Origin of the sequence: Alkalilimnicola sp. S0819 (assembly GCF_009295635.1) — a bacterium.
Classification (GTDB): Bacteria; Pseudomonadota; Gammaproteobacteria; order Nitrococcales; family WHIW01; genus S0819.
Genome location: NZ_WHIW01000002.1, coordinates 229,054 through 286,724, shown reverse-complemented (window position 1 = coordinate 286,724; position 57,671 = coordinate 229,054). Strand labels below are relative to the sequence as shown.

Below are 57,671 nucleotides of genomic sequence, written 5' to 3'. Positions count from 1 at the left end.
AATGCCCAGATACGGCACCTTGTTCTCGCGGGCATAGCGGGCGGCGGCGATCTTGCCCTCCACACCCCGCTCGCCGAAGCCGCCGGGCACCAGGATGGCGTCCACATCGGCCAGCAGCTCCGTGCCCTGGCGCTCGATCTCTTCCGAGTCGATGTAGCGGATATTCACCTTGCGCCGGGTCTGGATGCCGGCGTGGCGCAGGGATTCGTTGAGCGACATGTAGGCATCGGCCAGGTTGACGTACTTGCCCACCATGGCGATGGTGACTTCCCCTTCCGGGTGTTCCACGGCATCCACCACCGCGTCCCAGTCGGCGAGGTTCACCGCCGGCAGCTCCAGGCCCAGCTTGTCGGCGACGATGGTGTCCAGGCCTTCCTCGTGCAGGGCACGGGGCACCTTGTAGATGGAATCCACGTCCAGCACCGACATGACCGCCGCCGGCTCGACGTTGGTGAACAGGGCGATCTTGCGCCGTTCTTCTTCCGGCACCGGCTGGGTGGCGCGACAGAGCAGGATATCGGGCTGTATGCCGATGGAGCGCAGCTCTTTCACCGAGTGCTGGGTGGGCTTGGTCTTCATCTCGCCCGCCGCGCCCATGAAGGGCACCAGGGTCAGGTGCACGTAAAGGCAGCGGCCCCGCTTCTCGGTGCCCATCTGGCGGATGGCCTCCAGGAAGGGCAGGGATTCGATATCCCCCACGGTGCCGCCGATCTCCACCAGCGCCACGTCGGCGTCCCCCGCGCCCTGCTCGATGCAGCGCTGGATCTCGTCGGTGATGTGGGGGATGACCTGCACCGTGCCGCCCAGGTACTCGCCTCGGCGCTCCTTGCGGATGACGTTCTCGTAGATCCGGCCGGTGGTGTAGTTGTTGCGCCGACTGACGGTGCTGCGCACGAAGCGCTCGTAGTGACCCAGATCCAGGTCGGTCTCGGCGCCATCGTCGGTGACGTAGACCTCGCCGTGCTGGAACGGGCTCATGGTGCCCGGGTCCACGTTGATGTAGGGGTCCATCTTGATCATGGACACCCGCAGCCCGCGGGCTTGCAGAATGCTGCCCAGCGAGGCGGCGGCGATGCCTTTCCCCAGGGAGGACACCACACCGCCGGTAATGAAGATAAATCGCGTCATAGACTTAGGGCGCTCGTCGAGGTGAAACGCGCCCGCGCGCTCACCGCCCCGAAACAAGGACGAGCAGCGCGACGATGGCCCGTCCACGGACGGGTTCGGGGGGCGACGTTGGACGGGCGAAAAGCCTATCAGAACGCCCCCCCGCAGACAACGCGGCCAGGCCCGCCCGGGCAGCCGCCGCCGCCCGGCCTCAGCCCTGCTCGGACCAGCCCCCGCCCAGCGCCTTGAACAGCGTCGCGGTGGCGTTGAGCCGGTCGCGCCGCGCCTCGCTCAGGGCGAGCCGGGCATCCAGCAGGGCTCGCTCGGCATCCAGCAGCTCGATGAAGCCGATCAGGCCTTCCTCGTAGCGGATCTGCGCCAGCTCCCGGGCCTGGCGGATGGCCTCCAGCTGGCGTTCCACCGCCTGGATGCGCTCGGCGGCGGTGTCGTAGATCACCAGCGCATCGCGCACCTCGCGGAAGGCCGCGCTCACCGCGATGCGGTACTGGGTCTCGGCCTGCTCGGCCAGCGCCTCGGCGGTGTCCACCCGGGCGCGGCTGCGACCGAAGTCGAACAGCGGGCCGAACAGCGACGCACTCAGCCCCCAGGTGCGGGCCGGGCCGGTGAACAGGTCGCCGCTGGCGGCGGCGGCCGAACCCAGCAGCCCCGCCAGATTGAGGCTCGGCAGGCGTGCGGCCTGGGCCGCGCCGATGCCCGCATTGGCGGCGATCAGACCGGCTTCCGCCGAGCGGATATCCGGGCGGCGCGCCAGCAGTGCCGAGGGCAGGATCTGCGGCACGCCGCCGGGCAGCTCCAGATCGGCGAGCGTGCCCTCGCCAAAGCCCGGGTCGTGCAACAGCTCCCCGGGGCTCATGCCCACCAGGATGGCCAGGGCACTCTCCAGGGTAAGCACCTGCTGGCGCAGCAGCGGCACCCGGGAGCGGGTGGCCTCCAGCTCGGCGGCGGTCTGGCGGAAGGCGAGCGCATCGCTCTCCCCCGCCTCGTAGCGAAGCCGTTCCAGCGCCAGGCTGCGCTCGCGCGATTCAAGCGTGCGCCGGGCAATGGCCAGCCGCTCCTGGGCGCCGCGCAGATTCACGTAAGCGGTGACCACATCGGCGATCACCCCCAGGCGCACCGCATCGCGGCTGAACACGGAGGCGTCCAGCAGCGCCTCGGCGGCCTCCCGCTCCCGCGCCAGCCGGCCCCAGAAATCCAGCTCGTAGGAGAGCGCGCCGCTCACCGCCCAGGCTTCGCCAACCCCGCCCTGCCCGGTGCCGAGGGCCGTGGAACGGCGCTCCCGGGCCACATCGGCCTGCAAGCCCAGGCTGGGCAGGCGATTGGCCTCGGCCAGCCCCAACCGGGCGCGGGATTCCTCGATGCGCTGCACCTGCAGGCGGATGCTCAGATTGTCGTCCAGGGCTCGGCGCACCAGGCGGTCGAGCCGCGGGTCGCCGAAACGCTGCCACCACTGCACCCAGCCCTGGCGCGCCTCGGCATCCAGCAGCACGTGCGCCGGCCACTGCTCGGGCAGCTCCAGTTGCGGGCGGCGATAATCGGGGCCCACCGCGCAGCCGGCAGTGAAGACCACCGCGGCGATGATCAGGCCAAGCTTACGCATCGGCGGCTTCTCCCTTGCGACGACGGTTCTGCAGCCAGGTGCTCAGATCCTCGAACAATGTGTAGAACAGCGGCACGAACACCAGGGCCAGGGTGCTGGCCGCCACCATGCCGCCCACGGCCACGGTGCCGATCTCCTGGCGGCTGGCGGCCCCCGCGCCGCTGGCGAACATCAGCGGCAGGGTGCCGATGATGAAGGTGGCGGCGGTCATGACGATGGCCCGGAAGCGCTGCCGGGCGGCGGCCAGCGCCGACTCGATGGCGCTCATGCCCTCGCGGCGGTTCTGGGCGGCGAATTCCACGATCAGGATGGCGTTCTTCGCCGCCAGCCCGATCAGCACCAGCAGCCCCACCTGGAAGTAGATGTCGTTGGGGTAGCCCCGCAGCAGGGCCAGCAGCGCCGCCCCCAACACCCCGAAGGGCACGGCGGAGGCCACCGCCAGCGGCAGGGTCAGGCGCTCGTACTGGGCGGCGAGGATCAGGAACACCATCAGCAGGCCCAGGCCGAAGGCCGCGGTGCCGGCCCCGGAGGCCGCCTCCAGCTGATAGGCCTCGCCGATCCAGCCCAGCGTCGTGTCCAGCTCGGATTGCAGCCCGGCAGCGACCTTTTCCAGCGCGGCCTTGGCCTGGCCGGTGGTGTAGCCCGGGGCGGGGTCGGCCAGCAGCCGCGCCGACTGGTACAGGTTGAAGCGGTTGACGATGTCCGCCCCACTGCCCCGCTCCAGGCTCACCAGGGAGCTCACGGGGACCATCTCGCCGCCGCCCGAACGCACGAAGACCTGGCGCAGATCATCGGGCTGGGCGCGGAATTCGGGCAGGGCCTGCATGCTCACCTGCCACAGCCGCCCCTGATAGGTGAAGTCATTCACGTACAGCGCGCCGAAGGTGCTCTGCAGGGCCTCGAAGATGCTGTTGATGGGCACATCCAGGGCCTTGGCCTTCTCCCGGTCCACCTGGGCGCGATAGCGGGGAATGCCGGTATCCAGGGTGCTGCGCACGTTCACCAGCTCGGGGCGCTCGGCGGCGCGCCGCACCACCTGCCCGGCCAGGGCCTCCACCTCGCGGGGTGTCGCATCACCGCGCACCTGCAGATAACCCTCCACGCCGCCAGTGAGCGACAAGCCCTGGATGGGCGGCGGCGTGAAGGCGAACACATTCGCTTCCAGCAGGCCCGCGCCCACGCCCATGACCTTGCCCACCACGGACTGGGCGTCCTGCCCCGGGCCTTCACGCTCGGACCAGTCGGTGAGGTTCAGAAAGCCCACCAGCGCGTTGCTGCGCAGGGACGAGGCGATGATGTCGAAGCCGGCGAAGGCGGTGAACTGCTCGGTTTCCTCCAGCTCCAGCAGGCGCCGGGCGAGTTCGTCACGCACCGCCTCGGCGCGGCTCAGGGACGAGACCGGCGGCAGCTGCCCCACCACCAGGGCCACACCCTGGTCTTCCTGGGGCACCAGCCCCGAGGGCAGGCGGTCGAGCAGGAACACGGCGCTCCCACAGAACAGCGCGAACAACACCACCCCCACGAAACGGTGGCGCAGCAACAGCCCCACGGTCGCGACGAAGCCGCGGGTGATCGCATCGAAAGCGCGGTTGAACAGCCGGAACGGGGCGCTGGCCTCTTGGCTGCCCTTGCCCAGCAACAGCGCGCACATGGCCGGCGTGAGGGTCAGCGCCACCACGCCCGAGACCACCACCGAGACCGCGATGGTCACGGCGAACTGCCGATAGAGCTCGCCGCTCAAACCGCCCAGGAACGCCACCGGGGCGAACACCGCCACCAGCACCAGGGTGGAGGACACCACCGCGCCGGCCACCTGTTGCATGGTGCGCACGGCGGCCTCGCGGGCCTTCATGCCCTGCTCGGCGATCAGCCGCTCCACGTTCTCCATGACGATGATGGCATTGTCCACCACGATGCCGATGGCCAGCACCAGCCCGAACAGGGTGAGCAGGTTCACCGAGAAGCCCAGCGCCTGCATGCCGGCGAAGGTGCCGATCAGGGAGACCGGAATCGCCGCCACGGGGATGAGCGTCGCCCGCCAGTGCTGCAGGAACAGGAAGGTCACCAGCACCACCAGCGCCACGGCCAGCAGCAGGGTGACGATGACCTCGTTGATGGAGATGCGCACGAACTCGGTGGTGTCGTAGGCGACGGTGTATTCCAGCCCTTCGGGGAAGCGCTCGCTCAGCTCGGCCAGCGTCTGGCGCACCGCCTCGCCGGTGTCCAGCGCATTGGCCCCGGGCTGCAGGTAGACCCCCATGGGCACGGCGGACTCGCCGTTGTAGGTGGCGGAGAACTCGTAGCTCTGCGCCCCCAGGGACACCTCGGCCACGTCCCCCAGGCGCAGCGTGCCGCCTTCCGGGTCCGAGCGCAGAATCACCTGCGCGAATTCCTTCGGCGTGGCCAACTGGCCGTCGGTGGTGATGGTGTAGGTGAAGGCCTGGTCTTCCGCCGCGGGCTCGGCGCCGATGCGCCCGGCGGCGAACTGGGCGTTCTGCTCGCGCAGCGCGGCGGCCACATCGGCCGGGGTCAGCTGGTACTGGGCGAGCCTGTCCGGGCGCAGCCATACGCGCATGGCGTAGTCCTGGGCGCCGAACAGGCGCGCATCGCCCACGCCGGGCAGGCGCACCAGCTCGTCGAGCACATTGAGCAGCGCGTAGTTGCTGATGTAGAGCGAATCGTGCCGCCCGCCCGGGGAGCTCAACACCGGCACCATGAGGATGCTGGTGGAGCGGGCCTCCACCCGCACGCCCTGCTCGCGCACGCGCTGGGGCAGGCGCGGCATGGCGGCCTGCACCCGGTTGTTGACGTTGATCGCCGCCTGGTCCGGGTCGGTGCCCAGCTCGAAGGACACGCTGAGCTGCAGGAAGCCCGAATCGGTGCTGGTGGACTCCATGAAGATCATGTCGTCCACGCCGTTGATCTCCTGCTCCAGGGGCGCGGCCACGGATTCGGCCAGCACCGTGGAACTGGCCCCGGGGTAGCCGGCCTGCACCACGATCTGGGGCGGCACCACATTGGGGTACTGCTCCACGGGCAGGGTACGCAGGGCCGCGAGCCCGGCGATGATGATGATGATGGAGATAACCGAGGAGAATATCGGCCGGTCGATGAAAAAGCGCAGCATGACCTAGCGCTCCCCTTCGTCGGCGGCGGTTCGCGGGCGCACCGTAGCGCCGTCGCTGAGAGCCACCTGGCCGTTGACCACCAGCCGATCGCCCGCCTGCAGCCCGGCCAGGATGACCTGCCCGTCTCCCACCTGGGGGCCCAGCCGCACGGTGCGGGCTTCCACCGTATCGTCCTGCGCCATCACGAAGACCCGCGGGCCTTCGGCGCTCTCCCCCACCGCTTCCGGGGCGATGACGAAGACGTCTTCCAGGGTCTGCAGCACCAGACGCACGCGCACGAACTGCCCCGGCACCAGCGCGCCGTCCGGGTTATCGAACACGGCCCGGGCCGAGACCGTGCCGGTGCGCGGGTCCACGGAGCTGGCGGTGAAGTCCACCGTGCCCGCGCGCTCGTACCACTGGCCATCGGCGAGGCGCACCCGGGCCGGGTAGCTGTGCTCCCCCGCGCCGGCGCTCATGGCCCGGCGGGCCAGGCGCTGCACGGCGGCATCGTTCTCGGGCAGGGCGAAGCGCACATGGGCCGGGTCGTGCTGGGTGACGGTGGTGAGCAGCGCGCCCTGCTGCAGCAGGCTGCCCTCGGGCACGGTCTCCAGCCCCGTGGTGCCGCTCACCGGCGCCTGCACTTCGGTGTAGGAGAGGTTACGCCGGGCATCGGCCACCGCCGCTTCCGCCATGGCGAGGCGCGCCTTGGCGAGCTTCAGCTGGGTCTCGGCCTGGTCCCGCTCCCGGCGACTGACGGCGTTGCGCTCGTACAGCCCGGAGAGCCGGCCCCATTCCCGCTGGGCCTGCTCCAGCTCGGCGGCGGCGTTGTCCTGCTCGGCCCGGGCCGCGCGCAGGGCGATCTCGAAGGGTTCGGCGTCGATACGGAACAGGGGCTCGCCCCGGGCCACCCGGGCCCCCTCGTCATAGAGCCGCTCCAGCAGCACGCCCTGCACCCGGGCACGCACCTCCACCTCCCGGGAGCCACGCACCCGGCCGGCATACGCCTGGGTCACCGGCACGTCCCGCGGCTGCACCTCGGCCACCACCACCTGGGGCGGCGGCGGCGCCGAGCGGCCGCTTCCGGCATTGGGCTCACCACCGCAGGCGCTCAGCGCCAACACGGCCAGAGCGAGCAGGGAGAGCGGCCGCAGACACGCGGCCATAGGGCGATCGGCAGTGAACGGTTTCATCGACAGCGGGCTCCGGTTGGTTGAGGGTTCGGCCCATCAGGACCGTTCTGCACGGCCCATCAGGCCGTACATCATCAAGTTGTGGATTACTTCCGCACGCTGGCGCAGGGGCGGCTTGCCCAAGCCCCCTTCGCTGAGAATCACCCCGTAGAGCATGCCGCCCAGCAACTGCTGCGCGGTGTCCGGGTCGACCCCGCGCAGCAGCCCGAGCACCCGCAGCTGCTCGAACACGTCGCGCCATTCATGGCGATGGGCCTCGGCGTGGATGAAATACAAGGGCATGGGCTGGTCGCGGAACTCGGCGCGCTCCTGAATGAACAGTTCCGCCGCTTCCGGTTGGGCATCGAAGAAGGCGAAATACGCGCGCATGGCCGCTTTCAGTTTCGCGGGAGCATCGGCAACACCCTCCGCGGCCGCCTGCACCTGCTCGCGCAGGCCGTCCAGGCAGCTGCGCAGCGCCGCAAGGAAAAGCGCTTCCTTGGTGGCGAAGTAGCGGTAGACCGTGCCCTTGCCCACCCCGGCGCGGTCGGCGATCTGCTGCACGTCCACCGCGCGATAGCCCTGCTCGGCGAATACCGTCACCGCGGCGGCGAGAATCTCCCGCTCCCGCTCGACGGCGGGCTTGCGCACGACCTTCGGTTTGACTTCCATGGACTGAACACCGTTACGGACTGACTAGTCCGTCCGCATAGTGTACACACTTGACCACGAGGTCAAGCCGCTCAACCATGGGCGCCGCAACACTGAGCAGAATGAGTGCCCGCCCATGAAACGCCCACTGACCCTCGCCAGCCTGCTGCTCGCCTGCCAGCTCGCCGCGGCCCGGCAACCCGCCCCGGTGGAACCGCCTACCGGCATGACCGGCAACCCCGCCGAGCAGGAGCGCCCGCCGCGCACCGTGCGCGCCCAGGTGGCCGCTGACCGGGAGCCGGCGCTGACCGTCAACGAGCCCATGTACTTCGTGGTCGGCGGCAAGGACGGCGACCCGGATACCACGGCGCGTTTTCAGCTGAGCCTCAAGTACCGCATCTTCGACCGGGAGGGGGATCTGGCCCGACGCCTGCCCTTCCTGCGGGGGCTGCACTTCGGTTACACCCAGACCTCGCTGTGGAACCTGAGCGCGGACAGCGCCCCCTTCGACGATACCAGCTATCGCCCCAGCTTCTTCTGGGAATGGGGCGATATGGTCGAAACCGGGCGTTTCGGGGGCTTCGTGCGTTTCGGTTACGAGCACGAGTCCAACGGCCAGGGCGGGGCGGAGTCGCGCAGCATCGACACCCTCTTCGTCATGCCCGCCTTCTCCATGGACCTGTTCGACCGGGAGCTGCTGTTCACGCCGAAGCTCTACACCTACGTCGCCAAGGGCGAGTACAACGAGGACATCGAGGACTACCGCGGCTACGCGGACCTGATCCTGCGCTACGGCAATGATGACAGCTGGGTGGTGCAGGCCCTGTACCGCCAGGGCACGGAAGGCCACCGCAGCGGCCAGATCGACCTCTCCATTCCGCTGCGCCGGCGGATCTTCGCCCGCACCGGGGCCTATGTGTACTTCCAGGCCTTCAAGGGCTACGGCGAGAGTCTGGCCGCCTACAATCAGGAATCGGAGCTGGGGGCGCGTATCGGCATCGCCTTCGTGCGCTAGGCCGGCTCCCAGCGCAAGCTCAGGCCGCCCTCCCCCGGGGCGGCCTGGGCGCCGTCGGCGAGCCACAGATCGGCCACGGCGATCAACTCGCCGTCGGCGAAGAGCAGCGGCAGGCGCTCGCGCTCCCAGGGCGGCAAGCCCCGCTCATGCAGCAGACCTTTCAAGGCACTGTGATGATCGCGCCCGGGCAGCCGGATGCGCTCCCCGCCCCGACGAAAGCGCCAGACCAGCCGGCACCCCCGCACAGCGGCCGGCGACAGGCCCGCGCCCAGCCCCGGCCCTGGCCCCGACGTTGGCCCTGGCCCGGTCGTGACCGACAGGCGGCCAATCCCCGGCCACACCAGTGCGGACTCTCCGTCCCAGGCCCACTCCTGCGTCGGCACCGGCGCCAAGGCAGGCGGCAGCAGATAGAGCCGCCCACGGAAGCGGCGCAGGCTCCCATCCGCCCAGCACAGTGTCGGCGCTGCATCCCCCCGCGCGCCGAGCAAATCCACCAACCCCTGCGCCAGGCGTCGTCGCGGTGGCGGGCGCAGGCCCTTTTCACGCAGCCAGTGACGCAGGGCATTGCGGCGCCGGGCATCGCTCAGCGCCGCGAGGCGCGCCACGCTCAGCCGGCTCCCCTCCCAGTCCGACGCCAGGTCCTGTTCGGCGAGCTCCGCCAGTAGCCCGGAGGCCTCCTCGGCCTGCGCCGCGACCACGCCAAAGCGCGCCGCGGCCCCCGGCCAGCGCGCGCGGAGCCGGGGCCAGACCGTGGCACGCAGGTAATTCCGGTCCAGCCCCTGATCGGCGTTGCTGGGGTCTTCCAGCCAGCGCAACCCCGCCGCCTCGGCATAGGCGCGCAGACCAGCCCGGGAGAAGCCCAGCAACGGGCGCAGCAGCCGACCCGCGCCGCAGGCGCGCGCCGCCGGGATGCCCGCCAGCCCCTCCACCCCGCTACCGCGCAACAGGTGCAGCAACAGGGTCTCGGCCTGATCTTCGGCATGATGGGCGGTGAGCAGCGCCTCGCCGGCGCCGAGCAGCTCTTCGAACACGGCGTGGCGGGCCTCCCGGGCCGCCGCCTCCAGACCTTCGCCGTCCGGGGCCACCGCCACCCGACGCACCTCACAGCTCACCCCCAGGGCCTCGGCGGTGACCCGGCAGTGTTCCGCCCAGGCGGCGGAATCCGGGTGCAGGCCGTGGTCCACATGAACGGCGCGCACGAAAAAGCCCTGGCCGTTCAAGCCGGCCAGGGCATGCAAAAGTACATGGGAATCCAGCCCACCACTGTAGGCCACCCAGCAGTGGCGCGGCGCACCAAGCGCCCGCAGGCGCTCTTGCAGCGCATGGATGCGCAAAGCGGCCAAGGTCGGCCCGTACCTACTGCTCGCGGAAATTGCCCAAGTGCATCAGGCGATCGTAGCGTGCCTGTAACATGCGCGCTTCATCCAGGGCTTCCACCTCCGCCAGACGGCGAACGAGCGCGGCCTTGATCGACTCGGCCGTCTGCTCCAGGTCGCGATGGGCGCCACCCAGGGGCTCCGGAATCACCTCATCCACCAGACCCAATTCATGCAGGCGCGGGGCGGCGATGCCCATGGCCTCGGCGGCGTCGGCAGCCTTTTCGGCGCTCTTCCAGAGGATGGAGGCACAGCCCTCGGGGCTGATCACCGAATAGGTACTGTAATTGAGCATCAGCACCCGATCGCCCACGCCCACGGCCAGCGCCCCGCCGGAGCCGCCCTCGCCAACCACGGTGCAGACGATGGGGGTGCGCAGGCGCGACATCACCAGCAGGTTGCGGGCGATGGCCTCGCTCTGGCCCCGCTCCTCGGCGCCCACGCCGGGGTAGGCGCCGGGGGTGTCGATGAAGGTGAAGATGGGCATGCGAAAGCGCTCGGCGGTCTCCATCAGGCGCAGGGCCTTGCGGTAGCCTTCGGGGCGCGGCATGCCGAAATTGCGGCGGATCTTTTCTTTGGTATCGCGGCCCTTCTGGTGGCCGATGACCATCACCGGGCGGCCGTCCAGACGGGCGATGCCGCCGACGATGGCCGGGTCGTCGGCATAGGCGCGATCACCGTGCAGCTCCTCGAACTCGCTGAAGATGCGGGGGATGTAGTCCAGCGGATAGGGGCGCTGGGGGTGGCGCGCCAGCTGGGAAATCTGCCAGGGGCTCAGGTTGGAGAAGATCTGCTCGGTGAGGGTGCGGCTCTTGGCCTGCAGCTTGCTGATCTCTTCGCTGATATTCAGCGAATTATCATCACCGACATAGCGCAGCTCGTCGATCTTCGCTTCCAGTTCCGCGATCGGCCGTTCAAATTCCAGAAAATTCAGGTTCATGGCTTGTTCTGCTATATCCGCATTGGCGCGCCCGGGCGCCTACACTAGCGGCAGAGCGGGCGACAGGCAAGGGAGGCGGGCACAAGAAATGTGCCACGCCAAGCCGCCGGGCGCGATGGCTCATTCATTGCGGGCGCTCGGCCAGGGCGGCGGGAATCTCGCTGACCGCGGTAACGGACGCCAGTTGGCCGTCGGCAAAATGCAGCGAGAAGCACTCCAGCGGCGCGGCGTCATCGGCCAGCAACAGCAGCTTCAGCCGATCGCCCCGCAGCTGTGCGCTTTCCACCCGTGCCGGGCGCTCGTCGAACCAGGCGCGGGCGGTGATCTGCTGGTAATTCTGCTCCAGCTCGATACGGCACTGCCGGCCATCGGCACTGCGCCATTCCCAGCGGCCGGCCACCTGGGCGGGCACGATCCATTTGAAAAGATTGGTGCCCCGAAACCGCCGCCGCTCATCGGCCTTCCAGTCGCCCATGTCGAAGGCATGGGAGACGATGCGGGTGCCCGGTCGCAGCGTGCTCAACAGGCGCGGGCGCAGATCCACATTCACCGAATCGAGCAGGTACAGCGTGACCACGCTGGCCTCGCTGATATCCGCGCTGAAGATATCGGCTTCGACGAAATCGACCAGGTATTCCACCCCCGAGTCGCCGGCATACTCCATGGCATCGGCGATTCTCAGCGGGTCGAGCTCGATGCCGACGCCGTGAGCCCCGCGATCCCGTGCCGCGGCAACCACGATGCGCCCGTCACCGGAGCCCAGATCATAGAGCAGGTCTCTCGCACCCACTTCGGCCAGGGCCAGCATCTCCTCGACCAGATCCTCATCGGTGGGCACGTAAGGCACATCCAGGTAAAGGTGTGGCTGCGCGGAGTAATCATCCAGATCGTCGATCAGGTCTCTAAACAATATCGCTACCCAATAGTTCGCAGCGCCTCGTCAGGGAAGCGCTGATTACATGGACCGTTTCCGAGCCGGATCGCCCTGAGCCGGGACCGGCACATCGGAAAAGGAGGAAAGGTGTCATGACGCACGGCCTTGGGCGTTAGCCCAGCCGCTGGCCGTGCGGCTGGCACCCCGGCGCACTGCCGATGCAAGAATTCCATTATACCATGAATTTCAAGCAGTAAGAGGAACAAGAGGCCCCGCCGGTTGGCGGGCCTGGGGGAGGCCTTTCTCTTCTAGAGAGATAGTTCCAGCCGCCGCGAAGCGCTACCAAGCGTCTGAATCCAGCGGGGCATCCAGGTCGCTTTCCTTTTTATTCGGAAAGAAGACTTTCCGCTCCTCCATGCCGGACAAGAGCGTTCCATGAAGCCCTTTGACAGGGGCTTCGCCACCCGCCACCCCCACACCCGACCGACGAGTTCCGTAGCAAAAGCGTCACCTAAGCGGCGGTACGCATCCTCGAACCGACTTTTCGACAGCGCCAGAACCGCTGCCCTCGAACAAGTCAGCGCCCCCCTAGTACTCCACCCGCGGCGTCTCCGGCACCAACTCCGCCAGGGAATTGATCAGGTCCTCCGAAGGCGTGACCCGCCATTCCTCACCAAAGCGCAGCATGGCCCGCGCCCCCGCCCCCCGGTATTCCAGCAGCACCTGACAGCCGCCGCTGCGATACGGCGCCAGGGCCTCGCGCAAGGCGCCGACAAAACCGTTCCCTGCCCGCGTCCCGTCCACCTTGAGCACCAGGCGCTTGGCCAGCGAGGCCCGCGCTTCGCTCAGCGTCATCAGCCGCTCGGCGGAGATCTTGAAGGCGCCCAGGAAGTCGTCGAAATCCATGCCGCCTTCGACGATCAGCAGCTCGTCCTTGATGATCAGGTTGCGGTATCGCTCGTAAGCCTCGGGGAAGACGGCCACTTCGATGCGCGCGGTGCGGTCATCCAGGCTCAGGAAGGCCATGCGCCCGCCGCTGTTGGTGTTGCGGGTGCGGATGGCCACCACCAGCCCCGCGGCGATGATCCGCTTGCCCCCGCCGCGCCGCCCACGGCGCCCCTCGGGGCTGGGCTGGGCGTTGGCGAGCAGCGCGGCGATGCGCCCGCTGGTGATCTTCTCCAGCTCTTGCTCGAACTGGGTGATGGGGTGCCCGGTGAGATACAGCCCCAAGGTTTCCTTCTCCAGGGCCAGGCGCTCGCCCTCGTCCCACTCGGGCAGATGCTGGTGTTCGTCCTCGGCGCGGGCCTGCTGGCTGGGCGCCTCGATGCCGAACAAGTCGTCCTGGCCGGCGGCGGCGTTCTTCGAGTGCTGGTCGGCGGCCTTCAAGGCCTGGGGCAGCTCGGCCATGGCGCTGGCGCGGTTGTCGGCCAGCCCGTCCAGGCAGCCGGAGCGGATGAGTGCTTCCAGCACCCGGCGGTTGAGCTTCTTCAGGTCCGCCCGGCGACATAGATCGAACAGGTCCGCGTAGGGGCCGTGGGCCTCGCGCTCTTCGATGATGCTCTCGATGGCCCCCCGGCCCACGCCCTTCACCGCGCCCAGGCCGTAGATGACGGTGGTTTCATCCGCGGCGCGGAAGGCATAGTTGGAGCTGTTCACATTGGGCGGGCGCACCCGCAGCCCCATCTCCCGGCACTCCTCGATGAAGCCCACCACCTTGTCGGTGTTGTCCATGTCCGAGGAGAGCACCGCGGCCATGAAGGGCGCGGGGTAATGGCGCTTGAGCCAGGCGGTCTGGTAGGAGAGCAGCGCGTAGGCGGCGGAGTGGGACTTGTTGAAGCCGTAGCCGGCGAACTTCTCCATCAGGTCGAAGATGCCGGCGGCGTGGGCTTCGCTCATTCCGTTGGCGGTGGCGCCTTCGAGGAAGATCTGGCGCTGCTTGGCCATTTCCTCGGGCTTTTTCTTGCCCATGGCCCGGCGCAGCAGGTCGGCGCCACCCAGCGAGTAACCGCCCAGCACCTGGGCGATACGCTGCACCTGCTCCTGGTAGAGGATCACCCCGTAGGTGGGTTTGAGCACCGGCTCCAGGTCCGCATGATGCAGCTCGGGCGTGGGATAGGCGACCTTGGCGCGACCGTGTTTTCGGTCGATGAAGTCATCCACCATGCCGGACTGCAGTGGCCCGGGGCGGAACAGGGCCACCAGCGCGATGATGTCCTCGAAGCTGTCGGGCTGCAGGCGCTTGATCAGGTCCTTCATGCCGCGGGATTCCAGCTGGAATACCGCGGTGGTCTGGCATTTCTTCAGCAGGCTGAAGGTGTCGGCGTCATCGAGCGGAATCTGGCTGATGTCCAGCCGCGGCTCGCCACGCTCGGTGCGCAGCTTGTCCACCGCCTTCACGGTCCAGTCGATGATGGTGAGCGTGCGCAGACCCAGGAAGTCGAACTTCACCAGGCCCACTTCTTCCACGTCGTCCTTGTCGTACTGGGTGGCCAGGCCCCCACCGCCGGCTTCGCAGTAAAGCGGCGAGAAGTCGGTGAGCTCGGAGGGGGCGATGACGACGCCGCCGGCGTGTTTGCCCACGTTGCGCGCCAGCCCTTCGAGCTTGAGGGCCATGTCCAGCAGCTCGCGCACGTCTTCGTCGGTGTCGTAGAGCTCCTGCAGCTCCGGCTCCTGCTCCAGCGCCTTGGTGAGGGTCATGCCCACTTCGAAGGGGATGAGCTTGGAGAGACGGTCCACGTAGCCGTAGGGGTGGCCCATGACCCGGCCCACGTCGCGCACCACCGCCTTGGCGGCCATGGTGCCGTGGGTGCAGATCTGCGAGACCTTCTCGCGGCCGTATTTCTCGGCCACGTAGTCGATCACCCGGTCGCGGTTCTCCATGCAGAAGTCGACGTCGAAGTCGGGCATGGACACGCGCTCGGGGTTGAGGAAGCGCTCGAACAGCAGGTCGTAGGCCAGCGGGTCCAGGTCGGTGATCTTCAGCGCGTAGGCCACCAGCGAACCGGCACCCGAGCCACGCCCCGGCCCCACCGGGATGTCGTGGTCCTTGGCCCACTGGATGAAGTCGGCGACGATCAGGAAGTAACCGGGGAAGCCCATCTGGTTGATGATCCCCAGCTCCATGTCGAGCCGGTCCAGGTAGCGCTGACGGCGCTCGGCGTAGTTGGCAGCGCTCTTGTCCAGCAGCACCGCCAGGCGCTCCTCCAGGCCGCGCAGGGATTCCTCGCGCAGGAATTCCTCGATGCTCATGCCGGCGGGTATGGGGAAATCCGGCAGCACCGGCTGGCCCAGGGTCAGCTCCAGGTTGCAGCGCCGGGCGATCTCCACTGAATTGGCCAGCGCCTCGGGCAGGTCGGCGAACAGCTCCAGCATCTCGGCTTCGCTGCGCAGGTATTGCTGCTCGCTGTAGCGGCGCTCCCGGCGCGGGTCGTCCAGGGTACGGCTGTCGTGGATGCAGACCCGCACCTCATGGGCGTCGAAGTCCTCGGCCTTGAGAAAGCGCACATCGTTGGTGGCCACCACCGGCGCGCCGGCCTCCGCGGCCAGGGCCACGGCGGCATGCAGATGCTCCTCGTCGCCGGGTCGCCCGGTGCGCTGCACTTCAAGATAAAAGGCGCCCGGGTACAGATCCTGCCAGTAGCCGAGCTTGCGGGCCGCGGCGGCCTGGTCGCCGTTGAGCAGGCTGCGGCCCACATCGCCCTCGCGGGCGCCGGACAGGGCGATCAGCCCGGCGCGGTCCTCCTCCAGCCATTCCCGGCGGATCAGCGGCACGTCCTGCTGCTGACCGTGGATATAGCCCTTGGAGAGCAGGCGGGTGAGACAGCGATAACCGAGCAGATCCCGACACAGCAGAGTGAGGCGGCTGCGCCCCTCGGGGGCTTCCGGGTCTTCCACCCAGATGTCCGCCCCGACAATGGGCTTCACGCCCGCGCCCAGCGCCGCCTTGTAGAACTTCACCAGGCCGTAGAGGTTGCCCTGGTCGGTCATGGCGATGGCGGCCATGCCGGCTTGGGCCGCGGCCTTCAGCAGGGGCTTGATGCGCACCATGCCATCGGACAGCGAATACTCGGTGTGCAGGCGCAGGTGAACGAAGCGCGGTTCACTCATGCCCCGGCCTCCTCGCCCAGCAGGCGGGCGATGGGGGCGAAGGAGCGCCGGTGCAGCGGACAGGGCCCGTGCTCGCGCAAGGCGCGCAGGTGCACCGCCGTGCCGTAGCCCTTGTGGCGGGCGAAGCCGTAGGCCGGGTACCGGGCGTCCAGGGCGATCAGCTCGGCATCGCGCACTTCCTTGGCGAGGATGGAGGCCGCGGCGATGCAGGCGATGCGGTTGTCGCCGCCCACCACGGGCTGGGCGGCGCAGGGCAGCGGCGGGCAGGCATTGCCGTCCACGAGGACCATGTCCGGCACGACACCCAGGCCGTCCACGGCCCGGCGCATGGCGAGGAAGCTCGCCTGCAGGATGTTGATGCGGTCGATCTCTTCCACCTCGGCTCGGCCCAGCGCCCAGGCCAGGGCCTCGGCCTCGATGCGCGCGCGCAGGGCGGCGCGGCGGCGGGGGCTGAGCTTCTTGGAGTCGGCCAGGCCGGGGATGGGCTTGGCCGGGTCCAAGATCACCGCGGCGGCCACCACCGGGCCGGCCAGCGGGCCGCGGCCGGCTTCGTCCACGCCGGCGACTCGCCCACCGGCGCTGTAATCCAGACTCAGCTGTGGTGCTTGTTCAGACATGCGATCAAGGCTTCCGCCGCCCGGTCACCGGCCGAGCGGCAAAGTTGTTCGTGCAAATGGGCATAGCCTTCCACCTGACGGGCGCGAGCGGCGGGCTCGCGCAGCAGTTCGTCCACCGCGCCGCTCAGGTTCTCGGCGCTCACCGCCGACTGGATGTACTCCGGCGCCAACTCCCGCCCGGCCAGCACATTGGGCATGGCGTAGTGACGGATCTTCATCAGCCCCAGGCCTTTCACCAGCCCGTAGGTCAGGCCGGAGACTTTGTAGGCTACCACCATCGGGCGGCCCAGCAGCATGGCCTCCAGGGCGGCGGTGCCGCAGGCGAGCAGCACCACGTCGGCGGCACTCATGGCCGCTTCGGATTCGCCATCCAGCAGCCGCACCACGCCCGCCAGGCCCGCGTCGGCCAGATGCGCCTCGAACAGGCCGCGCACCCGGGGCGTGGCCATGGGGGCGATGAACTGCAGCCGCGGATGATCCCGGCGCAGGCGTTTCACACTCCGGGCAAAGGCCGCGCCCAGCTTCTCCAGTTCGCTGCCCCGGGAGCCGGGTAGCACGGCCAATACCGGACGCTCCGGGTCCAGGCCCAGGCGCTCGCGCCAGGGGCGCGGGTCGCGGCCCGGTTCCAGCCGGTCGGCGGCCGGGTGGCCGACGAAGGCGACCGGCACCGCGTGGGCTTCATAAAAATCCGCCTCGAAGGGCAGCACGGTGAGCATCAGATCCACCGCGCGGCGTATGCCCTTGATCCGCCCCTGGCGCCAGGCCCAGACCGTGGGGCTCACGTAATGGGCGGTGGTGATGCCCGCCGCCCGCAGGCGTTTGGCCAGGCCCAGGTTGAAATCCGGGGCGTCTATGCCGACGAACATATCCGGCGGGTCATCGATGAAACGCTGGGCCAGTTCCCGACGGATGCGCAGCAGCGTCGGCAGATGCCGCAGCACCTCCACCAGGCCCATGACGCTGAAGGTCTCCAGCGGATAGAGGCTGTCCAGCCCTTCGGCGGCCATGGCCGGCCCACCCACGCCCTCGAAGCGGGCATCGGGCAGGCGGCGCTTGATGCCACGCATCAGATCCGCGCCCAGCTGGTCGCCGGAGAGCTCACCGGCGAGTAGCGCGATGCGGGGGGCTTGTGAGGATGCGGCGGCCACGGGGGCTCAGCGGATGATGCCGCGGCGAGCGCGGTCCAGGAACTCCACCAGGGGCAGCAGTTCGGGCTGCTCGGCGCTCAGGGCGCGCAGATGCTCCCGGGCCTCCTCCAGGCGCAGGCCGGACTTGTAGAGGATCTTGTAGGCCCGGCGCAGGTTGCGCAGCGCTCCGGCGTCGTAACCGCGGCGCTTGAGCCCCTCGCTGTTGATGCCATGGGGCTCGGCCATGTGGCCGCTGACGGTGACGAAGGGCGGCACGTCCTGGTTCACCACGCTGCCGAAGGCACAGAAGCTGTGGGCGCCGATATTGCAGAACTGATGCACCAGGGTGAAGCCGCCGAGGATGGCGTGATCCCCCACGATCACATGCCCGGCGAGCGAGGCCGAGTTGGAGAAGATGGTGTGATCGCCGATCACGCAGTCGTGGGCGATATGGCAATAGGCCATGATCCAGTTGTCGTCGCCGATGCGGGTGCTGCCCTTGTCCTGGGCGGTGCCTCGGTGCACGGTGACGAACTCGCGAAAGGTGTTGCCTTCGCCGATCTCCAGGGTGGTTTCCTCGCCCGCGTATTTCTTGTCCTGGGGGCAGGCGCCGATGGAGGCGAACTGGAAGACCGTGTTGTTGGGGCCGATACGGGTGGGACCTTCGATCACCGCATGGGGGCCCACGCGGCAGCCGTCACCCAGCTGCACGCCAGCACCGATGACCGCGAAGGGGCCGACGGTAACGTCGGCGCCCAACTCGGCCTTGGGGTCTATGACGGCGCGCGGGTCGATCAACTCACGCACCCCGCATGGTGCAGCGGATCTCCGCCGAGGCGGCGACCTTGCCGTCCACCCGCGCCTCGCCGTTGAAGATCCACACGCCGCTGCGGGTCTTGACGTGCTCCACCCGCATTACCAGCTGATCGCCCGGCTCCACCGGGCGCTTGAAGCGGGCCTTGTCCACGCCCACCAGGTAGAACAGGTTCTCGCCCTCGGGGCTCGCCCCCTCGGTGGCGAAGGCGAACAGGCCGCAGGCCTGGGCCAGGGCTTCGATGATCAGCACGCCGGGCATTACCGGGCGCTGGGGGAAGTGCCCATTGAAGTGGGGCTCGTTCACCGTCACGTTCTTGACGGCCACCAGGTACTCGCCCGGCACGCACTCCAGCACCCGGTCCACCAGCAACATGGGGTAGCGGTGCGGCAACAGCCGGCGGATCTCGTGGATATCAATTGTTGTTGTGCTTGCCTGTTCCATGCTCGGTCCTGCTGTTGCTGTCGGGGCCGGCCGCCGCGCGCTTTTCCAGTGCGCGCAGCCGCCGGGCCATGTCATCCAGTTGGTTGAAACGCACCGCGTTGCGTCGCCACTGCGCGTTGGGCGTGACCTGCGTACCGGAGGAATACACCCCCGGCTCGCTGATGCTGTGTATCACCATGCTCATGGCGGTGATCTGCACCTCATCGCAGATGCTCAGATGCCCCGCTATTCCCACGCAGCCGGCGATCATGCAGTGACGCCCGATGTCGGCACTGCCGGCAATGGCCGTATGCGCCGCCACCGCCGTGTGCGCCCCAATGCGCACGTTGTGCCCGATCTGGATCAGGTTGTCGAGTTTGACCCCTTCCTCCAGCACGGTATTGCTCAAGGCCCCCCGGTCCACGCAGGTGTTGGCGCCGATCTCTACGTCATCGCCCAGCTCCACCGCGCCTACCTGAGGGATCTTCTCCCAGCGCCCGGCGTCATTGGCAAAGCCAAAGCCGTCGGCGCCGATGACCACGCCAGGGTGCAGCAATACCCGCTCCCCCAGCCGGCAATCATCTCCCACGCTCACCGAGGCCACCAGCCGGCTGTGGGCACCGATGCGTACATTGCGCCCCACCATGCACCCGGGCCCGATGAGCACGCCCTCACCCAGCACGGCTCCGGCCTCCACGCAGGCCTGAGGCCCGACGCTCACCCCCTCCCCCAACTGCGCGGACGGATCCACCCAAGCGGAGGGGTGCACGCCGGGCTCGGCGGGCCGCGGCGGGTACAACTGCTGCGCGGCGCGGGCGTAGGCCAGATACGGGTCGGCGCAGACGATGGCCGTGACCGGGCAGGCCTCGGCGTCCTGCTCGCGCAGCAATACGGCAGCGGCCCCGGTACCCGCCAGCTGCGCCCGGTACCGACTGTTGGCCAGAAAGCTCAAGCCCCCTGGCCCGGCCTCCCGCAGCGGAGCCACATGGTCGAGACACACCGCGCCGTCGCCGCGCAGCTCGGCGCCCAGCCGGCGGGCCAGTTCGGCGGCCGTGATGCTCATCGCGCCGCGCCGGCCGGTTCCTGCTCCAGAAGCTGGATGATCCGGTCGGTGATGTCCACCTGGTTGCTGGCGTAAATCACGCCATCGCTGACGATCAGATCGAAGCCGTTTCGCTTGGCGAAGGTCTGGATGGTCTCGACGATGCGCCGCTGCAATTTGACCAATTCTTCATTGCGGCGGATGTTGAAGTCTTCACGGAATTCTTCCTGAGCACGGCGGATCTCCCGCTGCTGGGAGATAATCCCCCGCTCCAGGTCGCGGCGCTGGGCATCGGTCATGACCGCCCCGTCGCGGCTCAGCCGCTCCTCCATCTTTGCCAGGGCCTGGCGCAGTTCGGAGACTTCCTGGTCGCGGGGCGCGAACTCGCGCTCCAGGCGTTCGCGGGCGTAATCGGCCTGCGGCGCCTCGGCGGAGATGCGCGCCGGGTTGACCGCGCCGATCTTCAGCGCGCCGGCGCTCAGCGGCAGGGCCGCGGCAGCCAGGGAAATCGCCAGTACCAATGCTTTCTTCAAACCACTACCCCGTTGGCCATTGCGGTTGCTGTTGTTGCCGTCTCTAGAAGGCGGTACCCAGGGAGAACTGGAAGGTCTCCGTTTTGTCGCCGACTTCGGCATTTAAGGCCTGCGCCAGGCTGACTGTCAACGCGCCCAGGGGCGAGATCCAGGTCAGCGCCAGGCCGCTGGCGTAACGCATGCGGCTCAGATCGATATCCCCATCGCTGGTGAAGGCATCCGGCTCCGTATCGTAGACGTTGCCGCCGTCGACGAAGGCCGCCATGCGCACCGAGGGCAAATCGGTGAAGGGCACGGGGAATATCAGCTCCGCGCGTCCCACTACCCGTACGTTGCCGCCGGTGGGGTCGCCGTCTTCGTCCCGCGGCCCCAGGGACGAACCCTTGTATCCGCGCACCGTGGTCATGCCGCCGGCGTAGAAGTTCTCGAAAAAGGGCAGCTCCCGGGTATCGCCGTAGCCGTTGCCGTAACCGATCGCCCCTTCGACGCTCAGGGTGAGCGAATCGAGCAGCGGGAAGTAGCGCTTGTTGGAGTAGCTGAGCTTGTAGAACTCCAGATCGCTGCCGGGCACGGTCACTTCGGCACCCAGTTTCTGCACGCCGCCACGGGTGGGGAAGATGGCCCGGTTACGGGTATCCCGGCTCCAGGACACGCTCGCCTTGAGCATGTCGAAATCATCGCCGTTCTCGTCGACCCAGTCCTTGATGTGCTGGCTGGCCTCGTCGCCCAGTTCCAGTTCCAGATTCTCGTAGGCGACACCTAGATGAAGCGTATCGTACTCGGTGACGGGAATCCCGAAACCCACGCCCAGGTTGAGAGTCTCGAAACGGTAATCGCGCAGATCCGCCTCACGGGCATCGGTTTCCCGGTAACTGCCGTTGAAGCTGCGGCTGATGCCGCTGCGGGTCCAGAAACGCTCCAGGTAGGAGACGCTGTAGACGGTATCCACTTCGCTGGTGTTCAGCGTCACGCCAAGGCGATCGCCGGTGCCCAGTACGTTGTCCTGATGTACCGAGGCGTTGAGCATCACGCCCTGGCTCTCGCCGTAACCCACGCCGATCTGGAAACTGCCGGAAAGGCGCTCCACCACGCTGACGTTCACGTCCACCTGGTCGTCGGTGCCTGGCACCTGGGGGGTCTCGATCTGTACCTGATCGAAGAAGCCCAGCCGGTTCAGGCGCTCCCGGGAGCGTTTGATGTCTTCGGCGGACAACCAGCCGGCTTCCATCTGGCGCAGTTCCCGGCGGATGACCTCGTCCTGGGTGCGGTAGTTGCCGTGGATATTGATACGCCGCACGTAGGCGCGTTTGCCGGGTTCCACGAAGTAGGTCAGCGTGACCGTCTTGTTCTCCTCGTCCACCTCGGGCACCGGATTGACCCGGGCGAAGGCGTAGCCATCCTCGGCCAGCCGCTCGCTGATGGCCTGGGCGCCGGCGGTGATTTGGCCGCGGGAGTAGCGATCGCCCTCGGCCAGCGGAATCAGCTCACGCAACTCTTCGCGCGGCAGGATCGTGCTCCCGGCCAACCGCACTTCGCCGATGCCGAAAGGCTCGCCCTCGCTGAGGTTGACGGTGATGTAGATGCGCTGCAAATCAGGGCTGAGCGAGACCTGGGTGGAGTTGATGCGGAAGTTCGCGTAGCCGCGGTCCTGGTAGTAGCTGCGCAGACGCTCCAGGTCCGCCTCCAGCTTGTCGCGAGAGTACTCGTCACGACTGGAGAAGAAGTGGTACCAGCGCTTGCGACCCAGCGTGAAGAGGCCGCGCAACCGGTCGCTGCCGACGGCCTGGTTGCCCACGAAGTGCAGCTCACTCACCCGAGCGGTTTCACCCTCTACCACGTCGATGCGCACCCCGACCCGGTTGCGCGGCAGCGGCGAGACGGTGGCGGTGACCTGGGCGTCGTACTGACCACGGGCGAAGTACTGCTTGCGCAGCTCGTTCTCGACACCGGTGAGCAGGGCCCGGTCCAGCACCTCGCCTTCTCGCAGGCCGACCTCGCGCAGAGAGTCGCGCAGATCCTCGGTGGGAATGCTGTCGTTGCCGCGAAACTCGATGCGCGCCACCGCCGGGCGCTCCCGCACCTCGATCACCAGCACGTCGCCGTCTCGCTCCAGGCGCACATCCTGGAAGAAGCCGGTGGCGTACAGATCGCGGATGGCGGTGGCCGCCTGGCGCTGATCCAGCCGCTCCCCGGCCCGCACCGGCAGGTAGTTGAACACGGTGCCCGGGGCGATGCGACGCAGGCCCTCTACCCGGATGTCCTGCACTTGGAAGGGCTGGAAGGCCTGCGCCACGGCGGGCAGGAGCATCAAGCCGGGTATCAGTAAACGTCGTATCAAGATCGGGCCTATCCCGTTATCAGCCGGCCAGCAGCCGGACTATATCGTTGTAGAACGCCAAGGCCATCAGCATCAGCAAAAGCGCCATGCCGATCTGCTGACCCAACAGCTGGGCCTGCTCGGACAGGGGGCGGCCACGCAGCGCCTCTATGCCGAAATACAGCAGGTGACCGCCGTCGAGCACCGGCACGGGCAGCAGGTTCAGTATGCCCAGGCTGATGCTGATGATGGCCAGAAACTTCAGAAACGGCGCCAGCCCCAGGCTGGCGGATTCCCCCGCGTATTGGGCGATATTGATCGGCCCACTGAGATTCTTCAGCGAAGCATCGCCGATCAGCATGCGCCCCAGCACCTTGACGGTCAGGGCGCTGGCCTGCCAGGTCGCCCGCGCGGACTTGCTCACCGCCTCCAGCGGCCCATACCGTACCTCAGCGCGCACCCGATCATAAAGCCCTTCCGGCACTTCGGGGATCACCCCCAGTCGGCCCACCTGGCGCCCGTCCCGCTCCACGGCCTCCAGGGTCACCTGCCGCTCGATGGCCGCGCCGTCGCGGCGCAGGCTCAGACGGACCTGCCCCCCGGGGCGCGCCTCCAGGTACCGCACCAGCGCGGTCCAGTCCGCGATCGGCTCGCCGTTCGCCGCCAGCACCCGGTCGCCCGCGCGCAGGCCCGCCGCCGCCGCCGGCGTGTCGGCGCGCACCTCGGCGAACACCGGCGCCAGCACCGGACGCCAGGGGCGCAGCCCCAAACGCGCGAGCACATCACCCTCCTCCCGCAGCAGGCCATCGGGCATGGGCAGGCGCAGCTCGCGCCGGGCGCCTTCCGCGCTTTCCACCTGCAGGGCGAGTACCTTGCCGCCCAGGCCGCGTTCGAGCAGGGTGAACAACGCCTCCTCCCAGGAGCGCACGATTTCACCGTCCACCCGCAGGATCTCGTCGCCCGCGCGAAGCTCCGCCACCGCCGCCGGGCTGTGGGGCGGTGGCGCGTCCACCACCGGGCGCAGCACGGTGCTGCCGGTGAGGAACACCAGCCAGTAGGCCAGTAACGCGAAGGCGAAATTGAACAAGGGACCGGCCACCACAACAGCGGAGCGCGCTCCCAGGGACTTGCGGTTGAAGGCGCGGTGCGCCTCCTCTTCCGCCACCGGGCCTTCCCGTTCATCGAGCATCTTCACGTACCCGCCCAGGGGGATGGCGGAGATGACGTATTCAGTGCGGTCCGCGCCGCGCACCCAGCGCAGCAGCGGTCGGCCGAAGCCCACGGAGAAGCGCAGCACCTTCACGCCCATGCGCCGGGCCACCCAGTAGTGGCCGAACTCGTGCACGGTCACCAGCACGCCGATGGCCACCACGAAGGAGAGCAGACTGGTCAAGGCACTCATGCCATGGCCTCCAGGGTTTGACGGGCGGTCTCCCGCGCCTGCGTGTCGGCGGCGAGCACGGCTTCCAGATCCGCCAGCTCGCCCCGGGGGATGCGCTCCAGGGTACGCTCCACCAGCTCGGCGATGGCCATGAAACCGATGCGCCCCGCCAGAAAGGCCTCCACCGCCACCTCATTGGCGGCGTTGAGCACCGCGCAGGCATTGCCCCCGGCGCGCAGCGCGCTGTAGGCCAGCCCGAGACAGGGAAAGCGCCGCGGGTCCGGCGCCTGAAAGTTCAATTGCCCGGTACGCACCAGATCCAGCGGCGCGACCCCCGATTCGATCCGCTCCGGCCAGGCCAGCGCGTGGGCGATGGGCGTGCGCATATCCGGATTGCCCAGCTGCGCCAGCATGGACCCGTCGGTGTATTCGACCAGGGAGTGGATCACGCTTTCGGGGTGCACCACCACCTCCACCTGCGCGGGCGGCAGGTGGAACAGCCAGCAGGCTTCGATGACCTCCAGGCCCTTGTTCATCATGGTGGCGGAATCCACGGAGATCTTCCGCCCCATGGACCAGTTGGGGTGCGCGCAGGCCTGCTCCGGGGTGACATTCGCCAGTTCCCCGGGCGGGGTTTCCCGAAACGGCCCGCCCGAGGCCGTGAGCAGGATGCGCCGCACCCCGCCCCGGCCGACGCCCTGCTCGGGCAGGCACTGGAAGACCGCGTTGTGTTCGCTGTCCAGCGGCAGCAGGGTCGCGCCGCTATCGCGCACCGCCGCCATGAACACCGCGCCGGCGCAGACCAGCGCCTCCTTGTTGGCCAGCAGCACCCGCTTGCCCGCTCGCACCGCCGCGAGGCTGGGCAGCAGGCCGGCGGCGCCGACGATGGCGGCCACCACGGTGTCGGCGTTCGGGTCTTCGGCCACTTGCACCAGCGCCTCGGCGCCACTGAGCACCTCCGTGTCCAACCCCGCCTCGCGCACGCCGCGGGCAAGCGGCTGGGCCGCCGCCGGGTCGGCGAGCACCGCATAGCGGGGCCGGTGCACCAGACACTGCGCCAGCAGGCCCGCCGCATCGCGGTGCGCGGTGAGCGCATGGACGCGAAAACGGGCCGGGTGGCGGCCGACCACGTCCAGCGTGCTGCGGCCAATGGAGCCGGTGGCCCCGAGTACGGTCACGCGCATCAGAAGACAGCCTGCCCCCACATCAAGCCCAGGGCAAACCAGGGCGCGGCGGCGGTGATGCTGTCCACCCGGTCCAGCACACCACCGTGGCCGGGCAACAGGGCGCTGCTGTCCTTCACGCCCCGCTGACGCTTGATCATGCTCTCGAACAGATCCCCCACCACGGAGAACAGCACGGTGACCAGGCCCACCGGCAGCAGCACCGCGTAATTCAGCTCGCCGCGCCCGAACAGCCCATGGGCGATGCTCATCGCCACCAGCGCCAGAACCAGCCCACCCAGCAGGCCTTCCCAGGTCTTGCCCGGACTCACCCGCGGGGCAAGCTTGCGCCGCCCGAAGCGTCGACCGGCGAAATACGCGCCGATATCGGCGCTGGTGATGAGCAGCAGCAGCAGGAACAACCAGTACCAGCCCCCCATCAAATGCAGCCAGATCAAGGCCAGCCAGGGCGGCAGCAGCACCAGTACGCCCACCAGGGCGCCGGCAACAGGCCCCAGCGCCGCACCGCGGCCGGCGCTGAAGCTGTGCATCCAGGGCAGTACCAGCACCCAGCCCAGCGCCGCGGGCAGCAGCGGCGGCCAAGGCTGCGCGGTGGTGGCCAGGTAGCGGTGCGCCAGCACCATCAGAACGATGAGCAGCAGCAGAAACAGCGCCTGGGGCAGGCGCGCGGACAGGCCGGGGATCAGGCGGGACCATTCCCAGCCCGCCAGCAGCATGATCGCCGCGAAGAATACGCTCAGCGCGTTGCTGGACCAGAACAGTACCGCCCAGAGGAACAGCGGCGCCAGGGTCAATGCGGTGATGAGGCGCGCCTTAAGCATGCTGCTCCGTTTCCACGAGTTGTTCCGAGGTCAGACCGAAGCGCCGTTGCCGGCAGCGGAAATCCTGCAGGGCCGCTTCAAAGGCCTGCTCGCGGAAATCCGGCCACAAGCGGTCGGTGAAATAAAGCTCGGTGTAGGCCAGTTGCCAGAGCAGGAAGTTGCTGATGCGCCGCTCCCCGCCGGTGCGGATGAACAGATCCGGTTCGGGCAGATCCGCCAGGGAGACTTCCCGGGCGAAAAGGGTTTCGTCCACCTGCTCGGGCGTGAGCTCCCCCCGGGCCACCCGCTCGGCGATGCGCCGGGCGGCAGTGGCCGCATCCCAACGCCCGCCGTAGCTCACGGCGATGTTCAGATACAGACCCTCGTTGCCCCGCGTGAGGGCTTCCGCCTCGTCCATGGCCTGGCGCAGGGGGGCGGAAAACCGCGCCCTGTCGCCGATGAAGCGCAGACGGATGCCGTTCTTGTGCAGGCGCCTGGCCTCGCGCTCCAGGGTGCGCTGGAACAGCTGCATCAGCAGCTTCACCTCGGTGCCCGGGCGTTTCCAGTTCTCGCTGCTGAAGGCGAACAGGGTCAGACAGGTAACCTGGTGCTTGGCGCAGGCTTCCAGCACGGCGCGCACCGAGTCCACGCCGGCCTTGTGGCCGGCCTGTCGCGGCCGGCCCCGCGCCTGGGCCCAACGGCCGTTGCCATCCATGATGATCGCCACATGACGCGGCGTCGCGCCCGGCGCTGCTTGCTTGCCATCGTCACCCATGGCGGCCTCGCGAGACACGCCCGCGGGCGTGCCGTAACTGCAGGGTTACGGAGATCGGTATCGCTCGGCGGCGATCAGATCTCGAGGAGTTCCTTTTCCTTGCGCTCCAGTACGCTATCCACCTCGGCCACCTGGGCGTCGGTGAGCTTCTGGATCGACTCCTCGGCACGACGGGCGTCGTCCTCGGAGATTTCCTTTTCCTTGAGCAGATCCTTGATGGTGGAATTGGCGTCACGGCGCACGTTGCGGATAGCGACCCGGGCCTGCTCCGCCTCGCCACGCACCACCTTGATCAGGTCCCGACGGCGCTCTTCGGTGAGCGGCGGCAAGGGCACGCGAATGACGTTGCCGGCGCTGCTCGGGGTCAGCCCCAGATCGGAGCTCATGATCGCCTTCTCCACCGGCGCGATCATGGTCTTCTCCCAGGGGGTGACGGTCAGCATGCGGGAATCCCCCACCGCGACGTTGGCCACCTGGCTCAGCGGCACGGTGCTGCCGTAGTACTCCACCGTGATGTGATCGAGCAGGCTGGTGTGGGCACGCCCGGTGCGCACCTTGGTCAATTCCTGCTGGAGTACTTCCACGGCCTTTTTCATCCGGGAGCCCGCGTCTTTCTTGATGTCTTCTATCACGCCTAGTCCCTCTCCACGATGGTTCCCACATTCTCGCCGCAGCACGCCTGTACCAGCGCGCCGGGCTGGGTCATGTCGAACACCATGATGCGCATGTTGTGATCCCGGCACAGCACGATCGCGGTGGCATCCATCACGTTCAGCCGCTGATCCAGGACATCGTCATAGGTGAGCTTGTCGTAGCGCCGGGCATCCGCGTCCTTCATCGGATCGGACGTATAGACGCCGTCCACCTTGGTGGCCTTGAGCATCAGATCCGCGCCCACCTCGATGGCCCGCAGGCTGGCCGCGGAATCGGTGGTGAAGAAGGGGTTTCCGGTGCCGGCGGCGAACACCACCACCCGGCCCTTCTCCAGATGCCGTATGGCGCGCCGGCGGATGTAATCCTCGCAGACCTGGTTGATCTTGATCGCGGACATCACCCGTGTGAACACACCCTTGCGCTCCAGGGCATCCTGCAGCGCCAGGGCGTTGATCACGGTGGCCAGCATGCCCATGTGATCGCCGGTGACCCGGTCCATGCCTTCGGCGGCAAGACCGGCGCCGCGGAAGATGTTCCCGCCACCGATCACCAGCGCCACCTCCACGCCCAGCCCCCGCACCTCGCGGATTTCATCGGCGAGCCGACGGATGACGGCCGGCGCGATGCCGTACTCGCCGTCACCCATCAGCGCCTCGCCGCTGAGCTTGAGCAGGATCCGTTTGTATGCGGGTTTGCTCATGGGAATCGCCGCGCTCAGGAGCCGCGCACCTGCGCCATCACCTCGTCGGCGAAGTTCTCCTGCTTCTTCTCGATGCCTTCGCCCACTTCCAGGCGCACGAAACGCACCACCTTGGCGCCGGCATCCTTGAGCAGCTTGCCCACGGTCTGGTCCGGGTCCTTGACGAAGGGCTGCCCCACCAGGGTGATCTCCGCCAGCCACTTGCGGATACGCCCCTCGACCATCTTCTCGACGATCTCGGCGGGCTTGCCGGAATCCTTCGCCTGGGCGATGAGGATGTCCTTCTCCTTCTGGCGCTCCTCGGCGGGCACTTCATCCTCGCTCACACACAGGGGCTTGGTGGCCGCGATGTGCATGGCGATGTCACGGGCCAGCCCGGCGTGGCCGCCTTCCAGCTCCAGCATCACGCCGATGCGGGCGCCGTGTAGGTAGTAGCTGACCTGGCCGGCCTCGGTTTCGAAGCGCGCGAAACGACGGATCTGGATGTTCTCACCGATCTTCGCCACCAGCTCGGTGCGCACGGTGTTCACGTCCTTGTCGCCGTCCAGGGCCAGGGCGCTGAGCGCGTCCACGTCGGCGGGCTTGTCTTCCAGCACGCGCTGAGCGACGGCGCTGGCAAAACCCTGGAAGTCGTCACTGCCGGAGACGAAGTCGGTTTCGCTGTTCACTTCGACCAGCGCGCCGCTCTTCGCGTCATCGCTGACCACGGCCACGATGGCCCCTTCGGCGGCCACGCGGCCGGCCTTCTTGTCGGCCTTGGCCAGGCCCTTCTTGCGCATGTGCTCGGCGGCGGCCTCGATGTCGCCATCGGTTTCCACCAGCGCCTTCTTGCACTCCATCATGCCAGCGCCGGTGCGCTCGCGGAGTTCTTTAACCTGAGCAGCGGTAATCGCCATGTTGAGCGTCCCTCTTGCGTGTAATCGGGGTTACGGCGGAAGCGGCGGCGTCCTTACTCGGACGCTCCGCTCTTCGCTTCCGTCGTGGCGTTGGCGGCCTCGGCCACCTCGACGAACTCGTCGCTGTCGGCGGCGGCCGGCTTGACGGCGGCGCTGCGCGCATCGATCACCGCATCGGCCACACCGCGCAGGTACAGCTGGATGGCGCTGATCGCGTCGTCATTGCCCGGGATCACGTAGTCGATCTCGCGCGGGGAGTGGTTGGTATCCACCACGGCCACTACGGGAATGCCCAGCTTCTTCGCTTCCTGCACCGCGATCTTCTCGAAACCGGTGTCGATGACGAACAAGGCGTCCGGCAGGCCTTCCATGTTCTTGATGCCGCCCAGGCTGCGGTTGAGCTTGTCCATCTCGCGACGGAGCATCAGCACTTCCTTCTTGCCCAGCTTGTTGAAGGTGCCGTCCTGCTCCTGGCCTTCCAGATCCTTCAGCCGGCGAATGGACTGCTTGACGGTGCGGAAGTTGGTCAGCATACCGCCGAGCCAGCGATGATCCACGTACGGCATGCCGCAGCGCTGGGCCTCTTCGGCCACTGCCTTGCGGGCGGAACGCTTGGTGCCCACGATCATGATGCGACCACCCTGGGAGGCGAGCTTGCCCAGGAAGTTGGTGGCCTCATTATAAAGAGGCAGCGTCTTTTCGAGGTTGATGATGTGGATCTTGTTGCGCTCACCGAAGATGTAGGGGCGCATCTGCGGGTTCCAGTAGCGGGTCTGGTGACCGAAATGCACGCCGGCTTCCAGCATCTGGCGCATGGTGACTTTAGCCATGATCAAAACTCCTGAAAGGGTTGGTCCTCCATACACCCGCATGCGATAACCCCTTTGGTTTCAGGGGCACCCCACCGCATGTGACGGTGCATGTGTGGATTTGCCGCATTGTGCGACGATTGGCGAAAACCACGGAACAACCGCTCCGGGGCTTTCGCTGAATTTGCCTGAGAGGCGCGCGCTTTATACCATACTCGCCTGCCGGCCACAATTTGCGAGGCCCGTTTCGGCCCCGGCCCGGCCACCCTCGCGACGCGCCCACCGAGCGCCCGTTCGCGGCCCGCCCCAGGGCCTCGCGAGCCACACACCCGACCAGGTTTGAATAGCATGTCCGTCACCATCAAGACCCCGGAAGAGATAGAGAAAATGCGCGTCGCCGGACGCCAGGCCGCCCAGGTGCTCGACATGATCGGCGAACACGTGCAGCCGGGGGTTACCACCGAGGAACTGGACCGGATCTGCCACGCGTACATCGTCGACGAACTGGGGGCCATCCCCGCGCCGCTCAACTACCGTGGCTTTCCCAAGTCCATCTGCACGTCGGTGAACCACGTCGTCTGTCATGGCATTCCCGGCGGCAAGCGCCTGAAGAAAGGCGACATCATCAATATCGACGTCACCGTCATCCAGGACGGCTACCACGGCGATACCAGCCGCATGTTCTATGTGGGCGAGCCCTCCATCCAGGCTCGGCGCCTGTGCGAGACCGCGAAGGAGGCCATGCACATCGGCATAGAGCAGGTGCGTGCCGGGGTGCAGCTGGGCGATATCGGCCACGCCATTCAGCAATACGTCGAGAGCCGCAATTTCTCGGTGGTGCGCGAGTACTGCGGCCACGGCATAGGCCGCGAGTTCCACGAGGATCCGCAGGTCCTGCACTACGGCCGCCCCGGTACCGGCTTCACCCTGGAGGCGGGCATGACCATCACCATCGAGCCGATGATCAACGCCGGCCGCCGCGAGACCAAACTGCTCAAGGACCAGTGGACGGTGGTGACCAAGGACCACAGCCTCTCGGCGCAATGGGAGCACACCCTGCTGGTCACCGAGACCGGCTACGAAATCTTCACCCTCTCGCCTCGGGACGCCTGAGCCCATGTGCCCGCAAACCCCTTCGGACCCGGCCCTGTTCGACGGCCAGAGCTTCGATATCGCGCTGAAGGGGGGCACCGCGCCCATCGCCCTGTTCCGCAATGCACTGAAGGAAGGCGACCGGACACTGGCCCAGCGCTTCACCGAAGGGGTGTCAGCCGCGGACCTGGTGCCGCGACGCGCCTGGTTGGTGGATGAGTTGCTGCGCCGGGCCTGGCGGCTGTGCGAGCCCTCCACCGAGGCGGCCCTGTGCGCTGTGGGCGGTTACGGGCGCGGCGAGCTGCACCCGGGCTCCGATGTGGACATCATGGTGTTGCTGCCCGAGGGCGGTGAAACCGCCGCCGAGGGGCTGGAGCAATTCATCACTTTCCTCTGGGACATCGGCCTGGAAGTGGGCCACAGCGTGCGCACCCTGGCCGACTGCGTGCGCGAATCCGAAGCCGATATCACCGTCGCCACCAATCTGATGGAATCCCGCCTGCTGGCGGGTAAGCCGGCCTTGTATCAGGCCATGCGCGAGGACACCGGCCCCGCGCGACTGTGGGCGAGCCGGGATTTCTTCCGCGCCAAGTGGGAAGAGCAACTCGCGCGCCACGCCAAGTACGAGGACACGGCCTACAACCTGGAGCCCAACATCAAGGAGGGCCCGGGCGGGCTACGCGACATCCAGATGGTGGGCTGGGTGGCCAAGCGCCATTTCGGCGCCGAAACCCTGCACGACCTGGTGGGCCACGGCTTTCTCACCGAGAGCGAACATCAGTCGCTGGCCAAGGGGCAGGAGTACCTGTGGAACGTGCGCTTCGCCCTGCACACCCTGGCCGGGCGGCGCGAAGACCGGCTGCTGTTCGATCACCAGATCCGCCTGGCGGAGCAGTTCGGCTACCAGGACCAGGAGCACAACCTGGCGGTGGAGCAGTTCATGCAGCGCTACTTCCGGGTGGTGATGGGCCTGAGCCGGCTCAACGAGATGCTGCTGCAGCTCTTCCAGGAGGCGATCCTCTACGCCGATGACGACGAAGCGCCTGTGGTGTTGAACAAACGCTTCCAGGCCCGGCGCGGCTTCCTGGAGGTCACCCATTCAAACGTCTTCAAGCGCTATCCCTTCGCCCTGCTGGAGGTGTTCCTGTTGATGCAGCAACACCCGGAGCTGAAGGGCGTGCGCGCCTCCACCATCCGACTGATCCGCCAGTACCGCAACCTGGTGGATGCGCGCTTTCGGCGCGATCTGCGCGCCCGCAGCCTGTTCATGGAGATCATGCGCCAGCCCCAGGGCATCACCCACGAGATGCGGCGCATGCACCGCTACGGTGTGCTGGCACGCTACATCCCGGCCTTCGGCCAGATCACCGGGCGCATGCAGTACGATCTGTTCCACGCTTACACGGTGGATTCCCACACCCTGATGCTGTTGCGCAACCTGCGCCGCTTCGCCATCCCCAAGCACGCCCACGAATTCCCCCTGTGCAGCACCATCATGAACCGGCTGCCCAAGCCGGAGCTGCTGTACCTGGCCGCCCTGTTCCACGACATCGCCAAGGGCCGCGGCGGGGACCACTCGGTGCTGGGCGCCGAGGACGCTTACACCTTCTGCGCCGAGCACGGCCTGAGCAGCTACGATGCGCGTCTGGTGGCCTGGCTGGTGCGCAACCACCTGCTCATGTCCATGACCGCCCAGCGCAAGGACATCGCCGACCCTCAGGTCATCAACGACTTTGCCCGCCAGGTGGGCGACCACATACACCTGGATTACCTGTACCTGCTCACGGTCTCGGACATCCGCTCCACCAACCCCTCGCTGTGGAACTCCTGGAAGGATTCCCTGCTCGCCGAGCTCTACAGCAGCACCAAGCGTGCCCTGCGCCGGGGCCTGGGCGACCCCATGGGCGATCAGGAATTGATCCGCGAGACCCAGACCCACGCCCGTCACCGCCTGAGGGCCCGCGGGCTGCACCACATGACCGTGCGCAGCATCTGGCGACGCTTCACCGATGACTACTTCCTGCGCTACTCCGCCGAGGAGATCGCCTGGCACACCGCCGCCATCGCCAAGGCCCGCCCCCAGGATCTGCCGCTGGTGCTGATCAACCCCCGCGGCCCCCGCGGCGGCACCGAGGTCTTCGTCTACACCCGCGATGTGGGACATGTGTTCGCGCTCACGGCATCGACCCTGGACCAGTTGAATCTGGACATCCAGGACGCGCGCATCATCACCACCGACGGCGGCTACACCCTGGACAGCTACCTGGTGCTGGACGAGCAGGGCGAACCGGTGACCGAGCGCGGGCGGGTGGAAGAGATCGCCCTGCGCCTGCGCGATGCGCTTCAGGACACCGAGCGCCTGCCCCAGCCCTCCACCCGGCCGCTGCCCCGGCGGCTGCGGCATTTCCGCACCGCCACCCAGCTCAGCTTCAGCAATGACGTGCGCAGCCACCACACGGTGCTGGAGCTGATAACCGGGGACCGGCCCGGCCTGCTCTCGCGGGTGGGGTATGCGTTCACCACCTGCGATATACGGCTGAAGAACGCCAAGATCACCACCATCGGCGAGCGAGCCGAGGACGTGTTCTTCATCACCGATGACGCGGGCCGCCCCATCTCCGACCCCCGGCAGTTCGAATGCCTGCGCGGCGCGCTGGATGAACTGCTGGGTGGCGAAGGCACGCAGCTCACCTCGCAAAGCGGCGCCCACCAGCCGGCTCTCCCCCCCACGGCCGAGGAAGGCGGCGACGAGCGCACGGGCTGAACCGCCACGCCCAATGCCCTATAATCACTCGCCGGCACGCGGCCTGGAGCGCTGTATGAACCCCCATCTGGACGAATTGCTGCCCTACCCCTTCGAGCGCCTGGCCGCGCTGAAGCAGGGTGAGGCGGTTCAAACCCGCGCCCCGCACATCAGCCTGGCAATCGGCGAGCCCAAGCACCCCACGCCCGCACTGATCACCGACGCCCTGTGCGCCGCCGCCCCACAGGGGCTGGGCCGCTACCCCGCCACCCGCGGCCAGCCCGAGCTGCGCGCCGGGATTGCCCGTTGGCTGGAGAATCGCTATCGGCTCACGGGCCTGGATCCGGAGCGGCAGGTACTGCCGGTCAACGGCACCCGCGAGGCCCTGTTCGCCTTCGCTCAGACCGTCGTCCAGGGGGGGGCGGCGGCGAAGGTGCTGATGCCCAACCCCGGCTACCAGATCTACGAGGGCGCGGCCCTGCTCGCCGGCGCCCGCCCGTATTATCTGGCTTGCGGCCCGCAGAACGGTTATCTGCCGGATCTGGACGCGGTGCCGGAGGCGGTCTGGGACGACTGCCAGCTCATTTATCTCTGCAGCCCCGGCAACCCCACCGGCGCGGTGCTGCCGGCCGAGCAGTATCGACGCCTGCTGGAACTGGCGGATCGGCATGATTTCGTGATCGCCTCCGACGAGTGCTACTCCGAGCTCTACAGCGACGAGCAGGCACCGCCCCCGGGGCTGCTGCAGGTCTGCGCGGAGCTTGGCCGGCACGACTACGCCCGCTGCGTGGTCTTCCACAGCCTGTCCAAGCGCTCCAGCGCCCCGGGGCTGCGCTCCGGCTTCGTGGCGGGCGATGCCGAACTGCTGCGCGCCTTCCTGCTCTACCGCACCTATCACGGTGGGGCCATGGCGGAGCACGTGCAGCAGGCGAGCATCGCCGCCTGGGCGGACGAGGCACACGTGGCGGAGAACCGTCGCCTGTACCGGGAGAAGTTCGCGGCGGTGGACCGTATCCTGCGCGGCGTGCTGGACTACCGCCTGCCCGAAGCGGGCTTTTATCTCTGGCCCCGCACACCGATCGCCGATACCGATTTCGCCCTGGGCCTGTACCGCGAGCAGAACGTCACCGTGCTACCCGGCAGTTTCCTCTCCCGGGAGGCTCACGGCAGCGTGCCGGGTGCCAACCATGTGCGCATCGCCCTGGTGGCCGACTACGAGGAATGCGTGGCCGCCGCCGAGCGGCTTCGCGCTTACGTCAACAGTTTGTGAATTTCACCGAACCGCAACAAGGAGTCCCCCATGGCAGACCTGCAGACGGTCATTGAACAGGCCTTCGAGAAGCGCGCCGAGCTGAACCCCGCCGCCGCCCCCGCCGAGGTGCGCGAGGCGGTGGAAGAGGCCCTGGCGCTGCTGGATTCCGGGCGCGCCCGGGTAGCCGAGAAGCGCGACGGCGACTGGCAGGTCAACCAGTGGCTGAAGAAAGCCGTGCTGCTCTCCTTCCGTCTCAACGACAACGGTGTGATGCGCGGCGGCGTGACCAACTTCTTCGACAAGGTCCCGCTCAAGTACGCCGACTACAACAGCGAGCAATTCCGCGAGGGCGGCGTCCGGGTGGTGCCCCCGGCCATGGCCCGTCGCGGCAGCTACATCGCCCCGGGCGCGGTGCTGATGCCCTCCTATGTGAACATCGGCGCCTACGTGGATGAAGGCACCATGGTGGACACCTGGGCCACCGTCGGTTCCTGCGCGCAGATCGGCAAGAACGTGCATCTGTCCGGCGGCGCGGGCATCGGCGGCGTGCTGGAGCCGCTGCAGGCCAACCCCACCATCATCGAGGACAACTGCTTCATCGGCGCCCGCTCCGAGGTCGTCGAGGGCGTGATCGTCGAGGAAGGCGCGGTGATTTCCATGGGCGTGTTCATCGGCCAGAGCACCAAGATCTACAACCGCGAAACCGGCGAGATCAGCTATGGCCGCGTGCCCGCCGGCTCCGTGGTGGTACCCGGCAGCCTGCCCGCCGAGGACGGCAGCCACAGCCTGGCCTGCGCGGTGATCATCAAGCAGGTGGACGCCCGTACCCGCAGCAAGGTCGGCCTGAACGAACTGCTGCGGCCTTAAGGGCTAGCGGACGGTTTTTTCACCGCGGAGGACGCAGAGGAGCGCGGAGAAAACAATTCGCCACAGAGGCACAGAGGTTCACAGAGGGCCACAGAGGTGAAAGAGACGTTGCTGCAAGCAGTCTTTAATCTCTGTGATTCTCCGTGGATCTCTGTGCCTCTGTGGTAATACGTTTTCCTTCCCCGCTGCGTTCTCAGCGTCTCTGCGATTATAAGGAAGTGACAGGAACACCCGCCCATGACCACCCTTTACGGCATCAAGAACTGCGATACCGTGCGCAAGGCCCGGCGCTGGCTGGACGCGCGCGGCGTGGACTACCGCTTCCACGATCTGCGCGCTGACGGCCTGAGCGCCGAGCAGACCGCGCGCTGGTGCGAGGCCTGCGGCTGGGAGCAAGTGCTGAACCGCCGCGGCACCACCTGGCGTCAATTGGACGGGGCGCTGAAGGCCACCGCCGACGCCGCCAACGCCCCTGCTCTGCTCGCCGAGCACCCCACCCTGATCAAGCGCCCCGTGCTGGAACACGCCGACCGCATCCGCGTAGGCTTCAACGAGGCCGACTACAGCACGCTGTTCGGCGAGGACACCCCGCCGAACCCGCCCGCCCCGTAGGAGCGACCCCATGTCCCCCACCCTGAAGCTCGCCTGCGAGCTGATCCGCCGGCCTTCCATCACACCGGACGACGCTGGCTGCCAGGCCCTGCTCGCCGAGCGGCTGCAGGCCCTGGGCTTTCGCTGCGAACACCTGCGCTTTGGCGAGGTGGACAATCTCTGGGCCCGGCGCGGCCAGGACGGCCCGCTGTTGTGTTTTCTGGGCCACACCGATGTGGTGCCCACCGGCCCCGCATCGCAATGGGACAGCCCGCCCTTCGAGCCGGCCCTCCGCGACGGCCGTCTCTACGGCCGGGGAAGCGCCGACATGAAGGGCAGTGTCGCCGCCTTCGTCACCGCGCTGGAGCGCTTCATCGCCGAGCACCCGCAACATCGCGGCGCCATCGGCTTTTTGATGACCAGCGACGAGGAAGGCCCGGCGGTGGACGGCACCGTGAAGGTGGTGGAAACACTCACCGCCCGTGGCGAACACATCGATATGTGCCTGGTGGGCGAGCCCTCCAGCACCGAGCAGTGCGGCGATGTGGTCAAGAACGGCCGCCGCGGCTCACTCAACGCCCGGCTGACCGTGCTGGGCAAGCAGGGCCACGTGGCCTACCCCCATCTGGCGCTGAACCCGGTGCACGCCCTGGCCCCGGCCCTGGCGGAGCTTGCCGCCACCGAGTGGGACCAGGGCAACGAATTCTTCCCCGCCACCAGTTTTCAGGTATCCAACATCCACGCCGGCACCGGTGCGACCAACGTCATTCCCGGCGAGCTGGAAGCCCTGCTGAACTGGCGTTACTCCACCGAAACCACCGCCGAGCAGCTGATGGCCCGGGTGGAAGAGGTATTCAAGCGCCACGCGCTGGATTATCGGGTGGACTGGCAGGTCTCCGCCCGCCCCTTTCTCACCGAAACCGGCCCACTGGTGGAGGCGGTGTACGCCGCGGTGGCCGAGGTGCGGGGCGAGCCGCCGCGGCTGCTCACCACCGGGGGCACTTCGGACGGGCGCTTCGTGGCGCCCACCGGCGCGCAGGTGGTGGAACTGGGGCCCACCAATGCGAGCATCCACGCGGTAAACGAGAATGTGGGCGCCGAGGAGCTGGACCAGCTCTCGGCCATGTATGAAGGGGTGTTGAAGCGCCTCTTCGCCTGAGTCGCCCCCGCCGTGGGGGTGATGCAGCCGAAGGCGGGATCGAGGATCCCGCCCCGGGCTTATTTCAGGTTCAACACGTCCGGCATATCGTAAAGGCCGGCGGGCTGCTCCATCAGCCAGGCGGCGGCGCGCACCGCGCCGCTGGCGAAGGTCATGCGGCTGGAGGCCTTGTGGGTGAGCTCGATGCGCTCGCCCATACCGGCGTAGAGCACGGTGTGGTCACCGACGATGTCACCGCCGCGGATGGTCTCGAAACCGATGGTCTTCGAATCCCGCGCACCGGTATGGCCCTCGCGGCCGTAGACGGCGCACTCGCGCAGATCACGGCCCAGTGCCCCGGCCAGCGCCTCGCCCAGGCGCAGAGCGGTGCCCGAGGGGGCATCCACCTTGTGCCGGTGATGCGCCTCGATGACTTCCACGTCGAAATCGTCCCCCAATGCCCGGGCGGCGGTGTCCACCAGTTTCAGCAACAGGGTGACGCCCACGCTGTAATTGGCGGCGAAAACGATGGGCATGTCGGCCGCGGCCTCGCGCAACACCTCGCGCTGTGCCTCGCTCAGACCCGTGGTGCCGATCACCATGCGCTTGCCCGCGGCGCGGCAGGCCGCCACATTCGCCACGGTGGCCTCGGGGGTGGTGAAGTCGATGAGCACATCGAAATCGTCCAGTACTGCGGCCAGCTCATCGCTGACCCGGACACCCAGGGTGCCCTGCCCCACCAGCTCGCCACAGTCGGCGCCGATCAGGCTGCCGCCGGGCCGGTCCACGGCGGCGGTGAGTGTCAGCGCGGGTTGTGCCAGCACCGCCTCGATCAGGGTGCGGCCCATGCGGCCGGCGGCACCGGCGATAGCGATACGGGTCATAGGGTTTTCGTCTCCTAACATCGAGGTCTGGCGGGGGGTAACCGCAGCGGCGCAGAGGGCGCAAAGTTCCGCGGAGAACCTCGGAAAATCGTCATCATTCCCGACTCTGTGATTCTCTGTGTCTCTGCGCCGCTGTGGATATCCCCACCGAATAGAATCAGAATTTCAAATCATCGAAGAAGCGCTTGACGCCGTCCAGCCAGGAGCTGGCCTCGGGGGTGTGGCGGCCGGCGCCGGCATCCAGGGTTTCCCCCAGTTTTTCCAGCAGCTCGGACTGCTCGCGGGTGAGGTTCACCGGGGTTTCCACGTTCACCCGCACCAGCAGATCCCCCGGGCCGCCGCCGCGCACCGGGCTCACGCCCTTGCCGCGCACCCGGAAAACCTTGCCGCTCTGGGTGCCGGCGGGAATCTTCAGGCTCACACGCCCGTCCAGGGTGGGCACGTCCAGCTCACCGCCCAGCGCCGCCACCACCATGTTGATGGGCACTTCGCAGCGCAGGTTCGCGCCGTCGCGCTTGAAGATGGCGTGTTCGCGCACCGCCACCTGCACGTATAGATCGCCGGGCGGGCCACCGTTCTCGCCGGACTCGCCCTCGCCGCTCAGGCGAATGCGATCGCCGCTGTCCACACCGGCGGGGATCTTCACCGACAGGGTCTTGCGCTCTTCCACCCGGCCGCGGCCATGGCAGCTGCGACAGGGGTCGGTGATCACCCGGCCCTCGCCATGGCAGCGCGGGCAGGTCTGCTGCACGGAGAAGAAGCCCTGCTGGATGCGCACATCGCCGTGGCCATGGCAGGTGGGGCAGGTCTGGGGGGAGCTGCCCTTCGCCGCGCCACTGCCCTCGCACACCGAGCAGGCGACCAGGGTGGGCACCTGGATGTCCACGTCCTTGCCGCGCACCGCGTCTTCCAGGCTCATCTCCAGGGTGTAGCGCAGATCCGCGCCGCGGAACACGCGCGCGCCCCGCGCACCGCCCCCGCCGCCGAAGATGTCGCCGAACACATCGGAGAAGATGTCCGAGAAGCTGGCGCCACCGGGCCCGCCGCCACCCATGCCCCTCATGCCGTCCACACCGGCATGGCCGAACTGGTCGTAGGCGGCTCGCTTCTGCGAGTCGCTAAGTACCTCGTAGGCTTCCTTGGCTTCCTTGAACTGGTTCTCGGCTTCCGTGTCGCCCGGGTTGCGGTCCGGGTGGTACTTCATCGCCAGCCGACGGTAGGCCTTCTTCAGCTCCGCGTCGGCGGCATTCTTCGCCACGCCCAGAACTTCATAATAATCGCGTTTCGCCATGTTCGCTTACAGCCTGCTGTGGGCTCGTGTACCTTGCGGGCCTGCCGTGCCACGCGAGAAGCGCGCAGTATACAGATCCGCCTGTCGACAAACGACAAAGGCGCGAGGGCTCGCCCCCACGCCTTGTCGCCATATGCGCGCCGCCGCGACGGCGCGCCAGGGGCGGGTGCCCTTACTTCTTGCTGTCGTCCACTTCCTCGAACTCGGCATCGACCACGTCGTCCTGGCCGGCCGCGCCCTGCTCGGGCTGTTCGGCGCCGCCCGCCGCATCGCCGCCCTGCTCGGCGTAGAGCTTCTCGGCCAGCTTGCCGGAGCGCTCGGCCAGGGCCTCGGTCTTGGCGGTGATGGCGTCCTTGTCATCGCCCTTCATGGCCTCTTCCAGCTCACCGATGGCGGCCTCGATGCCTTCCTTCTCGGCGTCGTCCACCTTGTCGCCCACTTCCTTGAGCGACTTGCGGGTGGCGTGGATCATGGTGTCGGCCTGGTTACGGGCCTCCACCAACTCCCGAGCCATGCGGTCCTCGTCGGCATGGGCCTCGGCGTCCTTGACCATGCGCTCGATCTCCTCGTCACTGAGGCCGGAAGAGGCCTTGATGACGATGGACTGCTCCTTGCCGGTACCCTTGTCCTTGGCGGAAACGTGCAGGATGCCGTTGGCGTCGATGTCGAAAGTGACCTCGATCTGCGGCACGCCGCGGGGCGCCGGCGGGATGTCCGCCAGGTCGAAGCGGCCCAGGGACTTGTTGGCGCTGGCCATCTCGCGCTCGCCCTGGAGCACGTGCACGGTCACCGCGCCCTGGTTGTCCTCGGCGGTGGAGAACACCTGGTTCGCCTTGGTGGGAATGGTGGTGTTCTTCTCGATGATCTTGGTCATCACGCCACCCAGGGTCTCGATGCCCAGGGAGAGCGGGGTCACGTCCAGCAGCAGCACATCCTTGACGTCGCCGCCCAGCACGCCGCCCTGGATAGCAGCGCCGATGGCCACCGCCTCGTCCGGGTTCACGTCCCGGCGCGGGGCCTTGCCGAAGAACTGCTCCACGGCTTCCTGCACCTTGGGCATGCGGGTCTGGCCGCCCACCAGGATGATCTCTTCCACTTCGGAGGCCGACAGGCCGGCATCCTTCAGCGCCACCTTGCAGGGCTGGATGGTGCGCTGAATCAGCTCTTCCACCAGGGATTCCAGCTTGGCCCGGGTGAGCTTGATGTTGAGGTGCTTGGGCCCGGTGTTGTCGGCGGTGACGTAGGGCAGGTTCACCTCGGTCTGGCTGGTGGAGGACAGCTCGATCTTGGCCTTCTCGGCGGCCTCCTTCAGGCGCTGCATGGCCAGCGGATCGCCGGACAGATCGATGCCCTGGTCCTTCTTGAATTCGGCCACCAGGTAGTTGATCACCGCCCGGTCGAAGTCCTCGCCACCCAGGAAGGTGTCACCGTTGGTGGAGAGCACTTCGAACTGATGCTCGCCGTCCACCTCGGCAATCTCGATGATGGAGACGTCGAAGGTGCCGCCACCCAGGTCGTAGACCGCCACCTTGCGATCCCCGCGCTCCTTGTCCAGGCCATAGGCCAGCGCTGCGGCGGTGGGCTCGTTGATGATGCGCTTGACCTCCAGGCCGGCGATCCTGCCCGCGTCCTTGGTGGCCTGGCGCTGGGAGTCGTTGAAGTAGGCCGGCACGGTGATCACCGCCTCGGTCACTTCCTCGCCCAGGTAGTCCTCGGCGGTTTTCTTCATCTTCTGCAGGGTGCGGGCGGAGATTTCCGGCGCGGCCATCTTCTTGCCCTGCACTTCCACCCAGGCGTCGCCGTTGTCGGCCTTGACGATCTTGTAGGGCATTTCCTTGACGTCGCGCTGCACCACGTCCTCGGCGAACTTGCGGCCCACCAGGCGCTTCACCGCGAACACGGTGTTATGCGGGTTGGTCACCGCCTGACGCTTGGCCGGTTGCCCAGTGAGTATTTCGCCGTCCTCGGCAAAGGCGACGACGGAGGGGGTGGTGCGGTCACCCTCGCTGTTCTCGATGACACGGGGCTTGCCGCCTTCAATCACTGCCACGCAGGAGTTGGTGGTGCCCAGGTCGATACCGATGATCTTGCCCATAATGTGTACTCCTTGAACTGAATCTATGCTTGTTCGTCGATCCGCGTGCTCGGCCCCTCCTCGGGGGCCTTCGCCACCAGCACCATGGCCGGGCGCAGCAGACGTTCCTTGAGCAGATAACCCTTCTGGATGACTTCCAGCACGGTGTTGGGCGGCTGCTCGGCGCTGGGCTGCATCGCCATCGCCTCGTGCCGCTCGGGATCGAATTTTTCGCCCAGCGGGTTCACCTCGGCGATCCCGTGGCGATCGAAGGCCTGGCCGAGCATCTTCAAGGTGAGCTCGCTGCCTTCGCGCAAGCGCGCCACGTCGGTGCTGCCTTCGGCGGCCTTCAGGCCCATTTCCAGGCTGTCCTTGACCGCCAGCAGGTCGGCGGCGAACTTCTCCAGCCCGAACTTGTGTGCCTGCTGCAGGTCACGCTCGGCGCGGCGGCGGATATTGTCCGCCTCGGCGCTGGCGCGCACGAACTTCTCCCAGTTCTCGTCGGCCTTGCGGCGCAGTTGCTCCAGCTCCGACTCCAGCTGCGCGACACGGTCCTCCGCGCCGCCCGGGGCGTCCTGCGGGGACGCCGAGGGCTCCTCCGCGGCCGTCTCGGGGACGGGCTCGGCTTCCGGTCGTTTCTCCTCAGCCATGCAGTACTCCGTTGCTCCTGTTGAAAATTGCCGCCCCCGAGGCCATTTGGCCTACCTTGGGTTCAGCGGGATCTATTCAAGGCGGTACCCAGCAATCGCGCCGTCATATCGACGATGGGTATCACCCGGTCGTAGGCCATGCGGGTGGGCCCAATGACCCCCAGCACACCCACCGCCTCGCCTTCCACCGCATAGGTGGAGGTAACCAGGCTGCAGCCGTCGAAGATCTGCACGCCCGATTCCTGGCCGATGTATATCTGTACGCCGTCCGCCACCAGGCAGCGGTCCAGCACATTCAAAATGTCGCGCTTGCGGGCGAAGGCATCGAACAAGCCGCGCAGCTTCTCCACGTTGGACAGCTCGGCGAATTCCATCAGGTTCGTCTGCCCGGCCACCACGTAGTCCTCTTCCCGCGGCGTGTCGGTGAAAAGCTTCTCGCCCACCGAGATCACCGAACCCATCAGTTCATTGAGATGGGCCTGGTGGTGCTTCATGTCCGCCAGCAGCTGGCGGCGCACATCCAACACATCCTTGCCGGCGAACTGGGCATTGAGAAAGTTGGAGATCTGCCGCAGCTCGCTCTCGGAGTAGGGGCGCTCGGTCTCCAGAATCCGGTTCTGCACTTCCTGCTCGTTCACTACCAGGATCGCGAGAAGCCGATTCTCCGACAGGGGCAGGAACTCCACCTGACGCAGCGCGGCGTGGTCGCGGCGCGGCAAGGTCACCAGCCCGGCGTAATGGGTCAGACTGGAGAGCAGGTTGGAAGCCGAGTCCACCAGCGCGTCGGTACCGGCTTCGGCATCCAGCTGGATCTTCAGCCGCTCCACGTCCTGGGGCTGCAGCGGGTTGACCGTGAGCAGGCTGTCCACGAAGAAGCGGTAACCCTTCTCCGTGGGGATGCGCCCCGCCGAGGTATGGGGCGAGACCACATAGCCGAGCTCATCCAGATCCGACATCACGTTGCGGATCGTCGCCGCGCTCACCGACAGCCCCGACTCACGGGTCAGCGTTCGGGAGCCCACCGGCTGCCCATCGCGTATATGGCGCTGCACCAGTACCTTCAGCAGGTGCTGGGCGCGCTCCGAGAGCCCATATTCGCCGCCTTTGCGTGCCATGCCGTATCCAACATCCGCCTTGGCTGAACACCTTAGCACTCTCTGCGTTGGAGTGCTAAGCGAAACATAGCGAGCCGCCCCCGCACTGTCAAGATGTTGGCGGCCCGCGGCGCCGTTGGCGCACCCGGGGGGCTATGCTAACTTGGCGCCACCACGAGCAAACAGCCAGCCCATGCAGCAACAATTCAAGACCATCGGTATCACTGGCAAGCCGCGGGACCGCGCGGTGGTGGACACCATGGCGCGCATCGCCGAGCACCTGGCCGGCCAGAGCTACACCATCTTGCTGGATGCGGACACCTGGGGCCGACGCCGAAGCAGCCTCACGGTCGCCAGCCATGCCACGGTGATGCAGGACAGCGATCTGGTGATCGCCGTGGGTGGCGACGGCACCCTGCTCAACGCCGCCCGGGCGCTGGTGGATCGGGATGCGCCCATCGTCGGCGTGAACCGCGGCCGCCTGGGCTTTCTGGTGGACGTGGCACCGGGGGACTTGAGCGAGCTGGACCGAATACTGGCCGGCGAGTACACCGAGGACTCCCGCATGCTGCTGGAGGCCTTCATCGAGCACGAAGGGCAGGTGCTGAGCCGCGGCATCGCGCTCAATGACGTGGTGCTGCACCGCTGGAACAGCGCCCGAATGATCGAATTCGAGACCCGGGTGGAGGGCGAGCTACTGCACCGGCATCGCTCCGACGGGCTGATCGTTTCAACCCCCACCGGCTCCACCGCCTATGCCATGGCCAGCGGCGGCCCCATCATTCATCCGGATGTGGATGCCATCGGCCTGGTGGCGATTTCGCCGCATACCCTGAGCAACCGCCCGCTGGTGATCAACGCCGCCGCCACGGTAGAGATCCTGATCAACGCCGAGGCCCATAATCATGTGCGGGTGAGCTGCGACAGCCAGTCCGATCTGGGCATGGTCAGTGGCGGGCGTATCGTCATCCGTCGGCATCCGAAACGGGTGCGTATCCTGCATCCGCCGCGCTATCGCTATTTCGAGATCCTCCGCGCCAAGCTGCGCTGGGGCGACAGCAACCTTGTCTAAGGCACGGCCCCTATGCTGAGCCATTTGCACATACGTGATTTCGCCCTGGTGGAGCGCCTGGAGCTGGACCTGGAGCCGGGCATGGTCGCGCTCACCGGCGAGACCGGGGCGGGCAAGTCCATCCTGCTCGGCGCGCTGGGCCTGTGCCTGGGCGAGCGCGCCGAAAGCGGCGCCATACGCGCCGGTGCCGAGCGCACGGAAGTCAGTGCCAGCTTCGAGATCGAGGAGCTGGAACCGGTGCGCCAGTGGCTGGCGGAGCGGGAGCTGGGTGAGGAGGAATGCATACTGCGCCGGGTAGTCCAGGCCAATGGCCGCTCCAAGGCCTACATCAACGGCCGCCCGGTACCGTTGCAATCGCTCAAGGAGCTGGGTGAACGGCTGGTGGACATCCACGGCCAGCATGCCCATCAATCGCTGCTGCGCCGGGACGCCCAGCGGGAGATCCTCGACGGCTACGCCGGCAATGCGCCAGTGCTCGCGGACCTGGCCCGTGGCCAGTCCCGTCTGCGGGACGTGGAAGCGCGCATTGCCCAGCTCGAAGGCGGCCAGGAGGGTTACTACGAGCGGCTGGACCTGCTCAATTACCAGATACAGGAACTGGAGGCGCTGCAGATGAGCGCCGAGGACATCCTGGAGCTGGACCAGGAACAGCGCCGGCTGGCCAACGCCGGGCAGCTGCTGGAGAGCAGCCAGGCCCTGCTGGCCATGCTCTACGAGGACGAGCAATCGGTGCAGAACCTGCTGGGGCTGGCCGGGCGCCGACTGGAAGAGCAACTCGCTCTGGAGTCGGCCCTGGCCGAGCCCCATGAGCTGGTCAACGGCGCGCTGGTCCAGGTGGAGGAAGCCGCCGACAGCCTGCGCCGATATCTGGACCGCCTGGAACTGGACCCGGAGCGCCTCCACTGGGTGGAGGAGCGCATCGCCACCTTGCAGGATCTGGCCCGCAAGCATCGGGTGCGCCCCGAGGAACTGCCCCGCCGGCTGGAGGCGCTGCAGGCGGAGCGCGACGAGCTGAGCCACGCCGAGACCCGGCTGCTGGAACTGCGCGACGAGCAGCACCGGGAACAGGCGCGCTACCGGGAGCTGGCCGAAGCGCTGAGCGCACGTCGCTCGGAGGCCGCCGAGGCGCTCTCCCGGCGGGTCACCGAGTTCATCCACGAACTGGGCATGCCCGGCGGCGCCTTCCGTATCGACGTGCGCCATGACCCGGAGGCCAGGGCCACGGCCCACGGCCTGGATCGGGTGGAGTTCCTGGTGCGCAGCAACCCCGGCCAGCCCTACCAGCCCATCGGCAAGGTGGCCTCGGGCGGCGAGCTGTCACGCATCGGCCTGGCGCTGGAGGTGGCGACCATCGAATCCACCCGCATCCCCACCCTGATCTTCGACGAGGCCGACAGCGGCATCGGTGGCGCCGTGGCCGAGGTGGTGGGCCGGCAGTTGCGCACCCTGGGTAGCCGTCACCAGGTGTTCTGCGTGACGCACCTGCCCCAGGTGGCCAGCCAGGCCCATCATCAACTGAAGGTGAGCAAATCCAGCACCGAGGACAGCACCCGTACGCGGGTGGAGGTGCTGGATGAGGCACAGCGGGTGGAGGAAATCGCCCGAATGCTGGGCGGGGTGGAAATCACGGAGAACACCCTCAGCCACGCCAGCGAAATGCTGCAAAAGGCGGCGAACTGAGGATCTGAGCGCCATCGCGGCCGCGAGCCATTCCTACAGAATCGTGTAGAAACGGCTCGCGGCCGCGATTTCTCGCAGGTTTATTTTCGGCACTCGGCGCAACGGCCGTAGAGATTCAGGGAGTGGTCGGTGATCTCGAAACCACGCTGCCGCGCCGCTTCCTCCTGACGCTTTTCGATCATCTCGTCGTAGAATTCCTCGATGCGGCCGCATTGCACGCAGACCAGATGGTCGTGGTGGTCGCCCTCGTCGAGCTCGAACATGGACTGGTTGCCCTCGAAATAGTGGCGCCTCACCAGACCGGCCGTCTCGAACTGTGTCAATACCCGATAAACCGTCGCCAGACCAATATCCTCGCCCGCCTCCAGCAGCCCCTTGTAGACATCCTCCGCCGACAGGTGGCGGCTCTCGGTCTGCCGCAACAGCTCCAGGATCTTCATTCGCGGCAGGGTAACCTTGAGACCCGCCTGTTTCAGTTCTCTGGATTCCAATCGTATCCCTCCGAAAAATCCGCTTTACCTTATGATCGGCCCGCTTTAGGATCGAATGCCGATGCGAAAAATCACTACATTATACCTGAGCGCCCTGCTCCTGAGCGCCTGTTCCATGGACAGGCTGCCGCTCGTCTATCACATGGACATCCAGCAGGGCAATATCCTCACCCAGGACATGGTCGACCAACTGGAACCGGGCATGAACCGCCGTCAGGTGGAATTCCTGCTGGGCAGCCCGGTGCTGCAGAGCGCGTTCCACCCTGACCGTTGGGATTACGTCTACACCCTCAAGCCCAACGCGGGCGACCCGGTGCGCCGCCGGCTGACCCTGCACTTCCAGGGCGACCAGCTGCGGCGCATCGAGGGCAACCTCGTCCCCGACGCCGGCAACACCCACCAGGGCTGATCACTTGGTCTTCTCCGCCCGCTGACGCCGCATCTCCTTCGGGTCGGCGATCAGCGGGCGGTAGATCTCCACCCGATCTCGGGCCCGCAGGGGTTCGCCAAGCTTGCCCAGCTTGCCGAAGATCCCCACCTTGTTCTTCTTCAGATCAATTTCGGGAAAGCGCTCCCGCACCCGCGAGCGCTCGATCGCCTGCTCCACGGTAGTGCCCTCTTCCACCTCCAGGGCAATGATCACTTGCTCATCGGGCGCCGCGTAGGCCACCTCTACCGGGATCATTCGGGGGCTGTCCTCAACCATAGACCTGCTCCGCGCGCTCGACGAAGGCATCCACCAAGGCGTTGGCCAATTGCGTAAACACCTTGCCGAACACCATGGACACCAGTTGATTGGAAAACTCGAAATCCAGGTCCAGGCTCACCTTGCTGGCGCCCTCGGAGAGCGCCTGAAAGCGCCAGAAGCCCTCGAGCCGGCGAAAGGGCCCTTCCACCAGACGCATCTCGATCATCTTGCCGGGCTGGTGACGGTTGCGCGTGGTGAAGGCCTTCTCCAACCCGCCCTTGGCGATGACGATGCGACCCTCCACCACATCGGCATCCGCGCACAGCACTTCGCTATCGCGACACCAGGGGAGGAATTCCTTGTAGCCGTCCACGTCCGTGACCAACTCGTACATCTGTGTCGCTGTGTAGGGCACCAGGGCACTGCGTGAAATGGAAGCCATAAGCTCGAATCCCGATCAGACAAAGGCGCCAAGGCCGATGACAAGCAGCGCCGGCGGCGCCAGAAACCGCAGCAAACCGTACCACAGATGCCAGTCCGCGCCGCCCCCCAATTCCAGGCGGCCCGTCTGCCGCGCCATGCGCCAGCCCACCAGCAATACCAGCAGCAAGGCGCACAGCGGCAACAGCAGCCGGCCCGCGAAGAACAACAGCGCATCGAACAAGGTGGCGTGCACAACACCGGCCCATTGCTCGAAGGGCTGCAGATGCGCCCAGAGGTTGAATGAGAGCAAGGCCGCCACGCCGGGCAACCAGACCGCCACCGCCGCGTAACCGGCCGCCAGCGGCCGCTCCAGGCGCCAGCGCTCCACCATGAAAGCCACCGCCGGCTCCATCAAGGCCACCGCCGAGGTCCAGGCGCACAGAAACAGCAACAGATAAAAGCCGACGCCGATCCAGTCTCCGAAACGCAAGACCCCCACCACCTGGGGCATGATCTCGAAGCCCAGGGCCACACCGCCACGCAGCGGCTGCCCCGTCGCTTCCAGCAAGGGCACCAGCGCGAGCCCGGCCAGCAGACCGAACAGTGTATCCAGCCCCACGATCCAGGCGCAGCTGCCGAGCAGCGGGGCACGGTCATCCAGATAGGCACTGAACACCAGCACAGCCCCCAGCCCCAGCCCGAAGCTGAAAAAAGCATGCTCCAACGCGGCCAGCAAGGCGGCCAGGCCCACCTGTTCGGGGCGCGGCATCAGCAGCAATTTCACCCCGGCCAGGAACTTCCCGCTGCCCACCGCCGCCACCAGCAGCAGGCCAAGCGTCAGCAGCAACGCCGGCCACAGCCAGCGTACCGCGTCCTCCAGACCGAAGCGCAGCCCGCGGCCCACAATCATCGCCGACATCACCACGAACAGCGTCATCCAGGTCAGCATGCGCTCGGGGTCCGAGGTGAGCGCGCGAAACAACTCCTGGGCACCCACCGCGTCCATGCCCTGCAAGGCGCCGCCGCCGGCGCGGAACACGTAGGCCAGCGACCAGCCACCCAGCACCCCGTAGCCCACCACCAGCAACAGCGCTGTGACCATGCCCAGCGCGCCGCCCGCGGCCCACAGGCTGCTGCCGCCAGCCTCGTTGGCCGCGCGCTTCCAGGTACTGTACGGATTCGCACGGCCCCGCCGCCCCAGCAGCGCTTCCGCGGCCATCAAGGGCACCGTGAGCAGCAACAGACAACTCAGATACAGCAGCAGGAACGCACCGCCACCGTGCTCGGCGAGCAATTGCGGAAACTTCCACACATTCCCCAGCCCCACGGACGCGGCGCACACGGCGCCGATAAAAATCAGACGGTTGGACCACTGCCCGTGGGGCGAGCGGCGCTGCAGACTCACGTGGTGTTTACTCCTTACTCCCCGCCGCCATTGTCAACCGGGCACTGAGCACTGACAAGAGCGCCGCGGGGCCGTGGCCTTTACCCCATCCCGGGCGCTAGAATAGCCGCCGTGAGCAAACAAGCGAAAAAACCGAAACAGGGCGGCAGCGGCATCGCCGTCAACCGCAAGGCCCGGCACGAGTTCTTCATCGAGGAGCAACTGGAGGCAGGGCTGGCGCTGGAAGGCTGGGAGGTGAAAAGCCTGCGCGCCGGGCGGGCCAGCCTGCAGGAGGCCTACGTCAAGATGCGCCGTGGCGAGGCCTGGTTGATCGGCGCCAACATCACGCCGCTGCCCACGGCGTCCACCCACATCAAGCCCGACCCCACCCGCACCCGCAAGCTGCTGTTGCACCGACGGGAGCTTAACCGTCTGATCGGCGGCACCGAGCGCGAGGGCTACACCCTGATCCCGCTGAACCTGCACTGGAAGCGGGGACGGGCGAAGCTGGAGGTGGGCCTCGCCAAGGGCAAGAAACTGCACGACAAGCGCGCGACCAAGAAAGACCAGGACTGGAAGCGGCAGAAGGAGCGGCTGCTCAAGCACCAGGGCTGAGCGCTGACCCCGGCGCGGGAACTTTCCCCGGGATATCTGTCTAATCTTGTGTACGCGGCCTTCGGGGCTCGCAAGGCATCGGAGGCTGGCGTACACTGAAGGTCTCCCACACGGGGGCGACATGGTTTCGACGCAGGTCGTGAATCCTGAGGTGCATGTCGAGGATGTAGCTTTCCCTCGTTAAAAAAAGCTGCCAACTTTAAAATAGTTGCCAACGACGAAAACTACGCTCTAGCGGCCTAAATCCCGCTGGCCGCCGACTGGTAAGTGCTTGTGCTTCCAACTCGGCGGACGTAGCTCACAAGCTAAGCCCGCACGTGTGCCCTAGCGTTCGGGTCTAAAATCTACAGGGATCGCCACTTGTGTTCCGTCGCTCATTCGGGAGCAGGTGGTTAAAAAAATAAATGGGCTAAGCATGTAGATCCAAGGGTGGATCCCCTGCGGACGCGGGTTCGATTCCCGCCGCCTCCACCAGACAAGGGTTTTCACCGGAACCCAATGAAAAGCCCGCGATTCGCGGGCTTTTTTGTTTCCGGATGAAGCGCTCCCTTGCACCGCGCCGGCCCGACCTCATCTTTGGGTAGATCCCCGCCAAAGCCGCGGGGACAAAAGCAAGACCCAGGGACAGGGGGGCCTCACCATGCAGTATTTCTTCGTTCTGCTCAGCAGCCTGTTGTGCAGCATCATGGCCATTCCACTGGCAATGCGGCTGGCACCTCGGCTGGGGCTGATGGATCAACCCTGCGCGCGCAAGGTGCACGCCCGCCCGGTGGCGCGGGTGGGCGGCATCGGCATTGCCGTCGGCCTGTTGCTGCCCCTGCTGCTGGTGCTGCCGCTGGAACCCATGCTCGGTGCCTGGCTGGCCGGCGCGGTGATCCTGTTCGCCTCCGGCCTGCTCGATGACCGTTTCGAGCTGGGCCATTACACCAAGTTCGTCGGCCAGCTGGCGGCGGTGGGTCTGGTGGTGTTCCACGGGGGCCTGTACATCACCCGCCTGCCTTTCGTTCCCCCGGAGCTGATCAGCCCCGCGCTGGGCATGGCAATCACGGTGTTCGCCATGGTCGGCGCCATCAATTCCATCAACCACGCCGATGGGCTGGACGGGCTGGCCAGCGGCGAAACCCTGCTCAGCCTGGTGGCTATCGCCCTGCTCGCCTGGCTGGTGGACGCGCAGCTGGTAGTGCTGATCAGTCTGGCGGCCATCGGCAGCATCCTGGGCTTCCTGCGCTATAACGTGCATCCGGCGCGGGTGTTCATGGGTGACAGCGGCAGCCAGCTGCTGGGCTACACCCTGGCCTTTCTGGTGGTCTACCTCACCCAGCACGCCGACCCCACCTTGAGCGCCGCCCTGCCGGCGCTGCTGCTGGGCCTGCCCATCATCGACATCCTCGCGGTGCTCTACCAACGAGTACGCCAGCGCATGAACTGGTTCCGGGCCACCCGCAACCATATCCACCACCGGCTGCTGGATCTGGGCTTTCAGCACGGGGAGTCGGTAATCCTGATCTACGGGGCACAGGCCTTGTTCGTCACCGCCGGCGTGTTGCTGAGTCACCAGGCCAACGCCCTCATCCTGGCCCTGTATCTGGGTGGCTGCGTGGCGATCTTCCTTGGCCTGGGCAGGTTGGAGCGGCTCGGCTGGCGACGTGAGCATCAGGGCCTGACCGGCGATGGGCGCCTGCGCACCCTGTCGCCCCGCTGCCGCAGTCTGGGAGCCTTCGCCACCCGGGCAGTGGCCGTGGCGGTGTTCCTGTATATGCTGGCCGTGAGCATCTTCGCCGACGTGGTGCCGGCGGATTTCGGCCTGGGGGCGATGGCGGCGTTTTTGCTGATGCTCACCGCCATGTTGCTCCGCGCCGATCGTAAAACGCTGATCAACCGCGCGCTGATCTACCTCACCCTGGCTTTCGTGGTGTACCTGGCGGTGCGTTACCCCGCGGCCGCACCCTGGGCGAGCCAGTGGCTGCAAAGCCTGTTCTTCGCCGGCATCAGTTTGGGCGTGATCGCCGCCATCGCTTTTTCCTCGGAGTCGGACTTCCCCATCACCCCGACGGATTATCTGGTACTGGCCGTGGTGCTGTTGCTGGCCGTCTTCCCGGACCGGGACGCCCTGGGTACCGGTTTCGCATTGATGCTTGCGCAACTGATCGTGCTCGCCTATGCCTGTGAGCTGCTGATTCAACGGCTCACCAGCCAATGGCGCGCGCACCTGGGTTTCGCCTCACTGGTGACGATGGGCGTGCTGGGCATCCGGGGCTTGTGGATGTAAGCGCCGCACGATGCAGCAGATACGAAAAACCGCCCGGCGGCACTGCCGGGCGGTTACTGGCTAGCCCCCCTGTGGCAAGCGGTGGGGGCAAGGCTGCGGGGGCGACGTCGTCAGACCCGACCCGCGGCCTGCAATACCCCTTCAGAACGCTTTCTGGCGGCCGGTCCACGCCGCGCGACCACCACCAGCCCTAACAGAGCCAAGCCCAGAGCGAGGAAAGCCGGCGGCACCGCTTCCGGCCGCTGGCTATCCTCGGCAATCAACGACTCCACTGCCGCCGGCTGACTCCGACTTATGGGCGTTTGCGACGTGGCCTGGGTCGGCCCCTGCCACCAAACCGCCGGCTGCGCCCGTGCCGCCGGGGCGTTCAACACGACCGACGCATCGCCGACATCCTTCTGCGCCACGGTAGGCGCCGCCGGCGCCCCGGCCTGGACCGATACCGCCGGCAAACCCAGTATCAACGCAAGGCCCAGCATCCTGCCTGTGACCCCCATCTTCACACCTCCTCATGAACCTCCCGTTTCCAACCAGCGCCCATGCATTCCCTCGCACGAGCCCGCGCCCACATGCCGACGGCCAAGCCGGCCCCTCAGCGTGCAGTAGGGTTTAAGGGCCCCTTTGCCCACACGCAATCGCTACAAACAAAAACGCCGCGCAGAGCGCGGCGCAATCCTCAGGGCAGCTCCCTGAGAGGCCGATAACGCAGTGTGAACATCACCGCGTTGCGATCGGCGCTGTCGTTCCCGTTATCCCGCTCCACCTGTCGATACTCATACCGGGCGGCAATCTCCCAGTTGCGGTCGAGCCGCCAGGACCAGGTAGGAGAGATACGCAGGTACTCGCGCGACGCGCCACCTCGCGCATCTCCCAAGCGCTCGGCATCGAAGGCTCGCAGATTCAGGCCGAGCCGGGTGCGCGGGGAGACATCCTGCTCCACACCCACCAGGAACTGGTTGACCTCCTCCAGCCGCCCGATAGCACTGGGCAGCAACTGGCGTTCAAGCTGCAAGACACCCCGCCAGCGCTCCGCGCGGTGGCGCAGGCTGAGCCGACCAATCAGGTCGGTTTCGGAATCGTTCAGATCCTTGTCCTCGGCATGACTGATGCCGAGCGAGGCGCCTACGGTGGTCCGCACGGACACCCTGTGCTCGATTACCCCCGAAACGATATAGGCGTCAACATCGGCCGAATCGTCCGGCCGAAACAGGAGGGTCTCCAGCCTCGCGCCTACGGTGGTGCGCTCGCTCAGGGCATAATCACCCTGGGCGGCGAGCTGGTGTACCCGGGAATCTTCCAGGTTATTCGCACCACTGTCGGAATAGTTCAGATCCTGAAAGCTGTAGGCGGCTTCCAGCCCGACCCGCTCGGTCAACTGCCGGCGCCAACTGGGCGCCACGCGCAGCCGGTGCCGCCGCACATCCTCCTCGACCACGCCGGCGTCCACGTCCGACCCGGTGTCATCGCCAAGCGCCACGCGGTCGAATTCAGCCGTGGTGGTGTCCCGTCGAAAACGGCCATCCAGCCCCCAGTCACCGGTGGGACGACGGTGCAGCAGCTCCAGCGCCAGCAGCTGGGCATCTTCGTTGTCGGGAGCGTCCTCATCGGTGTAGCCGCGATAGTCCAGCTGCCCGCGACCACGCACCTCCAGGGTTTCCGTCACCCGACGCAGATCCGCACCCACGGAAACCATGCCGACGGGGCTTCCCACCGAGTCGTCGGTAACAAGCTCTACATTGTCGTCGTAGCCCAGACCCACGCTCAGGTACGGTTCCAGCAACCAGGCCTCGGCCAGGGCCGCCCCGGGCGCGAGCACCAAGGCCAGTGCCGTCAGAGCCGGCACACGGCGCAGGGGCCTGTTCCGGGTGCGCGAGCGCATCGGCGCACCGATCATGAACAATCCTTGCTGTTTCATTATTGTCTCCTACACGAACACCCGTGGGTGTTCAGGGCACCACTACCACATCACCACTGCGCAGCAGAATGTTCTGCTCCAGGCTCTTGCCGGCACGCACCTTGCTGTAATCGAAACCATAGACTTCTTCACCGCCGTCCACACGGCGGATGACCTTCACCTTGTTCTCGTCGGCGAAGGGCGTCATGCCACCGGCCAGGGTGAGGGCCTGCATCACGTCCACGTAGCGGCCCACACTGTACTGGCCCGGGTTGTTGACCTTGCCCATCACGTAGACCCGATAGCCGGCGATGGTCTTGGTGGCCACGGTGACCACGGCACCGGGGATGTACTTGCGGATCCGCTTCGCCAGCTCGTCCTGCACTTGCTTGACGGTCTTGCCGGCCACCTGAATATCGCCGGCCAGGGGAAAGGAAATGCCGCCATCGGGGCGTACCAGCACTTCACGCTGCAGTTCCTCCTCCTTCCACACGGATATGTCGAGCAGATCCTCCGGGCCGATGCGGTAGGGCTCCGAGATCGACGGCGCCGCGCCCTCCGCCACCTGACTCGCCAGCGACGGAACCGCCACCAGCAGGCCCAGACTGAAGAAAATGGCCGCCACCGCGACCCGCCTTCCGATAAGCGTTCTGTGCAACATCACTCGTCCCCTGTGGTTACTCACGTCCTGCAAAAATCCCTTTCACACCAGTGCCGCGGGCCGCGCCGGCGGCAAACAGCCGCTCGTAGGCGGCCAGCAGCTTCGGCGCCTCGTAGCGCCACTCCAACTCATTCTCGACCCGGGCACGACCCAGCTCGCCCATACGCGCCCGTCGCGGCGGATCATCGATCAGCTCCACCAGCTTCGCCGCCAGATCCTGGGCATCGTTGGGCCGGGCGTAGAGCGAAGATTCGCCGGCGGAATAGCGCCCTTCGGTAAGGTCGAACTGCACGATGGGCTTGCCCAGGGCCATGTATTCCATGATCTTGTTCATGGTGGACTTGTCGTTCATCTCATTGGCCACGTCCGGGTTCACGCAAACATCGGCGGTGTTGAGCATTTCCAGCAATTGCCGATCCGGCACCCGTCCGGTGAAGGTGACGTACTCGGCCACCTTCAGCTCTTCGGCATAGGCCTGCAGCGCCGCCAGCTCCGTGCCCCCGCCCACCAAGCCGAAGTGAATGTCGTGCCGCCCCAGTTCGTGGACGATATGACGCACCGCGCGCAGCAGATAGTCGATCCCTTCCTGGCGCCCCATGACACCCACATAGCCGACCAGATAGGACCGCCCGCCCCTGAGCGATTGCACCGGCGGCAGCCGTTGCAGCCGACTCAGGTTCGGGCCGCTACGTACCACGAACACGCGCTCCGGATCCATGCGCCCTCGTTCCAGCGCGATGCGCCGGTAGGACTGGTTGGTGGCCAATGAGACGTCGGCGGTGCGAAAGGTCCAACGCTCCAGCGCCAGCAGCAGGCGGTAGAAGCGGTCGCGGCGGCCGAACTTGGCCTCGTAGAGTTCGGGATTGATATCGTGATGATCGAAGAGGAACTTCTTGCCGAACAGCTTGAAGAAACCGCCGATCAGGAAGATGGTGTCCGGCGGATTGCAGCCGTGCAGCACATCGAAGCCGCGGGTCAGGGCGATGCGCAGGGCGAGGAAGAACTCCCAGAACAGCGCGCTGGCGTATTCCAGTGCGTACCCCGCCGCCCCTTCCGCTTCGATGGGCAAGGGGTGGCGGTAGATATGGATGTCCTCGCGCACTTCCCGACGCCGCTCGCAGCCCGGCCCCGTGGGGCAGATCACCGAGACCTGGTACCCGGCATCTCGCAAGGTGGTGGCCTCCTGCCAGACCCGCCGGTCGAAGGGCACCGGCAGGTTCTCCACGATCATCAGCACACGGCGCGGCTTACCAGCAGATGCCATCGTAGCCCTCCGTGCTCGTCTCCCGAGCCTCCAGCCGCACCAGATCGATCAGTGCCTGATCCTCGCGCAGCTGCTCGCGCACGCCGGAGAACTCCTCGGCGCGGTTGCCCACCACCACGGTCTGGGCGTGCTCCAGCACCGTGTCCATGGAATCGGCCATCAGGGCCGAGACATGGGGAATGCGGTTCAACAGGTAATCGCGGTTGGAGCCCCGCAGCGCGGCCAGATTGACGTTGCGGTCGTAGATGCACAGCTCGTAGCCCTTGCCCAGCAGCCGCTCGATGAGCTCCACCACCGGGCTCTCGCGCAGATCATCGGTGCCGGCCTTGAAGCTGAATCCCAGCACGCCGACCCGGCGATGCCCGCGGGCGCTGACCATCCGCACCGCACGATCCAGCTGCAGGGCGTTGCTCGGCAGGATGGCGCCGAGAATCGGCAGCTCGACATCCAGCATGCGGGCCTTGTAGTTGAGCGCCCGCAGGTCCTTTGGCAGGCAGGAGCCGCCGAAGGCGAAGCCCGGTTTGAGATAACAGGGGGAGATATTGAGCTTGGTGTCCTGGCAGAAGATGTCCATGACCCGGTGGCTGTCCAGCGCCAGGGCCTTGCACAGATTGCCGATCTCATTGGCGAAACCCACCTTGAGCGCGTGCCAGGCGTTATCGGTGTACTTGACCATCTCGGCGGTTTCCACGTCGACCTGCATCAAGGGCGCGTCGAAGCTCTCGTAGAGGCTCGCCAGGGCCTGGCCGCTACGCGGGTCGCTCGCACCGATGACGGTCTTCGGCGGATGGAAGAAATCCACCACCGCCGTGCTCTCGCGGAGGAATTCGGGGTTGCAGCAGACGCCGAAATCCCGTCCCGGCTCCTTGCCCGAGCGTTCGCGCAACAAGGGGATGACCACGTCTCGCATGGAGCCCGGCAGCATGGTGCTGCGCATGACGATGATATGGAAACCGTTCTTGACGGCGAGCAGGTCCCCCAACTGCTCGCAGACCCGGCGCACGGCGGACATGTCCAGGCTGCCGTTGGCCTGGCTGGGCGTGCCCACGCACACCAGGGAGAGTTCCGTGTCGAAGAAGGCGGCTTCGGCGTCTTCGGTGGCGCAGAGATGACCGCTGCTCACGGCATCGCTGATGATTTCGGTAAGGCCCGGCTCGATGATCGGAGCCATGCCCTCGTTGATGAGCGCGATCTTTTCGGGCGCGGCATCCACCCCAATGACCCGATGCCCCTTGCGCGCCAGGCAGGCCGCTGACACCGCCCCCACGTACCCCAAACCAAACACACTGATATTCATGTTACTTACCCTTCCTTGGCGAAAAGTCGGCTTACCCGCCCCCGCGGATGAATGCCGGCTTGCACGTCCCCGGCATACGCCATCAAGCCGTCGTACCGGCCATGCCACTGACTGCGGCAATAGGGGCTGGCCGGTCGGATTGCAAGCATTCAAGCCTCGACGGTGGGTCCTGGACGAGGGACTCCTTGGTCAGGAGAAAATTACCCAGCACCAGCGCG

General features: G+C 67.0%; 51 protein-coding genes and 1 other RNA gene (2 of these 52 only partly in view). 13 read left to right on the top strand and 39 right to left on the bottom strand.

What is annotated here, in order from left to right; translation table 11 throughout:
* The 5 genes from GBG68_RS02895 to GBG68_RS02875 all read right to left on the bottom strand — a co-directional run.
* Window positions 1-1,128: the 5' portion of a CTP synthase gene (locus GBG68_RS02895; RefSeq protein WP_152144920.1), read on the bottom strand. 495 nt of this gene lie to the left of the window's left edge; only the first 1,128 of its 1,623 coding nucleotides appear in the window; it begins with the start codon at window positions 1,126-1,128; its stop codon lies beyond the left edge, outside the window.
* 190 nt (window positions 1,129-1,318) lie between these two features.
* Window positions 1,319-2,725 carry an efflux transporter outer membrane subunit gene (locus GBG68_RS02890; protein WP_152144917.1) on the bottom strand — a complete coding sequence of 469 codons (1,407 nt, stop codon included), beginning with the start codon at window positions 2,723-2,725 and terminating at the stop codon, window positions 1,319-1,321.
* Window positions 2,718-5,852, bottom strand: coding sequence for an efflux RND transporter permease subunit (locus GBG68_RS02885; RefSeq protein WP_152144915.1), 3,135 nt, complete (start codon window positions 5,850-5,852; stop codon window positions 2,718-2,720). The genes GBG68_RS02890 and GBG68_RS02885 overlap by 8 nt, the downstream gene beginning before the upstream one ends.
* A 3-nt stretch (window positions 5,853-5,855) precedes the next feature.
* A complete protein-coding gene (locus GBG68_RS02880; RefSeq protein WP_152144913.1) occupies window positions 5,856-7,025 on the bottom strand; it encodes an efflux RND transporter periplasmic adaptor subunit in 1,170 nt (389 codons plus the stop codon).
* Window positions 7,026-7,061: 36 nt separating this feature from the next.
* Complete coding sequence (locus GBG68_RS02875) at window positions 7,062-7,676, bottom strand: TetR/AcrR family transcriptional regulator (protein WP_152144910.1); 615 nt, start codon at window positions 7,674-7,676, stop codon at window positions 7,062-7,064.
* A gap of 115 nt (window positions 7,677-7,791) precedes the next feature.
* On the opposite strand from GBG68_RS02875, the gene GBG68_RS02870 reads away from it, so the two are divergent.
* Entirely contained in the window at window positions 7,792-8,670 is an 879-nt protein-coding gene (locus GBG68_RS02870) for a phospholipase A (protein ID WP_152144908.1), read from the top strand.
* Here GBG68_RS02870 and tilS read toward each other — a convergent pair.
* From tilS to rpsB, 19 genes are all read right to left on the bottom strand, one after another.
* Window positions 8,667-10,013, bottom strand: coding sequence for a tRNA lysidine(34) synthetase TilS (gene tilS, locus GBG68_RS02865; protein WP_226801567.1), 1,347 nt, complete (start codon window positions 10,011-10,013; stop codon window positions 8,667-8,669). The two genes, GBG68_RS02870 and tilS, sit on opposite strands and share 4 nt — an antisense overlap.
* 13 nt (window positions 10,014-10,026) lie before the next feature.
* Window positions 10,027-10,986: an acetyl-CoA carboxylase carboxyl transferase subunit alpha gene (gene accA, locus GBG68_RS02860; protein ID WP_152144906.1), complete on the bottom strand. Its 960-nt coding sequence runs from the start codon at window positions 10,984-10,986 to the stop codon at window positions 10,027-10,029.
* 124 nt (window positions 10,987-11,110) lie between these two features.
* Window positions 11,111-11,896: a class I SAM-dependent methyltransferase gene (locus tag GBG68_RS02855; protein ID WP_152144904.1), complete on the bottom strand. Its 786-nt coding sequence runs from the start codon at window positions 11,894-11,896 to the stop codon at window positions 11,111-11,113.
* A 552-nt stretch (window positions 11,897-12,448) separates the two neighbouring features.
* Complete coding sequence (gene dnaE / locus GBG68_RS02850) at window positions 12,449-15,967, bottom strand: DNA polymerase III subunit alpha (protein WP_152144902.1); 3,519 nt, start codon at window positions 15,965-15,967, stop codon at window positions 12,449-12,451.
* Entirely contained in the window at window positions 15,964-16,584 is a 621-nt protein-coding gene (gene rnhB, locus GBG68_RS02845; protein ID WP_152144900.1) for a ribonuclease HII, read from the bottom strand. Before rnhB ends, dnaE begins: the two co-directional genes overlap by 4 nt.
* On the bottom strand, window positions 16,560-17,732 hold the full coding sequence (lpxB, locus tag GBG68_RS02840; RefSeq protein WP_152144898.1) for a lipid-A-disaccharide synthase: 1,173 nt from the start codon (window positions 17,730-17,732) through the stop codon (window positions 16,560-16,562). Before lpxB ends, rnhB begins: the two co-directional genes overlap by 25 nt.
* A gap of 6 nt (window positions 17,733-17,738) precedes the next feature.
* On the bottom strand, window positions 17,739-18,509 hold the full coding sequence (gene lpxA / locus GBG68_RS02835; protein WP_152144980.1) for an acyl-ACP--UDP-N-acetylglucosamine O-acyltransferase: 771 nt from the start codon (window positions 18,507-18,509) through the stop codon (window positions 17,739-17,741).
* Between the two features lies 1 nt (window position 18,510).
* Window positions 18,511-18,969: a 3-hydroxyacyl-ACP dehydratase FabZ gene (fabZ, locus tag GBG68_RS02830; RefSeq protein WP_152144896.1), complete on the bottom strand. Its 459-nt coding sequence runs from the start codon at window positions 18,967-18,969 to the stop codon at window positions 18,511-18,513.
* Window positions 18,941-20,011: a UDP-3-O-(3-hydroxymyristoyl)glucosamine N-acyltransferase gene (gene lpxD, locus GBG68_RS02825; RefSeq protein ID WP_152144894.1), complete on the bottom strand. Its 1,071-nt coding sequence runs from the start codon at window positions 20,009-20,011 to the stop codon at window positions 18,941-18,943. Before lpxD ends, fabZ begins: the two co-directional genes overlap by 29 nt.
* The gene (locus GBG68_RS02820; protein ID WP_226801565.1) at window positions 20,008-20,523 is read right to left on the bottom strand and encodes an OmpH family outer membrane protein; all 516 of its coding nucleotides are present in this window, start codon (window positions 20,521-20,523) and stop codon (window positions 20,008-20,010) included. Before GBG68_RS02820 ends, lpxD begins: the two co-directional genes overlap by 4 nt.
* Window positions 20,524-20,566: 43 nt before the next feature.
* Window positions 20,567-22,861: an outer membrane protein assembly factor BamA gene (gene bamA / locus GBG68_RS02815; protein ID WP_226801563.1), complete on the bottom strand. Its 2,295-nt coding sequence runs from the start codon at window positions 22,859-22,861 to the stop codon at window positions 20,567-20,569.
* Between the two features lie 19 nt (window positions 22,862-22,880).
* Complete coding sequence (rseP, locus tag GBG68_RS02810; protein ID WP_152144890.1) at window positions 22,881-24,242, bottom strand: RIP metalloprotease RseP; 1,362 nt, start codon at window positions 24,240-24,242, stop codon at window positions 22,881-22,883.
* Entirely contained in the window at window positions 24,239-25,405 is a 1,167-nt protein-coding gene (ispC, locus tag GBG68_RS02805; protein WP_152144888.1) for a 1-deoxy-D-xylulose-5-phosphate reductoisomerase, read from the bottom strand. The genes rseP and ispC overlap by 4 nt, the downstream gene beginning before the upstream one ends.
* Window positions 25,405-26,226, bottom strand: a complete 822-nt coding sequence (locus GBG68_RS02800) for a phosphatidate cytidylyltransferase (RefSeq protein ID WP_152144885.1) — start codon at window positions 26,224-26,226, stop codon at window positions 25,405-25,407. Before GBG68_RS02800 ends, ispC begins: the two co-directional genes overlap by 1 nt.
* On the bottom strand, window positions 26,219-26,980 hold the full coding sequence (uppS, locus tag GBG68_RS02795) for a polyprenyl diphosphate synthase (RefSeq protein ID WP_152144884.1): 762 nt from the start codon (window positions 26,978-26,980) through the stop codon (window positions 26,219-26,221). The genes GBG68_RS02800 and uppS overlap by 8 nt, the downstream gene beginning before the upstream one ends.
* Before the next feature lie 74 nt (window positions 26,981-27,054).
* Window positions 27,055-27,612, bottom strand: coding sequence for a ribosome recycling factor (gene frr, locus GBG68_RS02790; protein ID WP_152144881.1), 558 nt, complete (start codon window positions 27,610-27,612; stop codon window positions 27,055-27,057).
* A gap of 2 nt (window positions 27,613-27,614) precedes the next feature.
* A complete protein-coding gene (pyrH, locus tag GBG68_RS02785; RefSeq protein ID WP_152144879.1) occupies window positions 27,615-28,334 on the bottom strand; it encodes a UMP kinase in 720 nt (239 codons plus the stop codon).
* A gap of 14 nt (window positions 28,335-28,348) precedes the next feature.
* Entirely contained in the window at window positions 28,349-29,230 is an 882-nt protein-coding gene (gene tsf, locus GBG68_RS02780) for a translation elongation factor Ts (RefSeq protein ID WP_152144876.1), read from the bottom strand.
* A 53-nt stretch (window positions 29,231-29,283) separates the two neighbouring features.
* On the bottom strand, window positions 29,284-30,060 hold the full coding sequence (gene rpsB, locus GBG68_RS02775; protein WP_152144874.1) for a 30S ribosomal protein S2: 777 nt from the start codon (window positions 30,058-30,060) through the stop codon (window positions 29,284-29,286).
* A gap of 327 nt (window positions 30,061-30,387) precedes the next feature.
* Here rpsB and map point away from each other — a divergent pair, with 327 nt between their 5' ends.
* From map to dapE, 6 genes are all read left to right on the top strand, one after another.
* Entirely contained in the window at window positions 30,388-31,152 is a 765-nt protein-coding gene (gene map, locus GBG68_RS02770) for a type I methionyl aminopeptidase (RefSeq protein WP_152144872.1), read from the top strand.
* A gap of 4 nt (window positions 31,153-31,156) precedes the next feature.
* Entirely contained in the window at window positions 31,157-33,895 is a 2,739-nt protein-coding gene (gene glnD, locus GBG68_RS02765) for a [protein-PII] uridylyltransferase (protein ID WP_152144870.1), read from the top strand.
* A 55-nt stretch (window positions 33,896-33,950) separates the two neighbouring features.
* Window positions 33,951-35,144: a succinyldiaminopimelate transaminase gene (gene dapC, locus GBG68_RS02760; RefSeq protein WP_152144868.1), complete on the top strand. Its 1,194-nt coding sequence runs from the start codon at window positions 33,951-33,953 to the stop codon at window positions 35,142-35,144.
* A 30-nt stretch (window positions 35,145-35,174) separates the two neighbouring features.
* Complete coding sequence (gene dapD / locus GBG68_RS02755; RefSeq protein ID WP_152144866.1) at window positions 35,175-35,993, top strand: 2,3,4,5-tetrahydropyridine-2,6-dicarboxylate N-succinyltransferase; 819 nt, start codon at window positions 35,175-35,177, stop codon at window positions 35,991-35,993.
* Window positions 35,994-36,230: 237 nt separating this feature from the next.
* Window positions 36,231-36,605 (top strand): ArsC family reductase, encoded by a 375-nt coding sequence (locus GBG68_RS02750; RefSeq protein ID WP_152144864.1) that lies wholly within the window; start codon window positions 36,231-36,233, stop codon window positions 36,603-36,605.
* 10 nt (window positions 36,606-36,615) lie between these two features.
* Window positions 36,616-37,743, top strand: a complete 1,128-nt coding sequence (gene dapE, locus GBG68_RS02745) for a succinyl-diaminopimelate desuccinylase (protein WP_152144862.1) — start codon at window positions 36,616-36,618, stop codon at window positions 37,741-37,743.
* Window positions 37,744-37,802: 59 nt separating this feature from the next.
* Here dapE and dapB read toward each other — a convergent pair whose 3' ends face one another.
* The 5 genes from dapB to hrcA all read right to left on the bottom strand — a co-directional run bounded on the left by dapB (window position 37,803) and on the right by hrcA (window position 43,736).
* Complete coding sequence (gene dapB / locus GBG68_RS02740) at window positions 37,803-38,606, bottom strand: 4-hydroxy-tetrahydrodipicolinate reductase (protein ID WP_152144860.1); 804 nt, start codon at window positions 38,604-38,606, stop codon at window positions 37,803-37,805.
* 157 nt (window positions 38,607-38,763) lie between these two features.
* Window positions 38,764-39,897, bottom strand: coding sequence for a molecular chaperone DnaJ (gene dnaJ, locus GBG68_RS02735; RefSeq protein ID WP_152144858.1), 1,134 nt, complete (start codon window positions 39,895-39,897; stop codon window positions 38,764-38,766).
* 172 nt (window positions 39,898-40,069) lie between these two features.
* A complete protein-coding gene (dnaK, locus tag GBG68_RS02730; RefSeq protein ID WP_152144856.1) occupies window positions 40,070-41,992 on the bottom strand; it encodes a molecular chaperone DnaK in 1,923 nt (640 codons plus the stop codon).
* Window positions 41,993-42,015: 23 nt separating this feature from the next.
* Window positions 42,016-42,621 (bottom strand): nucleotide exchange factor GrpE, encoded by a 606-nt coding sequence (gene grpE, locus GBG68_RS02725; protein WP_152144854.1) that lies wholly within the window; start codon window positions 42,619-42,621, stop codon window positions 42,016-42,018.
* Window positions 42,622-42,683: 62 nt separating this feature from the next.
* Entirely contained in the window at window positions 42,684-43,736 is a 1,053-nt protein-coding gene (hrcA, locus tag GBG68_RS02720; protein ID WP_152144852.1) for a heat-inducible transcriptional repressor HrcA, read from the bottom strand.
* Window positions 43,737-43,908: 172 nt separating this feature from the next.
* On the opposite strand from hrcA, the gene GBG68_RS02715 reads away from it, so the two are divergent.
* Both GBG68_RS02715 and recN read left to right on the top strand, forming a co-directional pair.
* Window positions 43,909-44,787 carry an NAD(+) kinase gene (locus GBG68_RS02715; protein WP_152144850.1) on the top strand — a complete coding sequence of 293 codons (879 nt, stop codon included), beginning with the start codon at window positions 43,909-43,911 and terminating at the stop codon, window positions 44,785-44,787.
* 12 nt (window positions 44,788-44,799) lie between these two features.
* Window positions 44,800-46,467, top strand: a complete 1,668-nt coding sequence (gene recN / locus GBG68_RS02710; protein WP_152144848.1) for a DNA repair protein RecN — start codon at window positions 44,800-44,802, stop codon at window positions 46,465-46,467.
* Between the two features lie 80 nt (window positions 46,468-46,547).
* Here the strand turns inward: recN and fur are convergent, their stop codons facing one another.
* Window positions 46,548-46,958, bottom strand: coding sequence for a ferric iron uptake transcriptional regulator (gene fur, locus GBG68_RS02705; RefSeq protein WP_152144846.1), 411 nt, complete (start codon window positions 46,956-46,958; stop codon window positions 46,548-46,550).
* A gap of 61 nt (window positions 46,959-47,019) precedes the next feature.
* On the opposite strand from fur, the gene GBG68_RS02700 reads away from it, so the two are divergent.
* Window positions 47,020-47,367: an outer membrane protein assembly factor BamE gene (locus tag GBG68_RS02700; RefSeq protein ID WP_226801560.1), complete on the top strand. Its 348-nt coding sequence runs from the start codon at window positions 47,020-47,022 to the stop codon at window positions 47,365-47,367.
* Here the strand turns inward: GBG68_RS02700 and GBG68_RS02695 are convergent, their stop codons facing one another.
* Genes GBG68_RS02695 through GBG68_RS02685 form a run of 3 tightly spaced genes read right to left on the bottom strand, consistent with a single transcriptional unit; the run spans window position 47,368 to window position 49,474 of the window.
* On the bottom strand, window positions 47,368-47,643 hold the full coding sequence (locus GBG68_RS02695; RefSeq protein ID WP_226801579.1) for an RnfH family protein: 276 nt from the start codon (window positions 47,641-47,643) through the stop codon (window positions 47,368-47,370).
* A gap of 13 nt (window positions 47,644-47,656) precedes the next feature.
* Window positions 47,657-48,088, bottom strand: coding sequence for a type II toxin-antitoxin system RatA family toxin (locus tag GBG68_RS02690; RefSeq protein ID WP_152144840.1), 432 nt, complete (start codon window positions 48,086-48,088; stop codon window positions 47,657-47,659).
* Window positions 48,089-48,103: 15 nt separating this feature from the next.
* Window positions 48,104-49,474, bottom strand: a complete 1,371-nt coding sequence (locus GBG68_RS02685) for a sodium-dependent transporter (protein WP_152144838.1) — start codon at window positions 49,472-49,474, stop codon at window positions 48,104-48,106.
* 111 nt (window positions 49,475-49,585) lie between these two features.
* Here GBG68_RS02685 and smpB point away from each other — a divergent pair, with 111 nt between their 5' ends.
* The 3 genes from smpB (at window position 49,586) to GBG68_RS02670 (ending at window position 52,337) form a co-directional block, all read left to right on the top strand.
* On the top strand, window positions 49,586-50,068 hold the full coding sequence (smpB, locus tag GBG68_RS02680) for an SsrA-binding protein SmpB (protein ID WP_413463304.1): 483 nt from the start codon (window positions 49,586-49,588) through the stop codon (window positions 50,066-50,068).
* A 112-nt stretch (window positions 50,069-50,180) separates the two neighbouring features.
* Window positions 50,181-50,542, top strand: a transfer-messenger RNA (tmRNA) gene (gene ssrA, locus GBG68_RS02675).
* A gap of 166 nt (window positions 50,543-50,708) precedes the next feature.
* Window positions 50,709-52,337, top strand: a complete 1,629-nt coding sequence (locus GBG68_RS02670; protein ID WP_152144835.1) for a glycosyltransferase family 4 protein — start codon at window positions 50,709-50,711, stop codon at window positions 52,335-52,337.
* Window positions 52,338-52,447: 110 nt separating this feature from the next.
* On the opposite strand, the gene GBG68_RS02665 is transcribed toward GBG68_RS02670, so the two are convergent.
* From GBG68_RS02665 to GBG68_RS02640, 6 genes are all read right to left on the bottom strand, one after another.
* Window positions 52,448-52,834, bottom strand: a complete 387-nt coding sequence (locus GBG68_RS02665) for a hypothetical protein (RefSeq protein ID WP_152765398.1) — start codon at window positions 52,832-52,834, stop codon at window positions 52,448-52,450.
* 179 nt (window positions 52,835-53,013) lie between these two features.
* Window positions 53,014-54,252 carry a hypothetical protein gene (locus GBG68_RS02660; protein WP_152144832.1) on the bottom strand — a complete coding sequence of 413 codons (1,239 nt, stop codon included), beginning with the start codon at window positions 54,250-54,252 and terminating at the stop codon, window positions 53,014-53,016.
* Between the two features lie 31 nt (window positions 54,253-54,283).
* On the bottom strand, window positions 54,284-54,856 hold the full coding sequence (locus tag GBG68_RS02655; RefSeq protein WP_226801557.1) for a polysaccharide biosynthesis/export family protein: 573 nt from the start codon (window positions 54,854-54,856) through the stop codon (window positions 54,284-54,286).
* 52 nt (window positions 54,857-54,908) lie between these two features.
* Complete coding sequence (locus tag GBG68_RS02650) at window positions 54,909-56,156, bottom strand: glycosyltransferase family 4 protein (RefSeq protein WP_152144828.1); 1,248 nt, start codon at window positions 56,154-56,156, stop codon at window positions 54,909-54,911.
* Window positions 56,140-57,453 (bottom strand): nucleotide sugar dehydrogenase, encoded by a 1,314-nt coding sequence (locus GBG68_RS02645; RefSeq protein WP_152144826.1) that lies wholly within the window; start codon window positions 57,451-57,453, stop codon window positions 56,140-56,142. The genes GBG68_RS02650 and GBG68_RS02645 overlap by 17 nt, the downstream gene beginning before the upstream one ends.
* An 82-nt stretch (window positions 57,454-57,535) precedes the next feature.
* Window positions 57,536-57,671: the end of a carbamoyltransferase gene (locus GBG68_RS02640; RefSeq protein WP_152144824.1), read on the bottom strand. 1,649 nt of this gene lie beyond the right edge of the window; only the last 136 of its 1,785 coding nucleotides appear in the window; its start codon lies beyond the right edge, outside the window; the stop codon is at window positions 57,536-57,538.

Excerpts from the sequence above, each read along its gene's own strand:
- recN (WP_152144848.1), top strand. The coding sequence starts at position 44,800 with ATGCTGAGCCATTTGCACATACGTGATTTCGCCCTGGTGGAGCGCCTG.
- map (WP_152144872.1), top strand. The coding sequence starts at position 30,388 with ATGTCCGTCACCATCAAGACCCCGGAAGAGATAGAGAAAATGCGCGTC.
- GBG68_RS02885 (WP_152144915.1), bottom strand. The coding sequence starts at position 5,852 with ATGCTGCGCTTTTTCATCGACCGGCCGATATTCTCCTCGGTTATCTCC.
- rnhB (WP_152144900.1), bottom strand. The coding sequence starts at position 16,584 with ATGTCTGAACAAGCACCACAGCTGAGTCTGGATTACAGCGCCGGTGGG.
- accA (WP_152144906.1), bottom strand. The coding sequence starts at position 10,986 with ATGAACCTGAATTTTCTGGAATTTGAACGGCCGATCGCGGAACTGGAA.
- lpxD (WP_152144894.1), bottom strand. The coding sequence starts at position 20,011 with ATGAGCATCACGGCCGCCGAACTGGCCCGCCGGCTGGGCGCCGAGCTG.
- dapC (WP_152144868.1), top strand. The coding sequence starts at position 33,951 with ATGAACCCCCATCTGGACGAATTGCTGCCCTACCCCTTCGAGCGCCTG.
- dnaJ (WP_152144858.1), bottom strand. The coding sequence starts at position 39,897 with ATGGCGAAACGCGATTATTATGAAGTTCTGGGCGTGGCGAAGAATGCC.
- GBG68_RS02870 (WP_152144908.1), top strand. The coding sequence starts at position 7,792 with ATGAAACGCCCACTGACCCTCGCCAGCCTGCTGCTCGCCTGCCAGCTC.
- GBG68_RS02890 (WP_152144917.1), bottom strand. The coding sequence starts at position 2,725 with ATGCGTAAGCTTGGCCTGATCATCGCCGCGGTGGTCTTCACTGCCGGC.
- GBG68_RS02670 (WP_152144835.1), top strand. The coding sequence starts at position 50,709 with ATGCAGTATTTCTTCGTTCTGCTCAGCAGCCTGTTGTGCAGCATCATG.
- glnD (WP_152144870.1), top strand. The coding sequence starts at position 31,157 with ATGTGCCCGCAAACCCCTTCGGACCCGGCCCTGTTCGACGGCCAGAGC.
- dapB (WP_152144860.1), bottom strand. The coding sequence starts at position 38,606 with ATGACCCGTATCGCTATCGCCGGTGCCGCCGGCCGCATGGGCCGCACC.
- GBG68_RS02695 (WP_226801579.1), bottom strand. The coding sequence starts at position 47,643 with ATGATCCCGGTAGAGGTGGCCTACGCGGCGCCCGATGAGCAAGTGATC.
- GBG68_RS02650 (WP_152144828.1), bottom strand. The coding sequence starts at position 56,156 with ATGGCATCTGCTGGTAAGCCGCGCCGTGTGCTGATGATCGTGGAGAAC.
- rseP (WP_152144890.1), bottom strand. The coding sequence starts at position 24,242 with ATGAGTGCCTTGACCAGTCTGCTCTCCTTCGTGGTGGCCATCGGCGTG.
- GBG68_RS02645 (WP_152144826.1), bottom strand. The coding sequence starts at position 57,453 with ATGAATATCAGTGTGTTTGGTTTGGGGTACGTGGGGGCGGTGTCAGCG.
- dapD (WP_152144866.1), top strand. The coding sequence starts at position 35,175 with ATGGCAGACCTGCAGACGGTCATTGAACAGGCCTTCGAGAAGCGCGCC.
- GBG68_RS02800 (WP_152144885.1), bottom strand. The coding sequence starts at position 26,226 with ATGCTTAAGGCGCGCCTCATCACCGCATTGACCCTGGCGCCGCTGTTC.
- uppS (WP_152144884.1), bottom strand. The coding sequence starts at position 26,980 with ATGGGTGACGATGGCAAGCAAGCAGCGCCGGGCGCGACGCCGCGTCAT.
- ispC (WP_152144888.1), bottom strand. The coding sequence starts at position 25,405 with ATGCGCGTGACCGTACTCGGGGCCACCGGCTCCATTGGCCGCAGCACG.
- GBG68_RS02665 (WP_152765398.1), bottom strand. The coding sequence starts at position 52,834 with ATGGGGGTCACAGGCAGGATGCTGGGCCTTGCGTTGATACTGGGTTTG.
- GBG68_RS02880 (WP_152144913.1), bottom strand. The coding sequence starts at position 7,025 with ATGAAACCGTTCACTGCCGATCGCCCTATGGCCGCGTGTCTGCGGCCG.
- hrcA (WP_152144852.1), bottom strand. The coding sequence starts at position 43,736 with ATGGCACGCAAAGGCGGCGAATATGGGCTCTCGGAGCGCGCCCAGCAC.
- tsf (WP_152144876.1), bottom strand. The coding sequence starts at position 29,230 with ATGGCGATTACCGCTGCTCAGGTTAAAGAACTCCGCGAGCGCACCGGC.
- rpsB (WP_152144874.1), bottom strand. The coding sequence starts at position 30,060 with ATGGCTAAAGTCACCATGCGCCAGATGCTGGAAGCCGGCGTGCATTTC.
- grpE (WP_152144854.1), bottom strand. The coding sequence starts at position 42,621 with ATGGCTGAGGAGAAACGACCGGAAGCCGAGCCCGTCCCCGAGACGGCC.
- GBG68_RS02660 (WP_152144832.1), bottom strand. The coding sequence starts at position 54,252 with ATGAAACAGCAAGGATTGTTCATGATCGGTGCGCCGATGCGCTCGCGC.
- GBG68_RS02750 (WP_152144864.1), top strand. The coding sequence starts at position 36,231 with ATGACCACCCTTTACGGCATCAAGAACTGCGATACCGTGCGCAAGGCC.
- dnaE (WP_152144902.1), bottom strand. The coding sequence starts at position 15,967 with ATGAGTGAACCGCGCTTCGTTCACCTGCGCCTGCACACCGAGTATTCG.
- GBG68_RS02715 (WP_152144850.1), top strand. The coding sequence starts at position 43,909 with ATGCAGCAACAATTCAAGACCATCGGTATCACTGGCAAGCCGCGGGAC.
- dnaK (WP_152144856.1), bottom strand. The coding sequence starts at position 41,992 with ATGGGCAAGATCATCGGTATCGACCTGGGCACCACCAACTCCTGCGTG.
- fabZ (WP_152144896.1), bottom strand. The coding sequence starts at position 18,969 with ATGGAACAGGCAAGCACAACAACAATTGATATCCACGAGATCCGCCGG.
- GBG68_RS02690 (WP_152144840.1), bottom strand. The coding sequence starts at position 48,088 with ATGGCTTCCATTTCACGCAGTGCCCTGGTGCCCTACACAGCGACACAG.
- dapE (WP_152144862.1), top strand. The coding sequence starts at position 36,616 with ATGTCCCCCACCCTGAAGCTCGCCTGCGAGCTGATCCGCCGGCCTTCC.
- pyrH (WP_152144879.1), bottom strand. The coding sequence starts at position 28,334 with ATGAGCAAACCCGCATACAAACGGATCCTGCTCAAGCTCAGCGGCGAG.
- GBG68_RS02700 (WP_226801560.1), top strand. The coding sequence starts at position 47,020 with ATGCGAAAAATCACTACATTATACCTGAGCGCCCTGCTCCTGAGCGCC.
- GBG68_RS02875 (WP_152144910.1), bottom strand. The coding sequence starts at position 7,676 with ATGGAAGTCAAACCGAAGGTCGTGCGCAAGCCCGCCGTCGAGCGGGAG.